Origin of the sequence: Lysinibacillus sp. FJAT-14745, assembly GCF_001275675.1 — a bacterium.
Classification (GTDB): Bacteria; Bacillota; Bacilli; order Bacillales_A; family Planococcaceae; genus Lysinibacillus.
On sequence record NZ_LITM01000006.1, the window covers coordinates 263,350 to 309,938 of the forward strand.

44 protein-coding genes and 3 pseudogenes are annotated in these 46,589 nt (G+C 38.1%); 37 read left to right on the top strand and 10 right to left on the bottom strand.

Going from position 1 to position 46,589, the window contains the following annotated elements; all coding sequences use genetic code 11:
* Positions 1-133: 133 nt before the first annotated feature.
* The 3 genes from namA to AMS59_RS25135 all read right to left on the bottom strand — a co-directional run bounded on the left by namA (position 134) and on the right by AMS59_RS25135 (position 2,640).
* Complete coding sequence (gene namA, locus AMS59_RS11290; protein ID WP_053483850.1) at positions 134-1,144, bottom strand: NADPH dehydrogenase NamA; 1,011 nt, start codon at positions 1,142-1,144, stop codon at positions 134-136.
* A gap of 45 nt (positions 1,145-1,189) precedes the next feature.
* Positions 1,190-1,996, bottom strand: a complete 807-nt coding sequence (proC, locus tag AMS59_RS11295; protein ID WP_053483851.1) for a pyrroline-5-carboxylate reductase — start codon at positions 1,994-1,996, stop codon at positions 1,190-1,192.
* A 473-nt stretch (positions 1,997-2,469) separates the two neighbouring features.
* On the bottom strand, positions 2,470-2,640 hold the full coding sequence (locus AMS59_RS25135) for a hypothetical protein (RefSeq protein WP_156304624.1): 171 nt from the start codon (positions 2,638-2,640) through the stop codon (positions 2,470-2,472).
* A 300-nt stretch (positions 2,641-2,940) separates the two neighbouring features.
* On the opposite strand from AMS59_RS25135, the gene AMS59_RS11300 reads away from it, so the two are divergent.
* The 14 genes and pseudogenes from AMS59_RS11300 to AMS59_RS11360 all read left to right on the top strand — a co-directional run bounded on the left by AMS59_RS11300 (position 2,941) and on the right by AMS59_RS11360 (position 16,359).
* The gene (locus tag AMS59_RS11300; protein ID WP_053483852.1) at positions 2,941-3,888 is read left to right on the top strand and encodes an MBL fold metallo-hydrolase; all 948 of its coding nucleotides are present in this window, start codon (positions 2,941-2,943) and stop codon (positions 3,886-3,888) included.
* A gap of 8 nt (positions 3,889-3,896) precedes the next feature.
* Positions 3,897-4,652 (top strand): SDR family oxidoreductase, encoded by a 756-nt coding sequence (locus tag AMS59_RS11305; protein ID WP_053483853.1) that lies wholly within the window; start codon positions 3,897-3,899, stop codon positions 4,650-4,652.
* A 648-nt stretch (positions 4,653-5,300) separates the two neighbouring features.
* Entirely contained in the window at positions 5,301-6,494 is a 1,194-nt protein-coding gene (locus AMS59_RS11315) for an argininosuccinate synthase (protein ID WP_053483855.1), read from the top strand.
* A gap of 83 nt (positions 6,495-6,577) precedes the next feature.
* A complete protein-coding gene (gene argH, locus AMS59_RS11320; protein ID WP_053483856.1) occupies positions 6,578-7,951 on the top strand; it encodes an argininosuccinate lyase in 1,374 nt (457 codons plus the stop codon).
* A 211-nt stretch (positions 7,952-8,162) separates the two neighbouring features.
* On the top strand, positions 8,163-8,432 hold the full coding sequence (locus AMS59_RS11325) for a carboxymuconolactone decarboxylase family protein (RefSeq protein WP_234007743.1): 270 nt from the start codon (positions 8,163-8,165) through the stop codon (positions 8,430-8,432).
* Positions 8,433-8,516: 84 nt separating this feature from the next.
* Positions 8,517-8,666: pseudogene (locus tag AMS59_RS25820) on the top strand (transposase); the annotation flags it as partial.
* 140 nt (positions 8,667-8,806) lie between these two features.
* Positions 8,807-9,883: an RNA-guided endonuclease TnpB family protein gene (locus tag AMS59_RS11330; protein WP_053483857.1), complete on the top strand. Its 1,077-nt coding sequence runs from the start codon at positions 8,807-8,809 to the stop codon at positions 9,881-9,883.
* A 731-nt stretch (positions 9,884-10,614) separates the two neighbouring features.
* Positions 10,615-10,992, top strand: a complete 378-nt coding sequence (locus AMS59_RS11335; protein WP_053483858.1) for a GntR family transcriptional regulator — start codon at positions 10,615-10,617, stop codon at positions 10,990-10,992.
* A 7-nt stretch (positions 10,993-10,999) separates the two neighbouring features.
* Positions 11,000-12,079: a DUF1648 domain-containing protein gene (locus AMS59_RS11340; RefSeq protein ID WP_053483859.1), complete on the top strand. Its 1,080-nt coding sequence runs from the start codon at positions 11,000-11,002 to the stop codon at positions 12,077-12,079.
* Positions 12,080-12,092: 13 nt separating this feature from the next.
* A complete protein-coding gene (locus tag AMS59_RS11345; protein WP_082337469.1) occupies positions 12,093-13,385 on the top strand; it encodes an alpha/beta hydrolase in 1,293 nt (430 codons plus the stop codon).
* Between the two features lie 20 nt (positions 13,386-13,405).
* The gene (locus tag AMS59_RS25140) at positions 13,406-13,762 is read left to right on the top strand and encodes a hypothetical protein (protein ID WP_156304625.1); all 357 of its coding nucleotides are present in this window, start codon (positions 13,406-13,408) and stop codon (positions 13,760-13,762) included.
* A gap of 58 nt (positions 13,763-13,820) precedes the next feature.
* Positions 13,821-14,093: a hypothetical protein gene (locus AMS59_RS11350; RefSeq protein ID WP_053483860.1), complete on the top strand. Its 273-nt coding sequence runs from the start codon at positions 13,821-13,823 to the stop codon at positions 14,091-14,093.
* 226 nt (positions 14,094-14,319) lie between these two features.
* Complete coding sequence (locus AMS59_RS11355; protein ID WP_053483861.1) at positions 14,320-15,168, top strand: MerR family transcriptional regulator; 849 nt, start codon at positions 14,320-14,322, stop codon at positions 15,166-15,168.
* Between the two features lie 87 nt (positions 15,169-15,255).
* The gene (locus AMS59_RS11360; protein ID WP_053483862.1) at positions 15,256-16,359 is read left to right on the top strand and encodes a C45 family peptidase; all 1,104 of its coding nucleotides are present in this window, start codon (positions 15,256-15,258) and stop codon (positions 16,357-16,359) included.
* Positions 16,360-16,639: 280 nt separating this feature from the next.
* Here AMS59_RS11360 and AMS59_RS11365 read toward each other — a convergent pair whose 3' ends face one another.
* Positions 16,640-17,227, bottom strand: coding sequence for a hypothetical protein (locus AMS59_RS11365; RefSeq protein ID WP_053483863.1), 588 nt, complete (start codon positions 17,225-17,227; stop codon positions 16,640-16,642).
* Positions 17,228-17,545: 318 nt separating this feature from the next.
* Here AMS59_RS11365 and AMS59_RS11370 point away from each other — a divergent pair, with 318 nt between their 5' ends.
* From AMS59_RS11370 to AMS59_RS11395, 9 genes are all read left to right on the top strand, one after another.
* Positions 17,546-17,857: an ATP-binding cassette domain-containing protein gene (locus AMS59_RS11370; RefSeq protein ID WP_053483864.1), complete on the top strand. Its 312-nt coding sequence runs from the start codon at positions 17,546-17,548 to the stop codon at positions 17,855-17,857.
* A gap of 5 nt (positions 17,858-17,862) precedes the next feature.
* Positions 17,863-18,018, top strand: coding sequence for a hypothetical protein (locus AMS59_RS25145; RefSeq protein ID WP_156304626.1), 156 nt, complete (start codon positions 17,863-17,865; stop codon positions 18,016-18,018).
* A 78-nt stretch (positions 18,019-18,096) separates the two neighbouring features.
* Positions 18,097-18,891: a nucleotidyltransferase domain-containing protein gene (locus AMS59_RS11375; protein WP_053483865.1), complete on the top strand. Its 795-nt coding sequence runs from the start codon at positions 18,097-18,099 to the stop codon at positions 18,889-18,891.
* 69 nt (positions 18,892-18,960) lie between these two features.
* Positions 18,961-19,113 carry a YpzG family protein gene (locus AMS59_RS24195; protein WP_082172689.1) on the top strand — a complete coding sequence of 51 codons (153 nt, stop codon included), beginning with the start codon at positions 18,961-18,963 and terminating at the stop codon, positions 19,111-19,113.
* Between the two features lie 576 nt (positions 19,114-19,689).
* Positions 19,690-19,818 (top strand): hypothetical protein, encoded by a 129-nt coding sequence (locus tag AMS59_RS26670; RefSeq protein ID WP_255350009.1) that lies wholly within the window; start codon positions 19,690-19,692, stop codon positions 19,816-19,818.
* 65 nt (positions 19,819-19,883) lie between these two features.
* Positions 19,884-20,105 (top strand): hypothetical protein, encoded by a 222-nt coding sequence (locus AMS59_RS11380; protein ID WP_053483866.1) that lies wholly within the window; start codon positions 19,884-19,886, stop codon positions 20,103-20,105.
* A gap of 113 nt (positions 20,106-20,218) precedes the next feature.
* Positions 20,219-20,551: a hypothetical protein gene (locus AMS59_RS11385; protein ID WP_053483867.1), complete on the top strand. Its 333-nt coding sequence runs from the start codon at positions 20,219-20,221 to the stop codon at positions 20,549-20,551.
* A 118-nt stretch (positions 20,552-20,669) separates the two neighbouring features.
* Positions 20,670-20,894 carry a hypothetical protein gene (locus AMS59_RS11390; RefSeq protein ID WP_234007744.1) on the top strand — a complete coding sequence of 75 codons (225 nt, stop codon included), beginning with the start codon at positions 20,670-20,672 and terminating at the stop codon, positions 20,892-20,894.
* Between the two features lie 472 nt (positions 20,895-21,366).
* The gene (locus AMS59_RS11395) at positions 21,367-21,795 is read left to right on the top strand and encodes an NUDIX domain-containing protein (RefSeq protein WP_053483868.1); all 429 of its coding nucleotides are present in this window, start codon (positions 21,367-21,369) and stop codon (positions 21,793-21,795) included.
* A 78-nt stretch (positions 21,796-21,873) separates the two neighbouring features.
* Here the strand turns inward: AMS59_RS11395 and AMS59_RS11400 are convergent, their stop codons facing one another.
* From AMS59_RS11400 to mscL, 3 genes are all read right to left on the bottom strand, one after another.
* Entirely contained in the window at positions 21,874-23,034 is a 1,161-nt protein-coding gene (locus AMS59_RS11400; RefSeq protein ID WP_053483869.1) for an aminotransferase class I/II-fold pyridoxal phosphate-dependent enzyme, read from the bottom strand.
* Entirely contained in the window at positions 23,018-24,151 is a 1,134-nt protein-coding gene (locus AMS59_RS11405; protein ID WP_053483870.1) for a methionine biosynthesis PLP-dependent protein, read from the bottom strand. Before AMS59_RS11405 ends, AMS59_RS11400 begins: the two co-directional genes overlap by 17 nt.
* 346 nt (positions 24,152-24,497) lie before the next feature.
* A complete protein-coding gene (gene mscL, locus AMS59_RS11410) occupies positions 24,498-24,887 on the bottom strand; it encodes a large conductance mechanosensitive channel protein MscL (protein WP_053483871.1) in 390 nt (129 codons plus the stop codon).
* Between the two features lie 169 nt (positions 24,888-25,056).
* Here mscL and AMS59_RS11415 point away from each other — a divergent pair, with 169 nt between their 5' ends.
* Positions 25,057-25,752: a lytic transglycosylase domain-containing protein gene (locus AMS59_RS11415; RefSeq protein ID WP_053483872.1), complete on the top strand. Its 696-nt coding sequence runs from the start codon at positions 25,057-25,059 to the stop codon at positions 25,750-25,752.
* A 394-nt stretch (positions 25,753-26,146) separates the two neighbouring features.
* Here AMS59_RS11415 and AMS59_RS11420 read toward each other — a convergent pair whose 3' ends face one another.
* The 3 genes and pseudogenes from AMS59_RS11420 to AMS59_RS25155 form a co-directional block, all read right to left on the bottom strand.
* Entirely contained in the window at positions 26,147-26,404 is a 258-nt protein-coding gene (locus tag AMS59_RS11420; protein ID WP_053483873.1) for a GlsB/YeaQ/YmgE family stress response membrane protein, read from the bottom strand.
* 117 nt (positions 26,405-26,521) lie between these two features.
* A pseudogene (locus tag AMS59_RS24200) lies at positions 26,522-26,987 on the bottom strand (cysteine hydrolase family protein).
* 128 nt (positions 26,988-27,115) lie between these two features.
* Entirely contained in the window at positions 27,116-27,244 is a 129-nt protein-coding gene (locus AMS59_RS25155) for a hypothetical protein (protein WP_369814321.1), read from the bottom strand.
* A gap of 548 nt (positions 27,245-27,792) precedes the next feature.
* Between AMS59_RS25155 and AMS59_RS11430 the strand changes: the two genes are divergently transcribed.
* The 13 genes and pseudogenes from AMS59_RS11430 to AMS59_RS11490 all read left to right on the top strand — a co-directional run bounded on the left by AMS59_RS11430 (position 27,793) and on the right by AMS59_RS11490 (position 46,482).
* Positions 27,793-28,968 (top strand): amino acid deaminase/aldolase, encoded by a 1,176-nt coding sequence (locus tag AMS59_RS11430; RefSeq protein ID WP_053483875.1) that lies wholly within the window; start codon positions 27,793-27,795, stop codon positions 28,966-28,968.
* Positions 28,956-30,278, top strand: coding sequence for a D-arabinono-1,4-lactone oxidase (locus AMS59_RS11435; RefSeq protein WP_053483876.1), 1,323 nt, complete (start codon positions 28,956-28,958; stop codon positions 30,276-30,278). Before AMS59_RS11430 ends, AMS59_RS11435 begins: the two co-directional genes overlap by 13 nt.
* Positions 30,279-30,623: 345 nt before the next feature.
* A complete protein-coding gene (ilvD, locus tag AMS59_RS11440; RefSeq protein WP_053483877.1) occupies positions 30,624-32,294 on the top strand; it encodes a dihydroxy-acid dehydratase in 1,671 nt (556 codons plus the stop codon).
* Between the two features lie 464 nt (positions 32,295-32,758).
* Entirely contained in the window at positions 32,759-34,525 is a 1,767-nt protein-coding gene (ilvB, locus tag AMS59_RS11445; RefSeq protein ID WP_053483878.1) for a biosynthetic-type acetolactate synthase large subunit, read from the top strand.
* The gene (gene ilvN / locus AMS59_RS11450; protein ID WP_053483879.1) at positions 34,522-35,037 is read left to right on the top strand and encodes an acetolactate synthase small subunit; all 516 of its coding nucleotides are present in this window, start codon (positions 34,522-34,524) and stop codon (positions 35,035-35,037) included. The genes ilvB and ilvN overlap by 4 nt, the downstream gene beginning before the upstream one ends.
* A gap of 99 nt (positions 35,038-35,136) precedes the next feature.
* Complete coding sequence (gene ilvC / locus AMS59_RS11455; protein WP_053483880.1) at positions 35,137-36,171, top strand: ketol-acid reductoisomerase; 1,035 nt, start codon at positions 35,137-35,139, stop codon at positions 36,169-36,171.
* Positions 36,158-37,696 (top strand): annotated as a pseudogene (locus AMS59_RS11460) (2-isopropylmalate synthase). The gene ilvC and the pseudogene AMS59_RS11460 overlap by 14 nt, the downstream one beginning before the upstream one ends.
* A gap of 191 nt (positions 37,697-37,887) precedes the next feature.
* Positions 37,888-38,988 (top strand): 3-isopropylmalate dehydrogenase, encoded by a 1,101-nt coding sequence (leuB, locus tag AMS59_RS11465; protein ID WP_053483881.1) that lies wholly within the window; start codon positions 37,888-37,890, stop codon positions 38,986-38,988.
* 16 nt (positions 38,989-39,004) lie between these two features.
* Positions 39,005-40,414: a 3-isopropylmalate dehydratase large subunit gene (gene leuC / locus AMS59_RS11470; RefSeq protein WP_053483882.1), complete on the top strand. Its 1,410-nt coding sequence runs from the start codon at positions 39,005-39,007 to the stop codon at positions 40,412-40,414.
* Between the two features lie 276 nt (positions 40,415-40,690).
* Positions 40,691-41,281, top strand: a complete 591-nt coding sequence (gene leuD, locus AMS59_RS11475; protein ID WP_053483883.1) for a 3-isopropylmalate dehydratase small subunit — start codon at positions 40,691-40,693, stop codon at positions 41,279-41,281.
* 853 nt (positions 41,282-42,134) lie between these two features.
* Positions 42,135-43,016 carry a ribokinase gene (rbsK, locus tag AMS59_RS11480; RefSeq protein ID WP_053483884.1) on the top strand — a complete coding sequence of 294 codons (882 nt, stop codon included), beginning with the start codon at positions 42,135-42,137 and terminating at the stop codon, positions 43,014-43,016.
* A 233-nt stretch (positions 43,017-43,249) separates the two neighbouring features.
* Positions 43,250-45,100: a dynamin family protein gene (locus AMS59_RS11485; RefSeq protein WP_053483885.1), complete on the top strand. Its 1,851-nt coding sequence runs from the start codon at positions 43,250-43,252 to the stop codon at positions 45,098-45,100.
* 143 nt (positions 45,101-45,243) lie between these two features.
* Positions 45,244-46,482 (top strand): RNA-splicing ligase RtcB, encoded by a 1,239-nt coding sequence (locus AMS59_RS11490; RefSeq protein WP_053483886.1) that lies wholly within the window; start codon positions 45,244-45,246, stop codon positions 46,480-46,482.
* The last annotated feature ends 107 nt before the right edge of the window (positions 46,483-46,589 follow it).

The window sequence follows — 46,589 nt, forward strand, 5'->3', positions numbered from 1 at the left end:
CGTTCCAAAGAAAACTAATTAAAGCATACAACAAAGCGCCCACGGAAAAACACGTGGGCGCTATTTGACGCTTACTTAGCATAAACCAACAAGCTGTTTTTATATTATGATGAATAGCCACTATACCGTTATTTTACCAGCCACGTACGTATTGCACTGGAGGTGTAACTTCTTCTCCCAATTCCTTAGCAGCATGAAGTGGCCAATATGGCTCGCGTAGAAGAACACGTGCTAGGAAAATTAAGTCAGCGCGATTGTTTTGTAAAATTTCCTCTGCTTGAATGGCTGTCGTAATAAGGCCGACCGCTCCAGTTGGAATATCAGCACCATGCTTAATCTCTTCAGCATGAGTTACTTGGTAGCCTGGAAAAACATTAATACGTGCTTGCACGACACCACCTGTAGAAACATCCACTAAATCGACACTCTGTGATTTCATCCAGCGACTGAAGACGATAAAGTCATCCATTGTTGTACCATCTTCTGCATAGTCTTCAGCGGAAACACGCACAAGTAAAGGACCATCCCAAACACTGCGAATAGCATCGATGACTTGACGTAATAATCGATAACGATTTTCTTGAGAGCCACCATACTGGTCATTGCGTTTATTCGTTGCTGGTGATAAAAATTCACTAATTAAATAGCCATGTGCTCCATGGATTTCAAGAACATCAAATCCTGCCTTAGATGCCCGGACAGCTGCTTGTTTAAATGCCTCTACAACATATTCAATGTCCTCTAATGTCATCTCAGTTGGTGTTTTATAAACATCGCTAAATGCAATAGCTGATGGTGCGAATATTTCGCCATCTACAGTTGCTTTACGTCCTGCGTGTGCAAGCTGTATGCCGGTTTTTGCTCCGTATGCCTTCATTCCTTGAACTAATTGACTTAAACCTTCGATATGAGCGTCATCCCAAATGCCAAGATCGTTACTAGAAATACGACCCTCTGGTACAACACCAGTAGCTTCGACAATAATTAAACCAACTTGACCAGCAGCCCGCGTTGCATAATGTACTTGGTGGAAAGGTGTGACAAGCCCATCATCCTGTGCCGAGTACATACACATCGGTGCCATCACAACACGATTTTTTAAAGAGATATTTTGTAATTGATAAGGTTCGAATAATTTAGCCAATTTAAAGCCCCCTAATCCCTAGTGATATACCCTATTTTGCACCCATTATTTACTATTTGCAAGTGAACGAGATCGAGCTTCAGCTTCTTTAATACATGCTTCAATGGCTTCATTAAATTGATATTGTTCAAGAGCCTTAATTCCAGCTTCTGTTGTACCACCAGGACTTGTGACTTTACGGCGTAAGACATCAGGCTCATCGACGGATTGCTTCAGCATTTCTGCAGTACCGGCTAGTGTTTGCGTCATTAATAGTCGTACTGTATCCTTCGAGAGACCGACCTTTGCACCAACCCGTTCAAATGCCTCCATTAAATAATAAATATAAGCTGGCCCACTCCCCGAAAGAGCCGTTACAGCATGTAGTTGATCCTCATCTACCTCAATAACAGAACCAACTGCCTCTAAAAGCTGTAAGAAAATGGAGCGTTGTTCTGCTGTCACTTTGTCATTAAAGGCAATCCCACTTGCAGACATCCCAATAGTGGCAGAAGTGTTAGGCATAACTCGGGCGACTGGACGAGCACCTAGATGTTCTGTAATAGTAGAAATAGCAATACCAGCTAAAATAGAAAGAACGGCTGATTGCTCTGTAATTTTAGGCTTAAGCTCACGCATCGCTGCAACGGCATCTTTAGGCTTCACCGCTAAAATGATTAAATCAGCCTGCTGATAAATAGCATCATCAAAATTGCCATTTACATCATAAGTGTCGTGTAAAAATTGTAAGCGTTCCTTGTCTGAGCGATTGGTGACGTAAATTTCTTGTGCTGTAAATACTTTTTCTTTAATCCAGCCTTGAATCAATGCCTCTGCCATAGAGCCTGCGCCAATAAATAGTATTTTTTTCATGATAAAACCTCCAGTTCAATATCAATTTCGCCTTGGCGTAATTGTAGCTGATGCTTCGCTTTCGCTACAGAAAACATTTGTTGCTGTCGCTCCGCTTTCGCACAGATAAAACCGTGTTGCTGTCGCTCCGCTTTCGCACAGATAAACAATGCGTCCGGATTTTAATTGTGCTAGCACAATTCATTCCTTTGAAAATCCGTGACATCCGCCAGAGGCTTCGGGCCAACACGATGTTGGTCACTCAGTAGTGTGTTGTTGCTGTCGCTACGCTTTCGCACAGATAAAACCATGTTGCTGTCGCTGCGCTTTCGCACAGATAAAACCGTGTTGCTGCCGCTACGCTTTCGCACAGATAAATTGCCACAGGACGTGGCGTTCTTAGACTGAGTTCCTCTATTTCATTAAGTGTTTGGACACCTCTGAAAAGGAACCACAACTGCGTCCATCTCACCATCTTTAAAGGTGGAAGTCTTCTATAGCTGACGCTTTGCTTTCGCTACAAAAAACATATGTAGCTGACGCTTTGCTGTCGCTACGCTTTCGCCACCAAAACATTTGCTGAATGCAGATAAAAAAAGCGCTCTCGTCCTTATAAAGAAGGACGAAAACGCTGTTGTTTCCGCGGTACCACCTTTGTTTGCCAATTGGCACAACTCATAGCCCTTTTATCGCAAGGGAAACGGTTATGTTTTCATAACTGCTCAGAAGTAGGTTCGGTAATGGGAGCGGGTGATGTTACTTTCAGCAAATGTAACACTCTCTAAGACACCTTCACCAATTACGTACTTGGCTTCATCAACGCACAAAATAATTAGATTATTCAAAATTATATTAATAATACTTCAAACTGTCAACAGGAGGGTGACGAAAAGAAGAAAAACTTGTAAAATAGAATGAATCGGTATTCACTAGTTACATAAGTTGCAAGAAGGGGGAAACAGCTTTTGTCTATATACAAAATAGAAATACCAACACCCTATGACGTAGGAGATGTGAATGCATTTGTTGTCAAAGGCGATGCATTGACCATTTTTGATGTTGGTCCAAAAACAATGGAAGCCTATGATGCGCTTAAATGGGGTATTCGAGCAGCGGGCTTTGACATGCGAGATATTGAACAGGTTGTGTTAACCCATCATCATCCAGATCATGCAGGCTGGGTGGATGCCTTTCCAAACGCAGAAATTTTAGGGCATGCCTATAATGATAAATGGCTTCGTCATGACGAGGATTTTTTACGTTACCATGTGCAGTTTTACAGTGAGCGCTTATTTGAGCACGGTGTTCCTCAACAATATATCCAGCCAAGTGTCCATGTCCGCCGTGAAATAGAGCTTGTAGGTGAACGACCATTAACACAAATTCTTAACGATGGGGATGAAGTGCCAGGACATCCTGGATTAAAGGCTATTGAAACATTAGGACACGCACAAAGCCATTTAATCTACTGGGATGAAAAAACTCATCAAGTAATAGGTGGAGATTTATTGCTTGAAAAAATTACACCCAACCCATTAATTGAGCCACCACTAGACCGTACTTTAGGACGTACTAAATCGTTACTACAATATAATGAATCGCTAGAAATTTTACGTCGATTACCCGTAAAAAAGATGTATACAGGACATGGTGCTGAGCTAGAGAATATTCATGATTTAATTGATAAACGACTAGAACGCCAGCATCAGCAATCTTTGAAGGTCTGTGAATTATTTGGGGACGAATCATTAACTACTGTACAAGTAACGAAGCGCTTTTACCCAGCAATTTTTCAACGCCAGCTTGGTCTGACGTTGTCCAAAACGCTCGGTTATTTAGATTACTTAGAGGCCAACAATTTCATTACATCTACAAAAACGGAAGAAGGTATCTATTTATTTCAAAGGAAGTAGGTTTAAATATGAACATGAATAAAAAGACTATCTTCGTGACAGGTGCAACGAGTGGTGTAGGATTGAAAATTACAGAATTATTAGTAGCACAAGGTCATACAGTTTATGCAACAGGACGCAATGCGGTGGCATTGAAAGTATTAGAACGCGTAGGTGCAAACGTGATCCAAGCAGATTTAACTAATTTATCTACAATCGATGAAGTATGTGCACAACTACCGCCTCTTGATGTAGCTATTCTATCTGCCGGGGTAGGTAAGTTTGGCATTGCACCTGACTTATCAGATGAAGCTATTAGACAAATGGTAGAGCTAAATGTCAGTGTACCGATGTATTTAGCAAAACGTCTAGCAACACCTATGATACAACGTCAGCAAGGTCAGTTAATCTTCATCGGTTCACAGGCAGGAAAGGTAGCCACACCTAAGGCTAGTGTTTATGCTGCTACAAAGCATGCGATTGTTGGCTTTACGAATGGGCTTCGCATGGAACTGGCTCCGTATAATGTTAAAGTCACTGCGATACATCCAGGTCCAATCGATACACCATTTTTAGATAAGGCGAGTGATGAAAGTGGCTATCGCGAGTCTTTAGGAAGATTTTTATTAACAGCTGAAGAAGTTGCACAAGCTACAGTAAAAACAATTGAACGCCCAGTTCGAGAGGTTAATTTACCAAGGGTCATGGGGTTAACAAGCAAGCTGTATGCAATGGCACCTGCAACTGTAGAATTTTTAGGCAAATCATTTTTCAATAAAAAATAGTCATTAAACTGTAAACGTACTTAAGTAAAAATTGAGTGTGTTTACAGTTTTTTTATGTAATACAGTACTACTAAGCAGTTATCAGTGAAAGTCAAAAAACGATCGCTAGAAAAATAAACGACTACAGCTTAAAGGAAAATGACATATTTTCGTAGTTTTATAATTTGAGAATAAACAAAGCTGTTTCGCATATTGAATTCTCAGATTGTAGACGAATGCTATTTTCTTTGTATAAAGCTGAATGGGAATATAATCGGTAGTTTCCCACAACTGCCTTTTGTAAAGGGGGTGGAACTGTAGTGTTTTCGATTCCCTAGTGCCAATCAACCTTTGTTTATTGATACACATTGATTTTATAGTATTATTTTTCTTTTTTTTTTTCGTAAGTAACATGTTTACTTTCCTGAAATTTATATTATATATATTCATGTAGCGAGTAAAAATTCGTTTTTCCGAGTGAAAATATTCATAGTTGCTACAATGGCTTAAAGTATTGTAATGACTCACTTTTTACAATAAACATAAAAGTCTATAAATTTATAAAAATACACTTGCGCTTATTTTTATAACATGATACTATTCGTGTATAAACTTTTAAGTGGATGTATAAACATACATATCTTGTAGATTAATTGGAGGCGCATTTTTATGGCGAATAAAAAAGTAGTACTAGCATATTCAGGAGGTCTTGATACTTCTGTAGCAATTCCGTGGTTAAAAGAACAAGGTTGGGACGTTATTGCAGTTTGTCTTGATGTTGGTGAAGGTAAGGATCTTGAATTTGTAAAAAATAAAGCTCTTCAAGTAGGAGCAATTGAATCATATATGGTAGATGCGAAGGATGAATTCGCTGAAGGATATGCATTAATTTCATTACAAGCTCATACTTGGTACGAACAAAAATACCCACTAGTATCGGCACTTTCTCGTCCATTAATTTCTAAAAAATTAGTGGAAATTGCGAATCAAGTAGGTGCTGACGCAGTAGCTCATGGTTGCACAGGTAAAGGTAATGACCAAGTTCGTTTCGAAGTTTCCATCAAAGCGCTAAATCCGGACTTAGAAGTATTAGCACCTGTACGTGAGTGGGGCTGGAGCCGTGATGAGGAAATCGAATATGCTATGAAACATAATGTACCGATTCCTGCAACGTTAGATTCACCATTCTCAATCGACCAAAACCTATGGGGCCGTGCAAATGAAGCGGGTATAATGGAAGATCCATGGGTATCTCCACCTGAAGAAGCATACGGTTTAACAGTTTCTGTGGAAAATGCTCCAGATGAAGCGGAATACGTAGAAATTGAATTTGTTGCTGGTAAGCCAGTATCTTTAAACGGTAAAGAAATGAAGCTTGCTGATTTAATCCAAGAGCTAAATGCAGTAGCTGGAGCACACGGTGTTGGTCGTATCGATCACGTAGAAAACCGATTAGTTGGTATTAAATCTCGTGAAGTTTATGAAATTCCAGGTGCAAAAGTGCTATTAACAGCACATAAAGAGCTAGAAGACTTAACGCTTGTAAAAGAGTTAGCACACTTCAAGCCAGTCATTGAGAAAAAATTATCTGAATTAATTTATGATGGTTTATGGTTCTCTCCATTACGTGTAGCACTGGAGTCATTCCTTGCTGAATCACAAAAATTTGTGAACGGTACTGTGCGCGTGAAGCTTTACAAAGGTCATGCAATTGTGGAAGGACGTAAATCTCCAAATTCACTTTATAATGAAAAGCTAGCAACATATTCTAAAGAAGACCAATTCAACCATGCTTCAGCAGTAGGCTTCATCGAATTATGGGGTCTGCCAACAGTGGTTAACTCTTCAGTAAATAAAAATTAATCTTTTGACAGCAGGGTGTAGTGTAGCATTAAACGCTGTACTGCACCTTTTTCAAAAAGAATTTAAGGAAAAGGTGAGCTGTTATGACAAAACTTTGGGGCGGACGTTTCCAAAAATCAGCAGAAGCATGGGTGGACGAGTTCGGCGCATCGATTGGCTTTGACCAACAGCTTGTTCTAGAAGACCTTGAAGGTAGTGTAGCACATGTTACGATGCTTGGTGCAACAGGAATTTTACCAGTAGCTGACGTAGAGGCAATACTTGGCGGACTTGCACAATTACAAGAAAAAGCAATCGCAGGGGAGCTTGAATTTACAGTTGCTAATGAAGATATTCACTTAAATCTGGAAAAAATGCTCATTGATTTGATTGGTCCTGTAGGTGGTAAGCTTCACACAGGCCGTAGCCGAAATGACCAAGTAGCAACAGATATGCATATTTTCTTGAAAAAACGTGTGAAGGAAGCAATAGATTTAGTTGAGATATTCCAAAAGACATTGCTAGAAAAAGCTGAGGAGCATGTGGAAACAATTGCACCAGGTTATACACATTTGCAACGTGCACAACCAATTTCATTTGCGCATCACTTAATGGCTTATTTCTGGATGTTAGAGCGTGATAAACAACGCTTTACGGAGTCACTTAAACGTATCGATATTTTGCCTTTAGGTGCAGGTGCCATGGCGGGGACAACTTTTCCAATCGACCGCTTAAAATCCGCGGAGCTTCTAAGCTTTAGCGAGGTTTATGCAAATTCTATGGATGCAGTGAGTGACCGTGATTTTATCGTTGAGTTTTTAAGCAATTCATCTTTATTAATGGCGCATTTATCTCGTTTTGCAGAGGAAATTATTTTGTGGTCGACAGATGAATTCAAATTTATCGAACTAGATGATGCTTTCTCAACAGGTTCTTCTATTATGCCACAAAAGAAAAATCCTGATATGGCGGAGTTAATCCGTGGAAAAACAGGACGTGTTTACGGGAACTTAATGGGCTTATTAACAGTTCTTAAAGGAACACCGTTAACATACAACAAAGATATGCAGGAAGATAAAGAAGGTATGTTCGATACAGTCCATACAATTCTTGGTTCATTAAAAATCTTTGAAGGTATGATTCGCACGATGACTGTCAATACAGAGCGTTTGCACCAGGCAGTACACTCTGACTTCTCCAATGCTACGGAGCTTGCAGATTATCTAGCAACAAAAGGTATGCCTTTCCGTGAAGCACATGAAGTGACAGGAAAACTTGTATTCACATGTATTCAAAAGGGCATCTACTTATTAGACTTACCGCTTGAAGACATGAAAAAAGAAAGTGAGCTTATCGAAGCGGATATTTACGATGTATTAGCGCCTGAAGCTGCCGTTCGTCGTCGTCATTCATTAGGCGGTACAGGATTTGATCAAGTAATCATCCAAATCGACAAGGCAAAAGCTTGTCTTGTTTAACAATTAATTTAGCGTGCATGTCCTTGTGACTTTTGCATAGATATTCATTAAAGCTGTCCAGTGAGGCACTATGAAAAACCATTTTCCTTTTTCGTTAGAGCTAGAAGGTGAAACGAAAAAGAGCCCCTTACATAGGTGAAGGACAATCCCCAATTCTGGAGACGCGGAATTGGGGTTTTTGTGTAAAGAAATAACAAAGGGAGGAATTTCAATGAATGAGCGTTTTATAAAGGGGTACGAAACAATTAAACAGTATGTCACAAAGGAAGAAGCAGCACGAATGATTGAGGCTGATGCACTAGCTGATGTAGCACCAGATTTACGCAAAATGATTATTGAATTTGCATACGGTGATGTTTATTCAAGACCAGGGCTAGATGCGAAAAGTCGCGCACTTGTTGTCATTACAGATTTTCCGAACAGGAAAGCCCAATCCTTCAGGTGTGGGATGAGAGTGAGGTCGGATACGGAGTGCTACTAAAAAACTGAAAGGTTTGTGGTACTTCAAGTATCCGAAAATTCCGCACTTTTGTATGTTGCATTTATAAATAAAGCTGATACATTTAAGTTGAGAGAGGAATTTCCTCATCTTCAACATTTGCCAAGCCAATGAACACGTTCCTATTTTGTATCTACCGCAGGAAACGTATCGAGTGAAATCATCAAGCATTATGTGGAACAACAAAAAACAAGGGGGAAATACTATGCAAGTTAAATGTAGCAATTGTGGTTTTGCGTAATTTTTTAAAGACTGAAAATTCAATAAATTGCGCAACTCAGTTCATGGTCAATAATTAGATAAGCAATTATAGAAGAGTAAAAAGCTAGATTAATTAGAGAATGAGGTGAAGAACAATGTCGCAAACAATAACTGTTAAAGTCAAACTGCTTCCAACAAAAGAACAGGCTTCTATTTTGCAGAATATGAGTCAATCGTTTGTGTACACAATCAATTCCCTTGTTTCTGAAATGGTTGCAGAAAAGAAAAGTACAAAGAAATCAAGCAAGGATATTTCTACCGACCTGCCAAGTGCTGTTAAAAACCAAGCGATTAAAGACGCTAAAAGTGTGTTTAAGAAAGTGAAGAAAAATAAATTCAAGGTTGTTCCTGTGTTAATGAAGCCAGTGTGTATTTGGAATAACCAAAACTATTCTTTTGATTTCACGCACATTTCAATGCCTATCATGATGGATGGTAAGGCAATTAAAACACCTATTCGTGCTTTGTTGGTCGATAAAGAAAACCGCAATTTTGATTTGTTGAAACACAAATTAGGTACTCTTCGTATCACGAAAAAAGCGAATAAATGGATGGCACAAATAGCTGTAACCATTCCTACAAGTGAAAAAACAGGTACACAGATAATGGGGGTAGATTTGGGTTTGAAAGTCCCTGCTGTTGCAGTGACAGAAGATGGAAGTGCTCGTTTCTTTGGAAAGGGTATACAAAATAAATCTGTCAGACGTAAGTTTAAATCCAAACGTAAGAAGTTAGGCAAATTAAAGAAATTAAATGCTATTCGCAATCTTGATGATAAAGAACAGCGATACATGAAAAACCAAGACCATAAGGTTAGTCGTGCGATTGTTAATTTTGCTAAAGAAAATAATATTTCTGTCATTCGCTTAGAACAACTAACGAACATCAGGCAGACGGCAAGAACAAGCCGTAAAAACGAAAAGAATCTGCACAACTGGTCATTCTATCGTCTTGCTCAATTCATTGCGTACAAAGCGAACCTAGTGGGTATTAAAATTGAATTTGTAAATCCTGCGTACACAAGTCAAACATGCCCGAAATGTTCCGAAAAGAATAAGGCACAAGATAGAATATATAAGTGTAAATGTGGATTCGAAAAACATCGTGATTTAGTCGGTGCAATGAATATTCGATATGCACCTGTGATTGATGGTAACAGTCAATCAGCCTAAGATGCTATATGCACTGTCTTAGGAAGGGTAATGAGATCCCCTCATCTTGAAGGCTGTTCAAAACAGAAATGGACTGCGAACGCGTAGTCATTCAAGAATCCCACCCGTCATACAGTAAGGTATAGGGCTTGCGACTTTAGTCGTGGGAGTCTCAAAATTAGTTCCTTATATAGGTTTTCCACGTGTGCAAAATACTTTAACCATAGCTCAAAACCATAGCTCAACAGGTCTTTAAAGAAGAAGCTTAAAATAAAACTCTGCATTTTGGTGAAGTTTAAGAAGCCACTGTTGTTAAAAACGCTTATCACATGAATAAACTCTTGTGAAACGGTTCATATTAACAGAGGAATCACTTATTAATCTAATGTGATTAGGAGGATGTAGAATGAGTAGTCAAACACCCAAAGACCAGGAATCTCAGGAAAGTCCGCCACAGTTGTATAGGGTGAGCTTCTAAAATCTTAAGGAAAAGGTGAGGCAGAGGATATTCTGTTTTGCTGTAGCTTAAGAAGAAGCAAAAACCGATACAGATCAAATCAAATAGAAATAAGTGTTCTTGGGATCCAGATTTTTTCTGGGTCCTTTTTAGGTGCGCATTAATTGCCCTAAAGGCTGATTTGTGGTGAAGAAGACCCCGATTTAGAGAGAATTTGACTTTTTTAAAAAACTGTATTACTCTATGTATGACAGATTTCCGTTTGGTGATAAGCGATACAGATAGGAGGGGTAAGATGCATATTCATTTAGATCCAAGCAGTGAATTACAGCTCTATAAACAGTTAGCAAATCAGTTAATTGAGTTAATTGCTAAGGGAGAGCTAAAAAATGGTGACACTTTACCTTCAGTACGTTCAATGGCATCGGATTTAGGTATTAATGTCAGCACAGTTAGTAAGAGCTATCATGAACTTGAAGAAAAAGGGTTAATCGAATTAAAGCCGAAAGCAAAGGCGATCGTTATCGGTGGTCAAAAAAAAGAACTGAAAGAGACGGAAGTTGAAAAAGTAGAAAATGCATTAAAGCCAATTATGGCAGAGGCATTTGCACGTGGCCTCGAAAAAGATCAGATGACAAGTTTGTTTCATCGAATTTTAAAACAATGGAAGTAAGGGAAATATGCTTTTTATAATAAGCATCTTCATCTTTGGAGGCGTACTGGAAACATTAACACCATTTTTGTCTAGAAAAACAACAGTATTTGGTGTTTCAATTCCGGAGCCCTATGTGCAACATCAGCAATTACAAATATTTAAAAAGCATTACAGCATGGTGGTAGGGAGCATAGCAGTTGCCTTTCTTTTAGGCCAAATTATACTACTGTTTACGTCCATTCAAGAAGAGCAATTTGTTTTATTATCCTTTATCTTGCTTTATGTCATGCTTCTTATATCAGCTGGACTTTATATGTTTTATCATATAAAAACAAAAAAACTAAAAAAACAAGAAAATTGGGAAGTGCATGTGAAAACTGTTTATGTGATGGATTTATCTATACGAGATCGAGATGAAGTACTGTCACCTACATTTTTCACATTACCAATTATTATCACTTTAGCTTTAATTACCTTTACCTATATGAATTACAATGCCATACCTGATGTATTTGCTACCCATTGGAATGCAGCGGGTGAGGTCGACGGCTGGACAGAAAAAACATGGCTTTCAGTTATTGCACTGCCGCTTATTTTACTAGGGACACAAATTAGCTTTTTCATCATGAGTATAGGTATGAAAAGTGCCAAAATACAATTGAGTGCACAAGCGAAGGAGGCTTCAGCCAATAGAGAACTTACACAGCGAAAATATGGTAGCTGGTACTTAGCCGCGATTAATTATAGTATGACCATTCTTCTTGTTGTTTTACATTACACGACAGTGATTTTAAAAAATCAAACAGCTCCTTACTTCTTCCCTCTTTTTATCGTTTTTATGATCGTCTCTTTAGGGGGACTTATCCTCTTCATTTGGAAATTAAGTAAAAGTAATGAGCGCTTTGATGATTTACATACAAACGAAACAGCTGCAGCCGATGATCGATATTGGAAATGGGGTATTGTTTACATCAATAAAAATGATCCTTCACTATTAGTACAAAAGAAATACGGTGTTGGTTGGACTGTGAATTTAGCGAATAAATGGAGCTATATCATTTTACTTGTAATATTTTTGCCAATCTTGTTAGTCATTTTCATATAGAGGGAGAGATTTTATGAAAAAACTATTGTTGTTATGTTGTGCACTCTTATTATTAGTAGCTTGCGCTCAGAAGGAAGACAACACAAAAGGGAAAGAGACGAAGGGGGACAATAAAATGAATGAACAACTAATCGGAAAATGGGAAGGGAATATTGAAATCCCAAATGGAGCACTGCCGATTATCGTTGATTTGCAAAAAGATAGTGGGACATTATCAGTACCAGCACAAGGCCTATCCAATTATCCATTTAAAAGCATTAAATACGATGGTGATCAAGTGAGTGTTTCGATCAATTTAAATGGCTCGGCTATTGTCATAAACGGAACATTAAAAGATGGGCAAATTGAAGCAACGTTTCAACAAAATGGTGGCAAATTCCCACTTGTCTTAAAACCATTCAAAGAACAACCAAAACAACCAGTTACGTATGAAACGTTAAAGATTCCCGTTCAAAATGGTGAGTTAACAGCGGCTCTTCAAAAGGCTAGCAACGAGCCATCTCCAGTTGCACTTATTATAGCAGGCTCTGGTCCAACTGATAAGGATGGAAATTCAGCAATAGCTGGTAAAAATAATAGCTTAAAAATGATTGCGGAGGGGTTAGCGAAAGATGGTATTGCAACTGTCCGCTATGATAAACGTGGAATAGGCGATAATCTATCCCTTTTAACAAAGGAAGAGGATATAACGATCGACCAATACGTAGATGATGCTGTTCAAGTGATTAATACCCTGTTAGCCGATAAAGCATATTCAAGTGTTCATATTATTGGCCATAGCGAAGGCTCACTGATCGGTTTGCTAGCAGCACAAAAAACAAAAGTAGAATCCTTTGTTTCTATAGCAGGCACTGGAAGACCAATAGATGAAGTTCTGTTAGAGCAATTAAAAGTTCAGTTTACACCAGCCCTTCTAAAAGAAACAACAGATGCTCTTGCATCTTTGAAAAAAGGCGAGCTAGTGAAGAACGTTTCGCCAGAGTTACAATCTCTCTTCCGTTCTTCGATTCAACCGTATATGATTTCATGGTTAAAATATAACCCTGCAAGTGAGTTAGCAAAAGTGAATAGCCGAGTTTTAATTCTTCAAGGTACAACTGACTTACAAGTAGTTGCGACTGATGCGGAAGCGTTAAAGAAAGCAAAACCAGATGCCGAGCTTGTATATATGGACGGAATGAATCATGTGTTAAAAAATGCTCCAGCAGATCGTGCGAAAAATTTCGCGACATATTCAGACCCTTCATTACCACTTCATAAAGAATTACTGCCAGCCATTCAGCAGTTTATAATGAATGAAAAGTAGAGACTAAGCTCCCTCACGAAATGAGTAAATACCCGCGGAAGCAGGGGAAATACCCGCGGAAGCAAGGTAAATACCCGCGGAAGCAAGGCAAATACCCGCGGAAGCAAGGCAAATACCCGCGGAAGCAGGGAAAATACCCGCGGAAGCAGGGAAAATACCCGCGGAAGCAGGGAAAATACCCGCGGGAGCAAGGTAAATACCCGCGGAAGCAAGGTAAATACCCGCGGAAGCAAGGTAAATACCCGCGGAAGCAAGGAAATACCCGAGGAAGCAGGGCGAATACCCGCGGAAGCAAGGTAAATACCCGAGGAAGCAGGGCGAATATCCGCGAAAGCAGGGTAAACTCGCGCGAAATGGGTAAATACCCGCGGAAGTAAGGTAAATACCCGCGGAAGCAGGGAGAATACCCGAGGAAGCAGGGTAAACTCGCGCGAAATGGGTAAATACCCGCGGAAGCAAGGTAAATACCCGCAGAAGCAAGGTAAATACCCGCGGAAGCAAGGTAAATACCCGCGGAAGCAAGGTAAATACCCGAGGAAGCAGGGAAAATACCCGCGGAAGCAAGGCAAATACCCGCGGAAGCAAGGCAAATACCCGCGGAAGCAGGGTAAATACCCGCGGAAGCAGGGTAAATACCCGCGGAAGCAGGGCGAATACCCGCGGGAGCAAGGTAATGCCCATGCGAAACTGTATAATCATCCATTTTAGTATTGGAAATGCTCAAAATTAGTATATAGCCAAAAGAAGTATGCTCAAATCAAAAATGATGAGCATATTCTTTTGGTTTTTAGCGGTTCATCGGACGCCCAAATCAACCTTACTACGACTTTATCGTACAATAACTAAGCAAGGAGAGGTTAATTTCAATTCATTCAAGATGAATGAATTAGTACGGTTAATCGCATTCAACAAAATTTGAAAAGAAGGTTTTATTATGTATAGCATAGGGAAGTTTTCGAATTTGTGTAATGTTCCTATAAAAACCCTGCGTTATTATAGCGATATTGGGTTACTCGAACCATCCTTTATAGATCAAGTGACAGGCTATCGTTATTATGATTACGATAAAATGAATGAGCTGAATACTATACAGGTTCTAAAACATTGCCATTTTTCATTAAAAGAAATTGAACAGGTTATTAACGGAAAAAATGATAGGCAAGATTTAGAGGCAAGATTAACTAAAAAAGTTCAGGAATTAGAGCGCCAACAAGAAATAATCGCTGAACAAATTCAAAATATTGTCCAAGTGAAAAATTCTATAAGGAACACTGAAACATTTAATCCAAAACCAATATTATCAAGTTGTTACATAGAAGAGCGACCAAAAACGCAGGTGCTCTCCATCCGTGAAAAGATACATATTATTGAAATGGATAAGCTAGTACAAAAATTATTTGAACGAATATATGCGTATCAATTTGAGATAGATGGGGAGCTTGTTGCAATTTTCCACCAACCGGACAGGAACCAAAATATAGCAGATGTTGAACTGCTGTTACCAGTAAAAGGAACTCAACAGGGGGAGAATATTAAAGCAATACCAGAAGGTAAGTATGCTTGTATAACTGTAAAGGGACCGTATTCAGAGCTACATTTTGGCTATAGTCGCTTGCAGGAATGGCTGACTGAGCAATCCCTCCAGGTAGAAGGGATGTTTATGGAGCAATACATAAAGGGGTTAATCCCAACTGTGGTCGTAAATCCAATTAATATTAAACCAAATATTGAGCTACATCCAAATGATTTTTTAACGAAAGTGTTTGTGAAAGTAAGAAACTAGCTAAACTCTCCAGTAGCTGGAGACTTTATTCTGTATTTAGCAAGGTAAGAAATGTCTTGCTAGTAATATATAGAATGGGGTATATCGATGAAAACAAATACAGGACAGTTTGCATTTCTTAAAGGTAGTTCGTACGAGATTGGACAACAACAAGCGCAAGAATTTCAAAAAAGACCGTTTGCGAAATCGCTATTCTTTACGGAAAATTTCACGTCTGACAACGCTTATTTTGAAATGAAAGCACAAATTGAGCAGTATTGCCCAGGGTTAAATAAAGAATTAGAAGGCTTTGCGGAAGGCTTTGGCTATGAGCCCGAACAATTAAATTTTTATCAAAATGCGTGGTTAATTCCTGGGGGATGTAGTTTAGGTGCTGTTTTACCTGGAAAAATGGTGGATGGTAAAACATATGTTTTAAGAAATTATGATCTATCACCTGACATTTCAGATATGCGTTTATGTACAACAGACGTCGAAGGGAAATATATTCATACAGGATTTTCTGTTTCCACATTTGGTCGAAGTGAAGGCTTAAATGAGAAGGGGCTATGTGTTGCTTATGCATCGTGTGGTATGCCCATTGGCAAATATCCTGGCATGAGACCACCAGTAGTACCTGGGTTACAGTTTATGGTTATTGTTAGAGCTCTATTAGAAAATTGTAAAAATGTCGAAGAAGCAATTTATATGGTTAATAATATGCCAGTAGGAACGAATATGAATTTGCTTATTGCTGATGCAAATGGCGACGCGGCTTTGATTGGAACATATGACGGAATAAAAGAAGTTAAACGTGCAGAACTAGATTATCTTATTGCAACTAATCACGGACTTTTTTCAGCAATACAAGAAAAGGAGCGTGGCAAGCTCGAACATTCTCAATTAAGATACGATATTTTAGAGGCGAAATTTAAGGGAAGTGGAAAAAGATCTATTGACGAAATCCAAGAACTTCTTTTAACAGAGTTCCCTAAAGGATTATCTGTCCATAATTACAAAGAAAGCTTCGGAACAGTACATTCAATTTTGTTTAATCTTACTGATTTGCAACTGGAATTTTCATTTGGCTCACCAATACAAAATCAGGTAAACAAAATAATCGTTGGTGACAACTTTGCGAAAACACAAACATCTGTTGACTTTAATAATAAAAGCTATGGAACAGAATTTTGGGAAATAATAAAATCTTAAACAACAAAAAGACCTTTCCGTGAAAGGTCTTTTTGTATATACAAACAATCATACTGTGTCTGATAGTGAGAAGAGAAAGAAATAGCATTCGCCTAATTCGTTCCGCATTAATGCTCGGTGTTGACATTTACTAAAGCACAGAAGCTCGATTATCGTTACTTATTAAAAGTAGAAAAATCACTATGAATTGAAGTTATACTTAAAGGATCGAATATATTATGGGGGGTGAACGAGCTATTTAGTGGCTATTATTCGTAGTCAATTCTTTTTAACTTGTTTATTAACTTAATTCGTTCGTTACTACTTGGATAAATTTATCTCGATATTGTGATTCTAAAATAGTAACCCCTTTTTCTTTGGAAAGTTGTAGTACCTTTTGAATCTTTGCTTCATCTTTCTCCTTAAAGGCTTTTTCAACATACTGTAAATCTTGTAAGATATGATGTATAAATGTATCCCCTTCTCTTTTAATATCTATAGCAATAAAGTCAAAAGATAAAAATGTTTTAGTAGGGATAATAATTTTATCAAACAAATAGTTTAGAGCTTTAAACGGGACATAAGGGATACCTTTCTTATACTCATATTTCTCAATAATAGGCAAAACTTCATCAATAAACCTTTGTATTTTTTCTATATCGTAAAGTTTTGTATCTTCTAAATCATGCTTCTCAATAATCTGTTGTAATTTATCATATTGATTTTGTTCTAACAGTTGCTTCATATAAAGAAGCTCTTCTTTGAATTTGAATCGTACTTTTTTACTTAATTGTCGATGATCAATAACAGCGTATTCGATTAGCTCCCAGTCTATCTCTGGACCAAAATGTGGTCCTAAAAAATACTTAAGTTCTTCAAAATCGCTCACTTCAGTAACTCCCTTTAATAATTTCTTTTATACTAGCATTTATTTATATCTTTTTATTTCATTTGTTAAAACGTATGCCCTGTCTATAAGTTGATCTTCGTTTCGACTGGACGCCCACGGGAAAGCGCCTAGCGGAACGGAAATCAACCATACGTTATGGTATTTTCCTTTATCCTTACTTTATTTCCAATAATTATTTATTTTACATAAAAAATCATTTTATAGAAACATATATTTTCATTTCATTTTTTAATAAAATGAACCTTTTGCAATCCCCGTTTGTATAGTCAGTGAACATATAAAAAGGGAGGGTTTATTTTGGAGCTTATTGTGAACGATATTGTGAAAAAATATAATGGTGTGAACGTTTTGGATGGTGTGTCGACCACATTTAAAATGGGCTATTGTTATTTATTATTAGGTCAGAATGGAGCAGGTAAATCTACATTATCAAAATGTATAGCTGGAGATGTAAAACCTGATGGAGGTACCATTGTATTCAATGAGACGTCTCAACATGTACAAGAGCAAGTTGCGCTGCAGTACCAATTTTTTAAGAGTTATCAGCATCTTAAAATTCGTGAAGTGGTAGCTCTTTTTACTACATTGACGAACAATAAGGCTGAGTAGTTTTAATGAAATGGAAACTATTTCGTGGTAATATATGGATGTGTAGCTGTGGTGGTTCACATACAAGTCAGCGAAGATGGTGTAGTAATCCTTTTTATGGGGGTAATCTACAAATCAATGTGACAGTAAGTATCGGTTTTGCGGTAGATGGTCAATTTTAGGTATTTCAACGTTTTACGAATTAATAAATAAGACAGATAAAGCACTTTATGTTGTTGCAAAAGAAAGTGGTGTATTAAATGAAAGAAATTATACAAAATAAATTAAAAGAAATTGAAAAAGAGTATCAAATAAAAATTTTATATGCAGTAGAATCGGGTAGCAGAGCTTGGGGATTTCCTTCCAAGGATAGCGATTATGATGTGCGTTTCATTTATATTCATCAACCACAGTGGTATCTTGCTATTGACCCACAAGGAATTGGGGCTAAGAGAGATGTTATTGAAATGCCTATTAATGATTTGTTGGATATTAGCGGCTGGGAAATAACAAAAGCATTAAGACTTTTTCGCAAAAGTAATCCACCCCTTTTAGAATGGTTACGAAGCAATATTGTTTATGATCAGCAATATTCATTTATTGACAATGTACGATTATTAGAAAAAGAAGTATTTTATCCAAATGCAAGCTTATATCACTATTTAAACATGGCTAAAAATAACTTTCGAGAATATCTGCAAAATTCAGAAGTTAAAATAAAAAAATATTTCTATGTACTAAGACCGGTTATGGCATGTAAATGGATTGAAAAAAACCAAACGGTACCACCAATTGATTTTCAAGAATTATTAAATGAAATAATTCTTGAAGGCTCTTTAAAAACGGACATTCAGCAATTGTTAAAGAGAAAAATAGCTGGAGAAGAGCTAAATATGGAGCCGCGAATTGAAAGTATTAATGAGTATTTAGATAAAGAAATAAAGCATATTGAGACATACTGTAAAAATCTTCATGTTAAAGTTGATGATCCTACACAAAAATTAGATGCATTATTTAGAAGTACATTGCAAGAAGTGTGGGGAAAAGCGGAATAATTTTTACTTGCAAGGTCATACTAAAAAAGGTTTCACTTATGAAATCTATATTGATGAGGAGGATGGCAAATGAGTAGGTTTGAACAATTAGACCCGAAATCTCAAAAAATCCACCGCAACTGGTCAAGGATTAAGCGTTCAAAATCTCAAGTAAACGGGGAAACGGAGATCACCCTCCATAACCGTATCTTGAGAAGTGAAGCAAAAGCTCGACAGTTTTAATCATGCTAGAAAAGTAAGTGTCATCAAGCCCAGAAAATATTCTGGGTTTTTCTATTTTTCCTGAATCGTGAAAATGACCAATTATTATTTTATCTTCGATTATTTGTAATTTATCCGATATATTAATAAAGGGGGAGACATTTTTATTACGAAGATAACGTCCTATACTAATCCGGTAAATTTTCTTCAATCTACGAATGTTCAAACTAAGGGTGAAAATTCTCAAACAGTAAAAAAGAACAAGACGCTGTAACAATCGGAGCGGAAGCACGTAAGTTATTCGATAATCAAATTCAATTGCAAGGTGTTCCAGAAGAGATAGCTCAAAAAATCGCTTCAATCTTCAAGGATGGTTGGAAATTAAATTTTTGTTGAAAGTAGGAGCAACAGGCTATTCGTGAGGAACAGCAGGCGCGATTTGGCGAGGAGATTGAACATAATGTTCTTGCTGTAATTATTCCGTATATTCAAACAAATGAAAAGCTTGTTAGTAGTTTAAATGGAGCGAGTCAGCAAGTACTTGATGCTACATACTCTACGATTTCTCAAAACTTTTTAGTACACGATGTTGGCAATATGACTGAAGAACAACGTCAAGCTATGATTTCACTTGGTTTAGAAAAAGCACAATATATTGCAGATAACTATTTAACAGGGCAACAGGCAAAAGATTATATGGATGCCATGACAACGATGGCAAAGTAGTTTATGCGATCGAAAAGGGCCCTTTAGTACATGGACCTGATGATTATATTCATATCGATGATCTTGTGAAAGAAGCCTTCCCTGAAAAATGTCAGAGCTTTAAAGATAAAATATTAGCAGCTACTGAAAAACAGGATCAAGACGCACTTCTTGAAGCATTCAAAGACAATAACCAACTAGTTAAATCCATTTATACAAATCAATCACATCTAGTACAAAAGAAAATAGAGAATTATAATGACTGGCAAGAAACAATCAAAAATACAGTGAAAAATCATAAGGAGTAACTACTACTTCTACTTAAAAAACTTTTCGCTAGACAAATCCATAATTTCCGTTATCGAAAAAAATTCTTAATACACATAAAAGGGAAGTAATAAACACGGAGGAGGAATACAAGATGTCATTAGTTGTAGAATATGAGTGTGAAGCATGTGGACAGCATGTTGCTTTTGATTCTGATGAAGATTGTGAACCATATGATGAAGGTTTATGTGAAATTTGTTATGATAACGAATTTGTAGTGTATTGTGTATTGCATTTTGAAGGTGAATTAGATTATGAAATGTTTGTAAATATTAAAGATGACTCTAGTATTCGGTCATATATTAGAGAATATGGTGAGTATGAAAAAGGTACAAGAGTGACGATAGAACCCCTCGAATACAATTCAGACATTCAAGAAGAAATTAATTTCTATACATCAGAAGGACGTAATCAATTTATTATATAAGCAAACAAGGGGTTAAAGTCTTTAAAAGATAGGGATTGTCGAAGAAGGAAGCAATTATGCCGAGGCATAATTGCTTATATAGGATAATAGTAAAAATTTGAAAGGGAAATATGCTGACATGAAAAAATATAATTTCACACAAGAATTGGCCCATCAAATTAATAATTATCAATCGATAGACGCCTTTTATACGAAGATCATGAAAACAGTAGAACCTACGAATATTGGCTTTATGTATATAGAGGCAGGTGGTGTTGTTGGAATGCACGAGGCGCCCGTCCCACAGTTATTTATTGTTATTCAGGGCGAAGGATGGATTTGTGGTCAGGATAAAGAGAAGTAATCATTAAGACCGGGGACGGTGTTCTTTGGCAAACTGGAGAGGCACATGAATCTGGGAGTAATACAGGGTTAACAGCATTAGTCATCCAATCCGAGCAAATCAATCTTGCATAGATTACATATTTGAACCTCAAACGCTGATAAAAGTACCGGAATCGCTGATAAACCCTCGAACTTCGCTGATAAAAGAGCCAGAATCGCTGATAAAGCCTCGAACATCGCTGATAAACCCTCGAACATCGCTGATAAAAGAGCCGGAATCGCTGATAAAGCATCAAACATCGCTGATAAAAATATCAGAAGCTCTAGAATGAAGTGAGAGTAAGCTCAAGCCAGCTTTTTTGGCAATTTCTTGTACAAAAATGATGTCATTCTTTTGCATATGCCGTATAATTGATATCAATACTTTTTCACCATCAATTCCAATTTTTCTATTTATTGTAATATTATATCACGCGAAGGGAGATGACTTCATGCAAGTTGTTGAAAAGGCATTTGGCTATATTACGAGGGAGCATGAGGGTCAGTTACAAGTGCTAGTATTTGAACAAAATACAGAAGGAGCAGGGATTCAAATTCCTAAAGGCACGGTAGAAGAAGGGGAAACACCGCAAGAGGCTGTGACCCGAGAGATGTTTGAAGAGACAGGTTTATTCGATTTAACAGTTAAGGGGTTAATTGCCCAAGATTATTTTAATCATCATTCAGGGGTTCTGCAAAAACGTTATTTTTATCATTTAACTACGAAGGAAAAACGAGATACATGGCAGCATTGTCCTACAGGTGTAAACGAGTCAGGTTTTGTGTTTTCGTTGTACTGGATCTCAGATGAGCATGAAGTGACACTAGCACAAGGACATGGAGATTATTTGTATCGAGTATTGGCTCGTGTGAAAAATTGATTATTATCTTTTTAAACTGCATTTAATTGAACAAAACCGCGTCTCTGATTATAAGAGACGCGGTTGTTGTCAATTTTTCTAAGCTTTTGCGGCAACTTCTAATGCTTGAGCGAAATCGGCGATCAGATCGTCAACATGCTCTAGTCCTACTGAGAAACGTAATAGGCCATCCGTAATACCACGTTTTGCACGCTCCTCAGGCTCCATTGCTGCATGACTCATTTTAGCAGGGTAGGATAAGATCGATTCAACGCCACCAAGAGAAACAGCGAAAACTGGAATTTTCATCGCTTTTACTAGTGCTTTTGCAGCTTCATAGCTTGGTAGGCGGAAGGATAGTACTGCACCTGCACTCGTGGACTGACTATGATGAATCTCATAACCAGGATGTGATGCAAGCCCCGGGTAGTATACTTGCTCGACAAGGGAATTTGCAGCTAAAAACTCCGCAATCTTTTGTGCCGATTCAGCAGAACGACTAAAACGCACATCTGTTGTTTTCATATTTTGTAATAAAGTAAAGCAGTCCTGTACACCTAATATATTGCCGAATGAATTTTGGATAAAGTAAAGATCCTGACCAATCTTTTCGTCAGCAGTTACTGTCAATCCCGCGATAATATCAGAGTGACCAGATAAAAACTTTGTAGCACTATGAATAACAACATCAACACCTAGCTCAAGTGGACGTTGGTGTAAAGGTGTCATAAACGTATTGTCTAAAAACGTTAAGCAATTATGCTGCTTGGCAAGTGCTACTACTCCGCGAATATCTGTGATGCCAAGTGTTGGGTTCGACGGTGTTTCCATATAGAGTAGCTTTGTAGCTGGTGTAATGGCTGCCTCTACTGCCGCTAAATCAGTGAAATCAACGAAAGTATGGGAAATACCGAAGCGTGGTAAAACCTTGGAGACGAAGCGGTATGTTCCACCATAAACATCCTCCGTAATGACCATATGGTCCCCCTGAGATAATAGCATTAATGCTGCAGATACAGCGGCAATCCCAGAAGAAAATGCATGGGCTCGTACTCCGCCTTCAAGCTCAGCTACTGCTTTTTCTAATGCATCCCGCGTAGGGTTACCAGAACGTGCATAATCATATTCGCCGAATTCATCGATACTCTCTTGATGGAAAGTAGATGATAAATACATAGGCACATTGACTGCACCTTTTTTATTTTCATAGCCATCACGGACACCTGCGTGAATTAGGCTTGTCTCAATATGCTGCTTCATTTTTAACCTCTTTTCTAAGGATATCGAATACTTGTTTTAAATCCGCAATTAAATCTTCAGCCTCTTCAACGCCAACTGAAAAGCGTAGTAATCGGTCACAAACACCACGTTCAATACGCTCATCATAAGGCATGTCTGCATGTGTTTGAGTAGCAGGATACGTAATAAAGCTTTCAACACCACCAAGGCTTTCAGCAAAAGTAATTAGCTGCAAGTTTCGAAGGAAAGGGTCAATCCACTCAGCCTTTTCCAAGCGGAATGAAAGCATGCCACCTTTTCCTGTATAGAGCACGTCTGTTACAAGCTCTTCTTCCTCTAAATATGCAGAAATTGCCTTGGCGTTCGCATCGTGCTGTTTTAATCGAAGATGCATCGTTTTTAAGCCGCGAATAAGTAACCAGGAATCCATCGCACCTAAAACCATACCGCTACCATTATGAATAAAGCCAATGCGTTCGGCTAAGTCAGCACCCTTTGCGACAACTAAACCAGCTAACACATCATTATGCCCGCCTATATATTTAGTAGCCGAATGAATGACAATGTCTGCACCTAATTCGATTGGACGTTGGAAATATGGTGTATAAAACGTATTGTCGACAATTAACCATGCCCCATGCTTGTGAGCTAATTCTGCATATACTTGCAAATCAAATTCCTGCATAAGCGGATTTGTTGGTGTTTCAATGAATAGTGCACGCGTATTGTCGTTGATTAATGCTTCTACCTGTTCAACCGATTCAAATTTTGAGTAGACAGGCTTAATAGTATATGTTTCTTCAAAGAAATTAAAAAGTCGATATGTGCCACCATATAAATCATCAGGCACGACTAATTCATCACCAGGTTTAAACAATGATAGAACTAGTTGAATAGCGGCCATCCCAGAGCTACAGGCAAAGCCCGCATCTCCGCCCTCTAAATCGGCAATCCCTGCTTCTAATAGAGCACGAGTTGGATTTTTTGTACGTGTATAATCAAAACCAGTGGATTCACCGATACCTGTATGTTTGTAAGCTGTCGATAAATGGATTGGTGGGCTAACAGCACCTGTTATCGGATCACTTAAATTTCCAAGCTGTACAAGTTTTGTTTCAATACTTCTGCTGTTTGTCATGTCGTCACTCTTTTCTTCATCATAATAGAGGGGGAGTCTATTAGACCTTCTTTTCCCCATATTCTCAATAATTGTTATCAATTTAACATGTAAATTAAAGAAGAACAAGATGATTTCAGAAAATTGGTGATATTATTTAGAGGAAATCACCTAGGAATAGTAGGATATGTTAAAAGGAGGAGAATTGAAGGACGTTTTTTATGGTTATAAAGTAAAGTCATCAGGTTGCTATTTTTGAACCATGAAATTTCGATCTTAAAGGGAATAAATCTATTAAACAAAAAGAATCTGCTTATTTCCTCGGTGTATCCAAGGGAAATTAGACAGATTCTCATTTACATATAATTTAAGCTTGTTCTTTTTTTAATAAATCTCGAATTTCTTTTAGAAGCTCTTCTTTAGTATCCAATTCTGGTGCTGGTTCTTCCACAACAGCCTCTTCTTTTTTACGAGTTAGCTTTGTCATAAGTCTTAATGCCATAAATATTGCAAATGCAATTATTAAAAAGTCAATAATCGACTGTAAAAATTCGCCTAATTTAACTTTCGCATCTCCTGAGCCAAACACAAAGCTCTCTGTTAAATCAATACCACCAGTTAAGACACCGACTAATGGCATTATGATATTTGAAACTAAGGAAGTAACAATTTTACCGAAAGCACCACCAATTACTACTGCAACTGCTAGATCGACAATATTGCCTTTCATAGCAAATTCTTTAAAGTCTTTCCACAAAACAAATTCCTCCTATTTTAATCCATATAAAATAATCGAATTCTATTTTACTATATTTTTCCCTTTCTTTTCAACTATTAAAGTAGTGGTAATTATATACTGAAAAATCTGCTATATAATCGAAAATTTTGGTAATATAGAAATAGAATAAAATGATTAGGTGTGACATATGACGAAAAAAAAGAAGAAAAAACCGATACTATCGCCTTCCGCTCAATTAGGCATGATAGCATTATTAATTCCAATAGCGATAACTGTTTGTGTTTTCGCTTTTTTTGCATGGAAGGAGCTACAAACATTACCTATATTTGAAAAATTAGCAAAGCAAAAAGAACTAGAAGAAATTCAACAAAATTTCGATATGAACATTCCTGAGCAATATATTCCTATCTATGTAGCAGCGGAAGAGAAATATGGTGTGCCTTGGACGTTGCTTGCCGCCCATCATCGAATTGAAACACGCTTTTCTTCAATGAAATCGCTCGTTTCATCAGCTGGGGCTGAAGGCCCGATGCAATTTATGCCTTGTACATTTGTCGGCTGGCAACATCCTTCCTGCTCGGGATTAGGAAAGGGGGATATATCGAAGGTAGAATTAATGAATTTAGAAGCCATAAAAAAATATGGTGGGTATGGCGTAGATGCTAATGGAGACGGCATTGCTGATCCTTATGATATTGAGGACGCTATATTTAGTGCCGCGAATTATTTATCGAAAAATGGTGCAGCAGATGGTCATATTAAGCAAGCTGTTTATAAGTACAATCACAGTGATGAATATGTGGAAAAGGTGTTACATTATTTCAATGTGTATAATGACTATCATGATGAATTAAAGGAAGCAGTCGTTTATAAAGAAAAGTAAAATACCATATTGTAATTTGGCAAAACGGTTGATTTCCGTTCCGACAGGGCGCTTTGTTGTTGACGCTTCGTTTTCGCACAGATAAAACATTTGTCGCTGACGCTTCGCTTTCGCACAGATAAAACATTTGTCGCTGACGCTTCGCTTTCGCACAGATAAAACATTTGTCGCTGACGCTTCGTTTTCGCACAGATAAAACATTTGTCGCTGACGCTTCGCTTTCGCACAGATAAAACATTTGTCGTATCGAAACCAAAGCATAAGTATGTTTACGTTCCATTTCAGGACTCGACACTCATAAGAAAGCGAGGTAATGATTCTCATCATTTCCTTGACTTTGGTTTTTCAAAAACAAATAAAGAGCCATCAAAAATGATGGCTCTTTATTACATATTTAGGTTGCTTTACGCATACTCTTTAAAATAATGCTTACAATGAAAATCAGCACTACAGCACCGATTAATGCTGGAAATACGTAAAAATTACTAACTCTCCAACCCCAGTTGCCAAGAACCATACTACCAATCCAAGAACCGACAACCCCTGCAACAATATTTCCGATGATGCCGCCGGGTATATCTTTACCTAAAATAACGCCAGCTAACCAACCTAATACTCCGCCGATGATTAAATACCAAATGAAGCTAATCATTCTTTTTCATCTCCTTAAAATTAAGATATAATGGCGATTGCTTAGTTATGCCCTGAATGGAGCATATTAAACGCGACTAGCTTCTTTAGTAATTATTACAAATTCACGCTAAGTTTTTTATGACGTAACAACTGTTGCGCCTAATGTATGTTCAAAATGACGTAAAGCCCATTCATGACCTGCAGCATCAAAACTAGCAACACTATCTGCATAAACAATCGTTGAAATGCCCAAATTATAAGCATCAACTGCTGTATGTAAAATACAAATATCAGTACAAACGCCAACTAAATGAATTTCGTTGATCCCTCGTTCATTCATTAAAATCGATAAATTGGTTCCGGCAAATGCACTATAGCGAGTTTTATCGAGCCACATCACTTCTTGTGAAGGTAATAAATTTCACCAACTTGCCCGTATAAATAGCCTCCTTAGTGCCACGAATATTATGAGGAGGAAATAGCTTTGTTTCAGGATGGGATGGATCATCTTCCTCATGTAGATCATTCGCAAAAACGACAAATTCTTTTTCAGCAATAAATTTTTGAACTAAGGCTGAGATTTTTTTATCTTCATTCAGCAGAGTCTTCCATTTCTATAGGTGTGAGTTGAATGCAGTTACTGTTGTGGATATCCAAATATCAATTGAATGAAGATAAGCCTCCGGCGGATGTCACGGATTTTGAAAAGAATGAATTGTACGTACACAATTCAAAATCCGGATACAATTACGCCAAGGCGAAATTGATCTAATGTTTGACCGGGCTCTCCACAAGTTAGTTTTCCATCAGAAGCGACAAAATCATACGTATAATCAATTACTAATAAAGCCTTTTTCAACCTTTTCACTCTCTCAATAGGTATAATTTCACTTTTTCATGCCATATTTGGGCCTGTTTGTCAGAAAAATGATTCGATTTTAATGTTACGAATAGTTTGAAAATTGATTTTTCTGAGCGTATAATGTGAAAAAAAGGAGAGTGGTCTATATGAATATGACAGCTATGAAACGTTTAAATCGCCAAGGATTACTTATTGCAGGCTTACATCTGCTAGTGTTACTAAATTTAGCAGCGGATTTCATATTTTCCTCGTAATCTCTTAAAATAATAGAAAGGTGAGTTTAATGCTTGTCCATTATTAAAAACAACCGTGAAGGCAAATTTGATTACATGTCCACGGTTGTTTTTTATTGTCTAAATATAATTTCTTTAACTTCTTTCAGCAGTTTTTTTGGTAGCGAAAGCGAAGCGTCAGCTACAGGTGTTTTGGACGCCCGCTGAAAGAAGTTAAAGCCTCTGGCCGATTCCGGACGCAATTATGCCGAGGCATAATTAATAATGAATTTTAATAATGAATATTAAAGACACAAACAAAGGAATGATAGCATGACCACTAGATTTGATCGAGCGTTTCATGAACTAGAACGTCCATTTGCTTGGTTAGACTTTGATGCATTGGATCACAATATTTTAACCGTACACGACGCTTGTGAAGAGAAAAATATACGTATCGCGACGAAATCAGTTCGTTCTGTGGAGATATTACGATATTTACAAAAAAATCTACCTAATGTGACGGGAATTATGACGTTTACAGCGGCAGAAACAATTTTTTTACTGCAACAGCACTTTGATGATTTACTGCTAGGATATCCGGTGATGGAAGAAGCTGCTGTTCGTCAGTTATTACATTTCGTGAAGGCGGGGAAAACTGTCACTTTTATGGTGGATAAGCGGGAACATGTCAGATTTTTGGCGGAGCTTGGGCGAGAGCTAGGTGTTCGTGTGCAGGTATGTATTGATATTAATGTATCCAATGATTTTAAGGTGCTTTATTTTGGTACAAAACGCTCTTCGCTTCATTCACTTGAGTCACTAACCCCATTCCTCGAATATATTAAAAATCAAGCATTTATTGAGGTAGTTGGAGCAATGGGCTACGAGGCTCAAATTGCAGGAGTCGGTAATCGACCAGCCAATGCTGTTAAAGGAAAACTTATTGAAGTAATGCAATTGCAAGCTAAAAAGCAAGTTACCCAGTTTCGTAGATTAGCCATTGCGCATATAAAAGCATATTTTCCAAGCTTGCACTTTGTAAATGGTGGAGGTTCAGGAAGTATGGCATACACGGCACAACAGAAGGAAGTAACAGAAATTACGGTTGGTTCTGCATTTTATGCACCAGCTTTGTTTGATCAATTTACGCATTTACAGCTGGAAAAGGCGGCTGGATTTGCTTTAAGTGTAACAAGAAAGCCAGAAAAAAATATTGTAGTTTGTCACGGAGGAGGCTATACGGCGTCTGGGGCAATTAGTGCCGATCGATTACCAGTATTCTATGAGTCAACCTTCTTTTCATATCTTAGCCTAGAAGGAGTAGGAGAAGTTCAGACACCGGTTAAAGTAAAGCATAAAAAAGTTAACGTAGGAGACACGTTATATTTTCGACATGCGAAAGCTGGTGAACTGTGTGAAAGATTTCAAAAACTGCATGGAATTAAAGGGGACAAGTATATAGGAGCATATACAACCTATAGGGGGGATGGACAATGTTTTCTATAGATAAGTGGAAAAATGGTGAGAAGTGGACAAACTGGGCTGGAAATGTCATCTCTTATCCGTCTGAGATGTACTTACCTCGATCTATTGAAGAGGTTACAAATATCGTGAAGCATGCACGTGAGTCAGGAAAAACGATTCGTGTCACAGGTGCGGCGCACTCTTTTAGCGCTGTGGCAATGCCTGAGCATATAGCACTTTCTTTACATAATATGCGTGGGCTCATAGCTGTGAATGAGGAGAAGCAAGAGGCGACGCTTTGGGCTGGAACGTATTTATATGAAATAGGACCATTGCTTGAGAAGTATGGATTTGCCCTTATAAATATGGGGGATATTCAAGAGCAAACGATTGCAGGAGCAGTGTCAACAGGTACCCATGGAACAGGTGTAACACTCGGTTCGTTATCCTCAACTGTAACAAGATGGGGTTTTGTAGATGGTACAGGTACTTATAGGGAGCATATGAGAGGAATGGATGATTTATCTGAAGCTCTACATGTTTCACTAGGTATGCTAGGTGTGCTTGTGAAAGTAACGATTAAGGTGATACCTCTATACAGCTTACATTATGTGAGCACAAGAGCTACTTTAGAAAATGGGTTGGCGATTTTTGCTGAAGATATTCGACAGAATCGACATGTTGAGTGGTTTTATTTTCCAGGCAGCGAAACCATTCAAGTGAAGCGGATGAACGCTATAGCGCCTATTTATCAGAGTAATTGGAGTAAGAGAATCGAAACATTGAAACTTCAAATAGTAGAGAACGGTGCTTTTTTTGCTATGTCCGAGCTTTGTAAATGGAAGCCTTCGTTAAGTGGTGCAATGAGTAAATTAGCAGCAGCTAATGTTGTGGAAGGGGAGAAAATGGGGATAAGCTATGAAATTTACCCGTCTCCACGTAGCGTCAAGTTTCAAGAAAGTGAATACGCTATCCCATTAACGCAATTTGAGGCATGTATAGAGGAAATCCACGCAACCTTTAAAAGTGGGATTTTTAATGTACATTTTCCGTTAGAATGTCGAACTACAGCGGGGGAAGCAGGTTTTTTAAGTCCTACCCAAGGACAAGAATCAGCGTTTATTGCCTTTCACATGTATAAAGGAATGCAGGAAGAGCCTTATTTTGAATGGATCCATACGATGATGATGAAATATAAAGGACGACCACATTGGGGCAAACTAAGTCATTTAACTGCTAATTATGTACAAGAGCTATACCCAGATATCAAAAAGTTTTTTGCCATTCGAAATCAATATGATCCCGATAATGTATTTTTAACAGGGTACTTAAGAAAATTATTTACATTGTAAGGAAATAGCTATGCACATATTTTTGGAGGATTTGGAAAAACTGTTGAGAGATTATTTAAAAAATTAAAATTTGAACGAAATGTCAAAATATTCTCCGAAGCGAGATAAAAGTGATACTTAATCAGCATGAAAACGATTTCAAATTTTGTATATTATTTAAATTGTTCAAACAATTCTAAAAATACTGTTGACTAGACCTTTTTTTCGTACTATGATTACAACAATTTAACACGTTCGTTCCAGCAGTTAGTCGTCTTCTAGGCGATTGACATATACGTAAAAACGGAATAGACAGAACATTTCGTATATAGCAACGAACATAGCAATAAATGAGGGGCGTTTAAAATGAGAAGTGACATGATTAAAGTAGGCGTAGATCGTGCGCCACATCGAAGTCTTTTATATGCGACAGGCAAAGTAAAAGCGAAAGATTTAGGCAAGCCATTTATTGGGGTTTGTAATTCTTATATCGACATTATACCAGGTCACGTTCATTTACGTACATTTGCTGATGTTGTCAAAGAGGCCATTATTGAAGCGGGTGGTATTCCATTCGAATTTAATACAATTGGTGTAGATGATGGTATTGCAATGGGGCACATTGGAATGCGTTACTCTTTACCGAGCCGTGAAATTATCGCAGACTCAGCTGAAACTGTTATTAATGCACACTGGTTCGATGGAGTATTCTATATTCCTAACTGTGACAAAATCACTCCGGGAATGTTAATGGCAGCAGTTCGTACTAATGTACCGTCAATTTTCGTATCTGGTGGTCCAATGGAGGCAGGTACTTCTGCTACTGGCAAGCAACTTTCATTAACATCAGTTTTTGAAGGTGTAGGGGCTCATAAATCAGGCAAAATGTCAGCTGAAGAGCTGTTAGATATCGAAAGCAATGCATGTCCAACATGTGGTTCATGTTCAGGAATGTTTACTGCAAACTCTATGAACTGCTTAATGGAAATGCTAGGAGTAGCATTACCAGGTAATGGAACAATCGTAGCTACTTCTGAAGAGCGTCATAAGCTTATTAAAGAAGCTGCTAAACAATTAGTCCGTATGATTAAAGAGGACATCAAACCTCGTGACATTATTACTAAAGAAGCAATTGATGATGCATTTGCACTTGATATGGCGATGGGTGGTTCGACAAATACAGTCCTCCATACATTAGCAATCGCCAATGAAGCTGAAATCGATTATAACATTGAAGATATTAATAAAGTTGCAGAGCGTGTGCCATATTTAGCGAAAATTATGCCTGCTTCAGATATTTCAATGGATGATATTAATAAAGCAGGTGGCGTAAGTGCCATTATTAATGAATTAGCATCTATTCCAGGTGCCATTCACCCAGATCGACCGACAGTTGCAGGAGTAACAATGGGTGAGCTTGTAAAAGATTATCATATTACAAATGATGAAGTTATTCGTACAAAAGATAATCCGTATAGCCCAGTTGGTGGCTTATCCGTGTTATTTGGAAATATTGCGCCAGAAGGTTCTGTTATTAAAGTAGGAGCTGTAGACCCTTCTATCAAAGTATTCAGAGGCGAAGCAATCGTCTTCGAATCACAAGAAGCGGCACAGGAAAATATCGATAACGGGACAGTTAAAGAGGGCCATGTAGTCGTCATTCGCTACGAAGGACCAAAAGGTGGCCCAGGGATGCCTGAAATGCTTGCACCAACGTCAGCGATTCAAGGTCGTGGACTTGGTACAAAGGTTGCGTTAATCACAGATGGACGTTTCTCAGGTGCATCTCGTGGTATTTCAATCGGACATATTTCACCTGAGGCAGCAGAAGGCGGTCCAATCGCTTTAGTAGAGAACGGTGACATAATCACAATTGATCTACCAAATCGTACGATCAATTTAGAAGTTTCAGATGAAGTATTAGCTGAACGTCGTGCAAAGCTACCGGTATTTGAACCGAAAATTAAGCGTGGTTGGCTAGCAAGATATTCAAAACTAGTAACAAACGCCTCTACAGGTGGCGTTATGAAAATTTAAAAAGTTAAAGCGTTGATGAGGTTAAAGGTTCTAGAGCCTTGTATCTACCAGAGAGCCGGTCGTGCTGGAAGCCGGCGATACAACTAGATCCGACATCCCCTCGGAGCGAGCTATTAAAAGCGTGTTCGCCATTAGATAGCTCCGGGCATAATCGAAAGTGCTCGTTATTAATGAATAAATAATTTATGACACCGTATTGGATGCGAATGATCTCGCATTGGTTCATAAATGCTTATATTTATTCACGAGGTAGCAATTATTTGCTATAAAAAAGGGTGGTACCATGGAAAGTCTTTTTCATCCCTACGTAAGGTAATTCTTTGCGTGTGGAGAAAAAGGCTTTTTATTTTTTTAGGACGTTACAAAGAGTCTGTCATCTCTTTTCAAGGAGAGAACCAGCTAGTAATACTTCACTGATGCGCATTGCTGATGTGAAATTGAATGATAAAAAGGAGGCATATTTGATGAGTACGAATGTTTCTATCAATGAAAAAGAAGAAATAGCAACAGCAGCAAAAGCTGAACAAACCTATCAAGCGAAAGATGGTGCTGACGTATTAGTGCAAGCACTGCATGAACAAGGTGTTGAAATTGTTTTTGGTTACCCAGGTGGAGCGGTACTACCAATCTATGATGCCATGTATAAAAATCCGATTCGTCATATTTTAACTAGACATGAACAAGGTGCAATCCATGCAGCGGAAGGCTATGCACGTGTTTCCAATAAACCTGGTGTTGTTATTGCAACAAGCGGTCCGGGGGCAACAAACTTAGTAACTGGTATTGCTGATGCGATGATTGATTCCATCCCATTGGTTGTATTCACAGGTCAAGTTTCAACATCCGTGATTGGTACAGATGCTTTCCAAGAAGCGGACATTATGGGAATTACGACACCAATTACGAAGCACAATTATCAGGTGCAGGATGTTAATGATATCCCGCGTATTGTTAAAGAGGCTTTCCATATTGCAAGCACTGGTCGAAAGGGCCCTGTTGTAGTGGATTTCCCGAAAAACGTTTCTCAAATGCTATTTGATGTGGAGAACCCACCACAGGCTCCTGATGAAATATATTTACCAGGTTATCAGCCAACATACAAACCGAATTATTTACAAATTCAAAAGGCCATTCAGGCGATTTCACTGGCCAAAAATCCAATCATTTTAGCTGGAGCTGGTGTCCTCTTTGCAGATGCTAAAGAAGAGTTAACAACATTCGCTGAAAAATACAAAATTCCAGTAGCAAATACTTTACTAGGACTTGGTTCAATTCATGGAGAGCATGAATTATTCATCGGTATGGCAGGAATGCATGGAACTGTAACAGCGAACACAGCTATTACAAAATCAGATTTATTGTTGAATATCGGAGCTCGCTTTGATGACCGTTTAACAGGTAATTTAGCAACATTTGCTCCAAATGCAACAATCGTACACATCGATATTGATCCAGCGGAAATTGGAAAAAACGTTCCGACAGATATTCCAATCGTTGCAGATGCCAAAGAAGCATTAAAAGCATTCTTGAAAAAAGACTTCGATGGTCCAGATACAACAGACTGGCTAGCATTCTTAAATAATCATGCTAAGGAATACCCATTATGGTACAGCAAGGAGCCAGAGGACAAAGAAATTTTACCGCAGGAAGCATTAGAGCTTGTGCATAAAATTACTGAAGGTGACGCAATTGTCACGACAGATGTTGGTCAGCATCAAATGTGGGCTGCGCAATATTATCGATTAAACAATGATCATGGATGGGTAACGTCTGGTGGACTTGGTACGATGGGCTTCGGCTTTCCGGCTGCAATTGGCGCCCAGTTTGCGAAGCCAGACAAAAAAGTTGTTTCCATTGTAGGGGATGCAGGATTCCAAATGACTGCCCAAGAGCTCTCTATTCTACAAGAATTCAACTTACCGGTAAAAGTGGTGATTTTAAATAACAGCTGTCTAGGAATGGTACGCCAATGGCAAGAAACATTCTATGAGGAACGTTATTCATCTTCATTAATGCCGGTTCAACCAGATTTTGTTAAATTAGCGGATGCATATGATCTGAAGGGCTACCGAATTAACACAATCGATGAAGCGGAAAGTATTTTCCGAGAGGCACTACTTTCTGATGAGCCAGTGTTAATTGATTGTCGTGTTAAACAGCTTCAAAGTGTTTACCCAATGGTAGCACCAGGCAAAGGCTTACATGAAATGATTGGGGTGAAAAAGGATTGAAACGAGTAATTACAGTAACAGTGATTAACCAAAGCGGTGTGTTAAACCGTATAACAGGCTTACTTATGAAGCGTCAATTTAATATTGAATCAATCACAGTTGGTCATACTGAACAGCCAAACTTTTCGAAAATGACTTTTGTTGTAAACGTAGAGGATGAGCGTAAAATTGAACAGCTAGTGAAGCAATTATCAAAGCAAATTGATGTGTTAAAGGTCAATGACATTACAGATAAATCAATCGTGCTACGTGAGTTAGCACTTGTAAAGGTAATTTCACCACCAAATTTACGACTGGAAATGAATTCAATTGTTGAACCATTCCGTCCACAAATTATTGATACAGCGAAAAACGTTGTCACATATCAAGTAGTAGGAGATCCAGAAAAGATTGATGCCTTTATTGAACTAATTCGACCTTATGGTATTAAAGAATTAACGCGTACAGGGGCTACAGCATCTGTTCGTGAAACACAAAAAATCTCAAATACGCAGCTCTCTATTTTAAAATAGTTTGCATATAAAATTGAAAGCTTTGGATATATGACCCTTAGTCGGTTTATTTGCATCCGAAGTTAAAAAAATAAACCCAAATTTAGGAGGAAACAAACTATGGCTACAATGTACTATGATCAAAACATCAACGAGGAAGTATTAAAAGGGAAAAAAATCGCAATCATCGGTTATGGCTCACAAGGTCACGCACATGCATTAAACCTTAAAGAATCAGGATTCGATGTAGTAGTAGGAGTTCGTCCAGGCGGATCTTTCGATGCAGCAAAAGCGGATGGATTAGATGTAAAAACTGTTGCTGAAGCAGCACAAGAAGCAGATGTGATCCAAATTTTACTTCCTGATGAGCGTCAAAAAGCTGTATATGAAGCTGAAATCGCTCCACATCTTGAAGCAGGTAAAGCACTTATGTTTGCACACGGCTTCAACATTCACTTCGGTCAAATTACACCACCAGCAGATGTGGACGTATTCCTAGTTGCGCCGAAAGGTCCAGGACATTTAGTTCGTCGTCAGTTCCAAGAAGGTGCTGGTGTACCAGGCTTATTCGCAATTCACCAAGATGCAACTGGTCAAGCAAAAGATATAGCTCTTGCTTACGGTAAAGGAATCGGTGCAGCTCGTGGCGGTTTACTTGAAACAACATTCAAAGAAGAAACTGAAACTGATTTATTCGGTGAGCAAGCTGTACTTTGTGGTGGTGCAACACAATTAGTAAGAGCAGGTTTCGAAACTTTAGTAGAAGCAGGCTACCAACCAGAATTAGCATACTTTGAAACACTTCACGAACTAAAATTAATTGTTGACCTAATGTTTGAAGGTGGTATGGCAACAATGCGTTACTCAGTATCAGATACAGCAGAGTGGGGTGACTATGTTGCAGGACCACGCATTATCGATGACTCAGTAAAAGCTCGTATGAAAGATGTATTAACGGATATCCAAGATGGTACATTCGCACGTCGTTGGATTCAAGAAAACGAAAACGGTCGTCCAGAATATACAAAATTCAAAGAAGCTGGTGCAAACCACCAAATCGAAGAAGTTGGTGCTAAATTACGTGCTATGATGCCATTCATCAACGAAGGTAAAGAAAAAGTTGTGAGAGAAGTGGCTACAAGTGCGAAAAATTGATATTTTCGACACAACACTTCGCGACGGCGAACAATCTGCTGGTATTAACTTAAACACAGCAGAAAAAATTGAAATCGCCAAGCAACTGGAGCGCCTAGGAGTGACAATTATTGAAGCGGGTTTTCCTGCTTCGTCACCTGGCGACTTTGATGCGGTCAATCGCATTGCAGGCACAGTGAAAAACTCCATCGTAACAGGCTTAGCTCGCTGTGTACAAAAAGATATCGACACAACGTGGGAAGCGATTAAAGTGGCCGAGCAGCCACACATTCATATTTTCCTAGCAACTTCTCCCATTCATATGGAATACAAGCTGAAAAAATCACCCGATCAAGTGGTAGAACAAGCGGTGGAAGCTGTAAAATATGCGAAAAAATTCTTTTCGCTTGTACAATGGTCTGCAGAAGATGCATTCCGCTCAGATCGTGACTTTTTAGTACGTATTATGAATGAAGTTGTTGCGGCAGGTGCGACAACCATAAATGTACCTGACACAGTAGGATATGCATCACCACAAGAATATGGTGCATTATTTAAATTCCTACTTGAAAACGTAAAAGGTGCTGACAAGGTAAAATTCTCTGCACATTGCCATGATGATTTAGGTATGGCAACCGCTAACACGATTGCAGCCATTGAAAATGGTGCCTCACAAGTAGAGGGTACGATTAACGGTATCGGGGAGCGCGCTGGAAATGTTGCGCTTGAAGAAATCGCAGTTGCCCTTCATATCCGTAAAGATATATACCATGTAGAAACAGGTATTCATTTACAAGAAATTAAGCGTACATCTCAATTGGTTAGTAAGCTCACGAATGTGGTTATTCAGCCGAATAAAGCGATTGTTGGTAAAAACGCATTTGCACACGAATCAGGTATTCACCAAGATGGTGTATTAAAAAATCCTGAAACGTATGAAATTATTTCACCTGCCCTTATTGGTGAAGGGGAGGTACCACTCGTTCTAGGTAAACACTCAGGCCGAGCAGCATTCCGTGACCGAGCAGAAACAATGGGCTTCAACCTTTCGGATGAAAAACTAAATAAAGCATTCACTGAATTTTAAAAATTGGCTGACCGTAAAAAAGAAATTACGGAAGAAGATTTACTAACGCTTCTTACAGAACAGCAAGTTCAAATAGAAGATGTTCCACTCTTCGAATTAAAGATGGTACAGGTGCAATATGGCACAGAAAATATTCCTACAGCAACAGCGATTGTTTTAACACCAGAAGGTTTGGAAAAGACAGTTGTGGCAACGGGTTCAGGATCAGTGGAAGCTATTTTCAATACGCTTGAGCAACTTGTTCAAGGAGATATTCATGTGATTGATTATCGAGTTAAGTCCGTCGGTAAGGGACGAGATGCATTAGGAGAAGCTGTAATTAATATTCGATATGATGGTATTTCAACAACCGGGCGAAACTCATCACAGGATGTTTTAGAGGCATCGGCAAAAGCTTATTTAAATGCTATCAACCGTCATTTAATTCAAGCAAGCCTTCGTACACAGACTGTAAGTTAATCAAACATCTAGCTTTTTGTGAATGTCGCGCAGTTTTTAATGGTAGTGAATTGAGTCAGCATCATTCACATCCCAAACGCAATTAGGCCATTACGTGTAGTCGTAATATTAATGATCTCACCTATTCATATAGGTGAGCGTCTAACTAAAATAGCGTAGTTCAACGCTATACAAAGAAAGGTGTTTTGACGATGGAGAAAAAAATTACAGTACTTCCTGGTGACGGAATAGGGCCAGAGGTTGTTGCTTCTGCTGTACGTGTATTACAGGTGATTGGTAAGCGATTCAACCATACATTCCATTTAGGTTATGCAACAATCGGAGGCGCTGCCATCGACCAACACAATAATCCACTACCAGATGAAACAATTGAGATGTGTGAAAATAGTGACGCAGTTTTACTAGGAGCCGTTGGTGGTCCGAAATGGGATAATAATCCACCTGAATTACGTCCAGAAAAAGGATTATTACGCATTCGCAAACACTTTGACTTATTCGCAAACCTACGTCCAGTAAAGGCGTTCCCGAGTTTACTAGATGCTTCACCATTAAAGCGTGAAGTAGCCGAAAACGTCGATTTAATGATTGTACGTGAATTAACAGGCGGCGTATACTTCGGGGAACCACGTATGCGTACTGAGAATGGCGCGATTGATACAACGGTTTACTCAACTGCAGAAGTTGAGCGTATCGTTGAAAATGCCTTTGAATTAGCACGTTTACGTGGAGGCAAATTATGTTCTGTTGATAAAGCCAATGTACTTGAAACAAGTCGTTTATGGCGTGAAGTTGTAGAAGCGAAGAAAAAAGAGTATCCAGATGTGTATGTAGAGCACAATTTAGTAGACTCAGTTGCTATGAAATTAATTACTAACCCTAGTCATTATGATGTGGTAGTTACTGAAAATATGTTTGGAGATATTTTAAGTGATGAAGCATCTGTTATTACAGGCTCTTTAGGCGTACTTCCATCTGCATCTATTCGCGGAGATAATTTCGGTCTATATGAACCAGTACATGGCTCAGCACCAGAAATTGCAGGCCAAGGTGTAGCAAATCCAGCCGCAACAATTCTTTCAGTTGCCATGATGCTACAATATTCATTTGGCTTAAAAGAAGAGGCTGCTGAAATCGAACGTGCTGTAAGTGCAGTATTTGATGATGGCTATTTCACAGCAGATCTTGCACGTGATGGCAGTCGTATACTATCGACGAATGAATGGACTGATAAAGTCATTAACGAGATTGATACAAGCTTTGTTTCAGAAAGCATTATGACAACATACATTTAAGAAATAGGTGAAGATAATGGGCAAAAATATAATTGAAAAGATTTGGGATAAACATTTAGTTTATCAGGAAGAGGGCAAACCGGACCTGTTATATATTGATCTCCATTTAATTCATGAAGTAACTTCTCCGCAAGCCTTTGAAGGTCTAAGAATGAATGGACGTCAAGTGCGTCGTCCAGATTTAAGCTTTGCGACAATGGATCATAACGTCCCTACAAAAAATTTACCAACGATCCATGATCCGATTGCACGCAACCAAATTGAAACGTTAGCTAAAAATGCTGAAGAATTTGGCGTTGAGCTTGCAGGAATGGGGCATCCAGACCAAGGGATTGTGCACGTAATTGGACCTGAACTAGGTTTAACGCAGCCTGGTAAAACGATTGTCTGTGGTGACTCCCATACGTCTACCCATGGTGCGTTCGGAGCGATTGCCTTCGGTATTGGTACATCTGAGGTAGAACATGTATTGTCTACACAAACTCTGTGGCAAAATAAGCCGAAAACAATGGAAATTCGTGTAGAAGGTGAGCTTCCTGTGGGTGTAGCTGCAAAAGATATTATTTTAGCGATTATTTCGAAATTCGGTATTAGCGTTGGCACAGGACATATTGTGGAATTCACTGGAGAGGCTATCCACAAGCTTTCAATGGAAGAACGGATGACAATTTGTAACATGTCAATAGAAGCGGGTGCAAAGGCAGGGCTAATTTCTCCTGACCAGACGACCGTTGACTATATACGTGGACGAAAACATGCACCACAAGGAGAAAAGTTAGAGGAAGCAGCAGATTATTGGTTAAGCTTAGCATCTGATGAAGATGCAACATACGATACAGTTCGAATTATTCGAGCAGAAGAAATCGAGCCAATCATCACTTGGGGAACGAATCCGTCAATGGGTTCAGGTGTTTCAAGTAATGTTCCAACGCAGGCAGATTATGAGGATGAGTCAGATAAAGCTGCTCTTCGTAAAGCACTTGCCTACATGGACTTAGAAGAAGGTCAACCATTAACTTCCATCGATATCCAACACGTATTTATCGGTTCCTGCACAAACTCACGCATCAGTGATTTACGTGCAGCTGCAGAAGTAATAAAAGGTCGTAAGGTACATGAAAATGTAACAGCGATCGTTGTACCAGGCTCATATTCGACGAAACAACTAGCAGAAGCAGAAGGATTAGATAAAATCTTTACAGATGCTGGCTTTGAATGGCGTGAGACGGGTTGCTCAATGTGTCTGGCAATGAATGATGATGTAGTACCAGCAGGTGAACGCTGTGCATCAACATCAAACCGTAACTTTGAAGGACGCCAAGGAGCTGGTTCTCGTACACACCTAGTTTCACCGCCAATGGCAGCAGCGGCAGCAATTGCTGGTCACTTTGTGGATGTTCGTGAATTCGTAAAGGAAACTGTGTAATTTTTATCTTCATTCAGAAAATTAAGACTGAATGAATATAAAGCCTCTGGCAGATGTCACGGATTTTGAAAGGAGCCAAAATAAGGATGTTAGCCTAAAAACTTCGCATCCTGCGAAAACAGCTAACTGACCTGCAAAGGTAAAAACGCCACGTCCTGTGGCATTACCGAAATGACCAACATCGTGTTGGCCCTCGTGCAGGCCTAAGCACAATTCAAAATCCAGGACGCAATTACGCCAAGGCGTAATTGATTTACACGGAAGGGATGATTGCAAATGGAACCAATTAATATTGTAAAAAGTGTGATAACACCACTTGATCGTAAAAATGTCGATACAGACCAAATTATTTCAAAAGAGTTTTTAAAGCGTATTGAGCGTACAGGTTTTGGTCAGTTTTTATTTTACCATTGGCGCTTCGATGCAGAGGGCAATGAAGTAAAGGATTTTGTGTTAAACAAACCTGAATTTAAAGACTCCAAAATTTTAGTAGCACAAGATAATTTCGGCTGCGGTTCTTCACGTGAACATGCACCGTGGGCAATCTTAGATTACGGTTTCAATGTAGTGATTGCACCGTCATTCGCAGATATTTTCCATAATAACTGCTTCAAAAACGGGATTTTACCAATCAAACTAACTGAAGCAGAGTGTGATGAAGTTCTAGCTAAAGGCTTAGAAAAACCTTACACGATGGAAGTCAATCTCGAAGCACAAACAGTAACGGGTGAAGATGGTGCAGTTTATAATTTTACTATCGATCCTTACTATAAAGAAACATTGCTGAATGGCTGGGATGAAATCGCCCTAACCTTTAAATATGAGGAACAAATCGCTGCTTATGAAGCAAAGCGTATTGCATTTTAATAGATGAAGAGATTTCATTTTGACTGAAGACATACTTGGTGTCTTCAGTTTTTTTGTGCAGAGAAAAGGAATTGCTTTGAATGAAGGGGGAAATGTTAGGTAGCGAGAAGAAGTGATCGGGTAAGGTCCGAAACTGCTCGGGTAGCAGAAAAAACCGCTCGGGTTGGAATATAAACTGCTCAGGTAGTGAAGAAAAACTCCATAATTGGTAAATGACTAGTCCTTACCACTTTTCATAATAAAAATTCAGCTTTAGTTATTTTAATGTTTATTTTTGTGAAAAAAAAGCATACCTAATTGATGTAATATTTTGATAATATATAAATAGAGATATAGTTAATAAATGGAATGTTAACCAGCTTGTTGCTGAAAATAAAGCATGACATTTGTTAAAAGCTATGTCATGTATTTAGTTGATTTTTGTTCCGACTAAAAGCCCCTAGGAAAGTGCCCGGTCGAAATGGAAATCAACCCCACGCAATGGTGATGAGCTAGTTATTTATCCAAAAAAGCTTTTATGAAAAGAGAAAATAAGGAGGAAATATTATGATTAGCTATTCGCTTCGTTGCATCTTTTGTAAGAAAGTATTTAAAGTTGTCGAAGGGACAAGGAAATATAAACTATATAAACAAAATATGAACGGAAAATTTTCCTGTGAAGATTGTGATAGAAAAATTGAATTAGAGGCAAGGAAGGGTTTATTGGGAAAACTTTAAATAGGGTGACGAAAAACGGCATAGTAGAACATCTAATAAGAAGATTAGTACCCCCTAATTTTTAAATGTAAATGGCCTGTCTTTCTACTGTTTTCTCAGTTAAAATGGACAAATAAGATGGAAGGTAGGTAAAAAGATGATTACAGTTATAGGTAGCATAAATATGGATTTAGTTGTACAAATGGGGGTTTTTCCAAAGCAGGGAGAAACTATTCTTGGTAAAGAATTTCAAACAATTCCAGGAGGAAAAGGGGCTAATCAGGCAATTGCTGCGGCACGTCTTGGAAGTGAAGTCACAATGATAGGCTGTATTGGTGACGATAGTTTTGGTGAAACATTGCGTACGGTTTTACAGCAAGAGCATGTTCAAACTGAAACTATTACTAGCGTATCGGCACCTACTGGGATTGCTAATATTTTAATCTACAATAACGACAACCGTATCATTGTAGTACCTGGGGCAAATTATGAGTTATTGCCCGCACATATAGAGGCAGCGAAAGAAATCATTCAGAAAAGTCAGATGGTCATTATGCAGCTAGAAATCCCAATGGAAACGACCGCTTATGCAATAAAACTATGTAAAGAAGCGAATGTACCTGTTTTATTAAATCCAGCACCAGCGGCTAATTTTGATGTGCAATGGATGGACGATCTTGCTTATATCACACCAAATGAAACGGAGTGTGCTGAGATTTTTGGAGATGATTTTGAGCAAGTATTAGAAAGATATCCTAATAAAATGATTATTACGCTAGGTAGTGCTGGTGCACGCTATTTTGATGGTGAATATCCTATTCATGTTCCGGGCTATTTGACGAAGGCGGTAGATACAACAGGTGCAGGCGATACGTTTAACGGTGCACTCGCTTATGCTTTAGTAGAAGGGCAATCATTGGATCAGGCAGTGTATTTTGCAAATATTGCAGCTTCATTATCAGTGGAGAAATTCGGTGCACAAGGTGGAATGCCAACACTTGGAGCGGTTTACGCACGTATGGCTGGTGTTGAAGAATAAAGAGGAGACTAATTCTCTTGCAAATTTATAATAGTAAATATTAATTCTTTTAGTCTGAATGAATAATAATATCTGAGATAGAAGGTATTATAGCGTAAGATATATTACCTATTTGTGACGACTGATTTTAAGTACATTGTACTTTTTTGCTGTTATTTCTTAGTACTATGTATTAATAAAGGAATAATTTCATTTATAATAACTTTAGATACATAGGAAAAGAGGTTATGACGATGACAAATATTGATAATGTACCGATCGAATATACAGCCTCAGCGAATAATATTTTGCCACAGCTTGTTGATCATTTGCGCCAATTACATGGCATTATTATACAAAATACATATGTAAAAGATACAGCTAAACACTTAAATCGTATCATTCAAGATGCGAACAATGAAACGATGATTCTTATTGTTGGGAAAGAGCGTGTTGGAAAAACAACACTTGTAAATGGATTGCTAGGACGTCAGGTTTTGCCTGTTAATGATCAGCATCCTACAGGGGTAAATACATTTTTACGATACGGTGAACATGAAGAAATAAAGGCATATTTTTTAGATGGTGTTGTAGCAATTTTCGATATGAGCAAGTTAGAATTATTGACAACAGGCGATACTTTTGCATCTCAAATATTACGAGAACATTTAGATTACCTAGAAGTATATTTGAAAAATGATTTATTAAAATCAGTGACAATTATTGATTCTGTTTCATTGGAAGCTGGGGGAGGAGAAATGGCCTACTTCCCAGAAGCAATGATGAATCGTGTTGACGAAATCTTTTGGGTATTACGCTCAGGTTCGATGGCTATTTATCCTGAAATATTATTGATGGAAACGTTAAAAAACAAAGGTGTTGAGCCTCTTTGTGTCGTCAATGCCATAGATTCAAATGAAAATACGAAGGCGTTTATCCGTGCTGAGAAAGAACGATTGGGACATTTAATCAGTGATTTTGTTGCTATCTCTGCAAGAGAAGCGATTGAAGCTAAACAGACTAATAGTGATGAGCTTTGGCAAAAAAGTCAGTACAAGCAATTAATTTCAGAAATTCACCGAGTTGCAGAAAATAGTGATAAGAAAACCTATGGTATATTAATTCGCTTCTTGCAATGGCTTGAACGATTCCACTTCGAATTAGCTGTTATTCCACAAAGAGATCCATTCCAATCTGCAGTTGAGAACATTGAAAAGTATGCAGGCGATACACAATACGAATTTTCACGTTATCAACGTGATTTAGCGATTGTGACTGAATATGAGCATGAATACGAACAGGTTGCTAGTGTATTTAAAAATGTTCAAACATTATATCAACTTTTACAAATCATTTCACAAAACGAATATTTTCAGGATGAAATTGTGGAAAGCTTTTCAGAAAAGGCTGTTTTTTATCAACAAATGTTACGAGAATATCGTAATATGCATAGTGAATATATGCGTGAATATGATCGATTGGATGCTCAGCATAAAAAAATTCACGGAAAAGGCCTTATGAAAGCTATTTTTGGCCAGCATACACAAAATGGGTTTTTTAAAGAACGTGTCAACAAATTAAATAAGCAGCAAGTTGTTTGTATTGCACAATTTAATAAAGTGCAAGAAGCGGAGGCAATAATGCTTCAGTCCATTCATTCGATACAAAGTTATCTGATGGAGTTAACGAAAATACGTTTGGTACGTATTGAGCAAAAAGTCCAAGAGCTAAATCAACAACGTTCAAAAGAAAAGAGCCAATTAAAGTTATACTCAAATAAATTAAATGAATTTTCTTGTTTAATTGAGGCGCAGGGCTATATTAAAGATAACATTCAACCATTTTTAATGGACGAACAAATGCCGCTAAAAGAAAAAGATATTGAAATGCTGAAAGAAACGATTACTAGTATCATAAGCATTGACCTGACGAAAAATGGTCTACTTGCACGTAGTCAGATGAACAATAAAATGGAGAGCACTGCGATTCCTTTCGATGTTCAGAAAAAATATCCATTACATACGTTAGCTTTAACAGAAGTAGATGTAAAATCAAACGATATACCAGAAATTCCGAAAAAATTAGATATTCAATATGAAGAATAAACGTTAAAAGAAAATGTTCTAAAATTAATTTGTAATTTTAGGACATTTTTTTATGTATATTCTAGTTTTCATTAATTGGAATTAATTGAATAAAATTGAAACTAAATAAGGCAATTTTCGTATAGATAGTAGGAGGGATTAAAATGATACAAATTAAAGGTCGTTTTACTGAAGCGAAAATTTATTCAAATACAGCCTTACAATCAGCTATCGATCAAATTAAAGAATTGGCAAATCAAGCCTTTATGGAAGGAACAAAAGTACGGATTATGCCAGATTATCACGCAGGGAAGGGTTGTGTTATTGGCACAACGATTCAGCTTCAAAATCGTGTAGTGCCTAATCTTGTAGGCATTGATGTTGGTTGTGGTGTATTTGTAGCTGAGTTAAATGAGACGGATATCGATTTTTCGAAACTTGATGCTACAATTCGAGCACATATACCAAGCGGACAGAATATCCATCAGGAAGTATCTTCTGCACGTCATTTTGTTGAATTCGAGGGGAGACAGTTTGTAGCGAGTGGCTTAAAGAATGACTATACGAATTTATCCCTTGGTACACTTGGGGGAGGCAATCATTTTATAGAGCTTGCAAAAGACGAAGCAGGCACACATTACTTACTTATCCATACTGGGTCGCGTTATGTCGGAGCTAAGGTAGCGAATTGGCATCAAAAAAGAGCCTATGAAACATTACAACAAGAAGATTTAAAAGAAAAAATTGCCGAGCTGAAAAATCAGGGACGCGAAAAAGAAATTCAAGCGATGATTAAAGCTTTTAAAGAGCAAAATCCTATTGTACCAAAAGATTTAGCCTATTTAGAGGGTGAGTATTTCCATGATTATATTCACGATATGAAAATTGCTCAGCAATATGCTCAGATGAATCGTTGGACAATTGCCGAAACAATCTCCAAGCATATGAACTGGCGTTTTAACGAAACGTTCGATACGATCCATAACTATATTGATACAGAAACAATGACGTTACGAAAAGGAGCCGTTCGAGCAAATAAAGGGGAGAAGCTCGTTATTCCTATGAATATGCGAGATGGCTCACTCATTTGTATGGGGAAAGGGAATGCAGATTGGAATTACTCAGCACCACATGGGGCAGGACGGATGTATTCTCGCCGTGCTGCAAAAGAAGCACTAAAGATGGAAGATTTTAAAGAAATGATGCAAGGTATTTGGACAACATCCGTAAACGAAGAAACATTAGATGAAGCCCCAATGGCATATAAGCCGATGTCAGAAATTACATCAGTTCTCGAAGAAACTGCAGATATAATAAAAGTGATTACACCTGTTTATAATTTTAAAGCTAGCGAAGCAGCTAAGCCTTATGAGCGAAAAAATAAAATAATTCCTAATAATTGAAAGTACTTGCATTCGCTGTTATCTATTAACAATATCAGGCGTGTTGATTAGGAAAAAATAAGTTTATTATTGAGCGATAAAAGGATTTTTTCGTTACCACTTTGCCA

Excerpts from the sequence above, each read along its gene's own strand:
- proC (WP_053483851.1), bottom strand. The coding sequence starts at position 1,996 with ATGAAAAAAATACTATTTATTGGCGCAGGCTCTATGGCAGAGGCATTG.
- AMS59_RS11305 (WP_053483853.1), top strand. The coding sequence starts at position 3,897 with ATGAACATGAATAAAAAGACTATCTTCGTGACAGGTGCAACGAGTGGT.
- AMS59_RS11315 (WP_053483855.1), top strand. The coding sequence starts at position 5,301 with ATGGCGAATAAAAAAGTAGTACTAGCATATTCAGGAGGTCTTGATACT.
- argH (WP_053483856.1), top strand. The coding sequence starts at position 6,578 with ATGACAAAACTTTGGGGCGGACGTTTCCAAAAATCAGCAGAAGCATGG.
- AMS59_RS11325 (WP_234007743.1), top strand. The coding sequence starts at position 8,163 with ATGAATGAGCGTTTTATAAAGGGGTACGAAACAATTAAACAGTATGTC.
- AMS59_RS11330 (WP_053483857.1), top strand. The coding sequence starts at position 8,807 with ATGTCGCAAACAATAACTGTTAAAGTCAAACTGCTTCCAACAAAAGAA.
- AMS59_RS11335 (WP_053483858.1), top strand. The coding sequence starts at position 10,615 with ATGCATATTCATTTAGATCCAAGCAGTGAATTACAGCTCTATAAACAG.
- AMS59_RS11340 (WP_053483859.1), top strand. The coding sequence starts at position 11,000 with ATGCTTTTTATAATAAGCATCTTCATCTTTGGAGGCGTACTGGAAACA.
- AMS59_RS11345 (WP_082337469.1), top strand. The coding sequence starts at position 12,093 with ATGAAAAAACTATTGTTGTTATGTTGTGCACTCTTATTATTAGTAGCT.
- AMS59_RS25140 (WP_156304625.1), top strand. The coding sequence starts at position 13,406 with ATGAGTAAATACCCGCGGAAGCAGGGGAAATACCCGCGGAAGCAAGGT.
- AMS59_RS11350 (WP_053483860.1), top strand. The coding sequence starts at position 13,821 with ATGGGTAAATACCCGCGGAAGCAAGGTAAATACCCGCAGAAGCAAGGT.
- AMS59_RS11355 (WP_053483861.1), top strand. The coding sequence starts at position 14,320 with ATGTATAGCATAGGGAAGTTTTCGAATTTGTGTAATGTTCCTATAAAA.
- AMS59_RS11360 (WP_053483862.1), top strand. The coding sequence starts at position 15,256 with ATGAAAACAAATACAGGACAGTTTGCATTTCTTAAAGGTAGTTCGTAC.
- AMS59_RS25145 (WP_156304626.1), top strand. The coding sequence starts at position 17,863 with ATGAAATGGAAACTATTTCGTGGTAATATATGGATGTGTAGCTGTGGT.
- AMS59_RS11375 (WP_053483865.1), top strand. The coding sequence starts at position 18,097 with ATGAAAGAAATTATACAAAATAAATTAAAAGAAATTGAAAAAGAGTAT.
- AMS59_RS24195 (WP_082172689.1), top strand. The coding sequence starts at position 18,961 with ATGAGTAGGTTTGAACAATTAGACCCGAAATCTCAAAAAATCCACCGC.
- AMS59_RS26670 (WP_255350009.1), top strand. The coding sequence starts at position 19,690 with ATGACTGAAGAACAACGTCAAGCTATGATTTCACTTGGTTTAGAAAAA.
- AMS59_RS11385 (WP_053483867.1), top strand. The coding sequence starts at position 20,219 with ATGTCATTAGTTGTAGAATATGAGTGTGAAGCATGTGGACAGCATGTT.
- AMS59_RS11390 (WP_234007744.1), top strand. The coding sequence starts at position 20,670 with ATGAAAAAATATAATTTCACACAAGAATTGGCCCATCAAATTAATAAT.
- AMS59_RS11395 (WP_053483868.1), top strand. The coding sequence starts at position 21,367 with ATGCAAGTTGTTGAAAAGGCATTTGGCTATATTACGAGGGAGCATGAG.
- AMS59_RS11400 (WP_053483869.1), bottom strand. The coding sequence starts at position 23,034 with ATGAAGCAGCATATTGAGACAAGCCTAATTCACGCAGGTGTCCGTGAT.
- AMS59_RS11405 (WP_053483870.1), bottom strand. The coding sequence starts at position 24,151 with ATGACAAACAGCAGAAGTATTGAAACAAAACTTGTACAGCTTGGAAAT.
- AMS59_RS11415 (WP_053483872.1), top strand. The coding sequence starts at position 25,057 with ATGACGAAAAAAAAGAAGAAAAAACCGATACTATCGCCTTCCGCTCAA.
- AMS59_RS11420 (WP_053483873.1), bottom strand. The coding sequence starts at position 26,404 with ATGATTAGCTTCATTTGGTATTTAATCATCGGCGGAGTATTAGGTTGG.
- AMS59_RS11430 (WP_053483875.1), top strand. The coding sequence starts at position 27,793 with ATGACCACTAGATTTGATCGAGCGTTTCATGAACTAGAACGTCCATTT.
- AMS59_RS11435 (WP_053483876.1), top strand. The coding sequence starts at position 28,956 with ATGTTTTCTATAGATAAGTGGAAAAATGGTGAGAAGTGGACAAACTGG.
- ilvD (WP_053483877.1), top strand. The coding sequence starts at position 30,624 with ATGAGAAGTGACATGATTAAAGTAGGCGTAGATCGTGCGCCACATCGA.
- ilvB (WP_053483878.1), top strand. The coding sequence starts at position 32,759 with ATGAGTACGAATGTTTCTATCAATGAAAAAGAAGAAATAGCAACAGCA.
- ilvC (WP_053483880.1), top strand. The coding sequence starts at position 35,137 with ATGGCTACAATGTACTATGATCAAAACATCAACGAGGAAGTATTAAAA.
- leuB (WP_053483881.1), top strand. The coding sequence starts at position 37,888 with ATGGAGAAAAAAATTACAGTACTTCCTGGTGACGGAATAGGGCCAGAG.
- leuC (WP_053483882.1), top strand. The coding sequence starts at position 39,005 with ATGGGCAAAAATATAATTGAAAAGATTTGGGATAAACATTTAGTTTAT.
- leuD (WP_053483883.1), top strand. The coding sequence starts at position 40,691 with ATGGAACCAATTAATATTGTAAAAAGTGTGATAACACCACTTGATCGT.
- rbsK (WP_053483884.1), top strand. The coding sequence starts at position 42,135 with ATGATTACAGTTATAGGTAGCATAAATATGGATTTAGTTGTACAAATG.
- AMS59_RS11485 (WP_053483885.1), top strand. The coding sequence starts at position 43,250 with ATGACAAATATTGATAATGTACCGATCGAATATACAGCCTCAGCGAAT.
- AMS59_RS11490 (WP_053483886.1), top strand. The coding sequence starts at position 45,244 with ATGATACAAATTAAAGGTCGTTTTACTGAAGCGAAAATTTATTCAAAT.